Source organism: Dactylosporangium sp. NPDC000555, assembly GCF_040300025.1.
Classification (GTDB): domain Bacteria; phylum Actinomycetota; class Actinomycetes; order Mycobacteriales; family Micromonosporaceae; genus Dactylosporangium.
The window spans coordinates 1-55613 of sequence record NZ_JBEPDB010000030.1 but is presented as its reverse complement, the minus strand read 5'-3'; the positions used below and the strand labels follow the sequence as shown (position 1 = coordinate 55613).

The following is a 55613-nucleotide window of genomic DNA, read 5'->3' as shown; positions in this document are numbered from 1 at the left end:
CAGCCGGAACGACCGGTCGACGGCGAGGGCCAGGGCGGCGTCGAACGACGCGACCGCCTCGTCAAAGCGCTCGAGGCTGCCCAGCGCGTGCGCGCGGATCAGCGAGGGGATGCCCGCCGGCGGCGGCGTGCCGAGCGCCGCGTAGTGCTCTAGCGACTCGTCCGCGCTGGCCACGGCCTCGTCGTAGCGCTCGAGCACGAGCAGGGCGCGGGCGCGGCGGGCGCTCAGCTCGGCGCGCAGCGACGGACGCTCGGGCCCCTCGGCGATCGCCGCGTCGACCGCCGCGAGCGCTTCCTCCACGCGCTCGAGCCCCAGCAGCGCCGACTCCGCCCGAAGCCGCGCCTCGGCCCGCAGGTCGGCGTCGGCGCCCTCGTGCGCGACGATCCGCTCGATCAGCGCGACGAGCTCGGCGAGCATCTCCTCGTCCGCCTGGCGGGACAGCACCGCCCGGGACTGCGCGGCCAGCGCCGCCAGCTCCTCGCCGAGGGCCCGGTGGGCGGCGGCGACCTCGAGGAACAGCGCCTCGGCGGCCGGGCCGCCGTCGTCCCGGATGGCGATCAGCCGAGCGCGCCCGTCGAGCCGGCGCACGGCCAGCTCGGGCGGCGGCTCCGGGAGCAGTTCGTCGAAGCGCTCGAACGCGGCGGTCGCGGCGTCCACGCGGTGCTCCTCGTAGAGCTGCCAGGCCCGGTCGAGCAGCGCCGCCGGGTCGCTGGGCAGCTCCCGCTCCGCCCGGGCGGCGACGGCGGCCGGGGCCTCGGCGCGGCGACGGGCGACGGCGCTCAGCGGGAGGTGCTCGACGAGCGGCCGCGCGCCGATGGTCGCCTCGATGCGACCGGAGATCGAGGAGGTGCCGTTGCGCTCGTCGAACTTCGCGGCCCAGTCGCGGGCGCGTGCCGCGAGCCGCGCGCCCAGCTCGCCGGCCATGGTGTCGCCGAGAGGCAGTCCCGGATCGAGCCGGCCCAGCAGCAGCGCGGCGTTGGCCGAGAACCACATGTCGGCATGCGGGCTGGGCGAGCGCTCGAGCCACGGCAGGTGCCGCTGGACGAGCTCGAGGCCGCGGGTCTCGTTGCCGGTCCGCGCACAGAACGCGATGTGCTCACCGATGCTCTGCATGTCCGCGAGGTTGCCGCGCAGCCGCCGATACGCCTGACGGTGCGCGTCCGCGGCCTCGCTCAGCCGCCCGGTGCGCGCATACGGCACCATCAGCGAGGTCAGGATCGACTGTGGCTGCTCGACGCAGGTCAGCCGCCCGGCGAGGACCGCCTGGGCCATCTCGACCGCCTCCTCGTCGCGGCCCAGGCCGACCAGGTGGTCGACCTTCTGCCCCGGGTCGCAGCCGGCGCAGTCGGAGTTCTGGTCGCGGGATGCGGCGTTCCACTTGGCATACCAGTCCTCCGCCGCCGGGTCACCCAGGTGCTCGGCGACCTGATATCGGTATGCGTAGACCGCGTGCAGGCTGTGCCCGCCGGCCCGGAAGCGGCGCTCCATGTCGTCGAGGACGTCGTAGGTGCGCGCCAGCGGCACGGCCGGGAACTTCAGCAGCCCGTTGATCATGTATTTGAAGTGCCACAGCAGCGTGTGCTCGTCTTCGCGGTCGAAGCGCTCGGGGTGCGCGTCATACTCGGCCCGGCACCACGAGAAGGTGACGAACGACTTGGCCGGCTCGCCGCCGTGCACGTAGGCGGTCGTCGCGAACAGCCGCGAGGCGAGGCGCAGCTCGTCGTGCCCGCCCGCGTCGGCGTGCTGCATGACCTGCTCGACGAGCGCGATCTGGGCGCCGCCGTAGGGCATGTGGTAGGCCTCGCGGAGCAGCGACCACAGCTCTTCTTCACTCTTCATGTCCGACCGCCTTGTTGAGCAGGCCCAGGAACGAGCCGTTGAGCAGCGCGGCGTCGGCCGGCCGCAGCGGATGGTGGCCGAGCAGCAGGGCCTGGCCGTAGAGCCCCTCGACCGCCAGGCGGACCAGGTCGGCATCGGCGATCTCGGTGACCCGCCGCACGAGCGGGTTGCGGTAGTTGAGCACGAGCTGGGAGCGGTCCTGCTCGTCGGTGCGGGCCAGCGCGTCGAGGACGTCGGCCCACACGTCGTCGACCCGCTCGCGGGTCGCCCGCAGCTCGGCGGCGAACGAGGCGGCGCGGCTGGTGAGATACATCGCCGGGACCCCGGCCGGGTCGTAGGAGCGCAGCACGACCTCGCAGCCGAGCCGATCCAGCGCCCGCTGTGCCAGCTGCAGGAACGGCCGCTTGGCCAGCTCCACCTCCGGCTCTAGGGCGTCGAAGGCGGTGCTGAGGTCGCCCGGCTCGACCCGCTCGATGAGCGCGCCCGGCTCGACCTGCGGCAGCCGCTCGATGATCTCGGTGTCGTAGATGTAGCCGGCGTTGACCAGCGCCATCCCCTGCGCCGCGGCGACGGCGCCGATCTGGCGGAACTCGTCGAGCTGAGCCGAATAGCGCACCAGGCCGTGCTGCGCGCGGAAGTCGGCCAGCGTCATCCGGCCGGTGTTGGTCTCCATCGGCCACCAGCGCTCGACCAGCCGCAGCATCTCGTCGTCGTGCAGCGCGAGCGCCTTGACGCCGAGGTGGTGCACGTCGAGGAACTCGCCGAGCCGGCGCGGGTTGCGCCCGGCGAGGCTCATCAGCCAGCCCCGCAGCTGGTCGCCCAGCGCCTCGCGGGTGGCCTCCAGCAGCGAGTCCTCATACAGCGCCTCGCGGCTGGCGGTCGGGCGCAGCTCGCCGACGTCGATCACGCAGCGGGCGAAGAAGGCCCACGGCGGCAGCAGCCCCTCGGCGCCCTCGGCGAGCAGCATCCGCTTGAGATACACCCGATGACCGGCCCGCGCCGCCGGGTTGGCGGGCGTCGGCAGCACGAACGCGACCCCGGTCAGCCCGGCCGCCGGCACCGACAGGTCGATCACGTCGAAGGGGACGAACCCGAAGACCTCCCGGCAGTACTCCTGGAGCCGCTCCCGCCGCCCCGACCCGCCCGCCTGCCACGGCGGCCCCTCGCCGCTGACCGGCACGCCGGCGACCTCCACCCGGACCGGCAGCAGCGACCCGTAGAGCGAGGCGAGCTCGGCCACGGTCCGCCGCCGCAGCCAGTCCTCGGCGTCGCGGCGCGGCACCAGCGTGACCGTGGTGCCGATCTCGGCCCGCCGCAGGTCCTCGGTCTCGACGCTGTAGCGGCCGTCGGCGAACCCGCGCCACAGCACCGCCGGGGCGCCCTCCGCGCGGGTCAGCACCCGGATCTCGTCGGCGACCAGGAAGCAGGAGAGCAGCCCGATGCCGAACTGGCCGAGGAAGTCGTGCCGGGCGAAGCCGAGGTCGTCACGCTTGGAGCTGCGCCCGATGGTGGCCAGGAACTGGTGCACCTGCTCCTCGGTGAGCCCGATGCCGGTGTCGATGATCCGCAGGGTGCCGTCGCCGGTGACGTCCGGCGGCTCGATACGGATCACGGGGAGCGGCCCGGGACCGCCCGAATCCGGGCCGGCCGACCGGCGCGCGGTGATCGCGTCGACGGCATTCTGCAGCAGCTCCCGGACATACACCCGGGGGCTCGCGTAGAGGTGGTGGCTGAGCAGGTCGACGACGCCGCGCAGATCCACTTGGAACGTCCGATCCACGCGGGCACGCTACCGCGTGGGTCTGACATTTCCTGCCCCGTGGCCCGGAGCAGCCGTTCGGCCGGAAGATCGGGAGTCAGTAGTGGCCGGGCGGGGCGGACTGGATGGGAGAGGCCGAATTTCGCCCGAATGGATCGACGCCGGCAAACCGCTACCCAAATGGTCCCAGAGTCCACGATCACAGTACGTGACCATTGGCCGATCGCGCAGGCGAATGTCCCATATTGACGAGCACCTGGGTCAATGGGCGGGTGATATCCTGTATGAGCTGCGGGTGCACATGATCCAACCCACCCCTCATCCGGCCGTATGAAGGTTTTTCGGCGCCGTCGGGGGTAACAATGTGTCCATGTCACACCCAGCCGCGACCTATCGACTCGGTATCGTGTCGACCTATCTGCCACGCCATTGCGGTCTTGCGACGTACACCGCGGACCTGCGCGAGGCACTGGGAGTCGCCACCGACGATCTGGAAACAGTCGTCGTGGCCATCGACCGTGACGGGCTCACCTACGGCGACGAGGTCGTCGCCACCATCAACCAGGACCGCATCGAGGACTACTCCGCGGCGGCCCGCGTCCTGCGCGAGGCCGGCGTCCAGGTCGTGCTGATCCAGCACGAGTACGGGATCTTCGGCGGGCCGGCCGGCTCGCACCTGCTGGAGCTGACCCGGGCGCTCAACGCCTGCGGGATCCCGTATCTGCTGACCCTGCACACCGTGCTGCCCCAGCCCTCGCCGGAACAGGCCGCCACGCTGCGGGCGCTGTGCGCTCGTGCGGCCCGGGTGACGGTATTCACCGAAACGGCCCGCCGGGTCGCCATCCGCACCGGCGTCGCCGCCGGGCACCAGCTCGTCGTCGTGCCGCACGGGGCGCCCGAGGCGATGCGCCGCCCACCGGAGACCTCGACGCTGCGGCCCGGGCTGCGCGACCTGCTCGACACGGTATGGGGCAAGCCGACGCTGACCACGTTCGGGCTGCTGGGCAAGGGCAAGGGCATCGACATCGCGATCGACGCGCTGGCCGAGGTGGTCAAGAAGCACCCGGACGTGCAGTACATCGTGGCCGGCACCACCCATCCCGAGATCAAGCGGCAGGAGGGCGAGGCCTACCGGGAGGGTCTGCAGAAGCAGGTCCAGCAGCTGGGCCTGGCCGGCAATGTCCACTTCGTCGACGCTTTCCTGGGCCTCGATGAGCTGTCGGCGATTTTGCACGCCAGCACGCTCTTCGTCACGCCGTACCGCCAGCCGGAGCAGATCTGCTCGGGCGCGCTCACCTTCGCCCTCGGCGCCGGGCTGCCGGCCGTGTCGACCGCGTACAGCTACGCCGAGGACATGCTCGCCGGCGGCGCCGGCCGGGTGGTGCCGATCGGCGACGGCGGCGCGCTCGCCGCGGAGATCATCGACCTGCTCGACGACCCGCGCGCGCTGGCCGCGGCCAAGGCCGTCGCCGAGGCGTGCGCGTCCTGGCTGCCCTGGCCCGCCGTCGCGGCCCGCGAAGCGGACCTGTTCATCGACGTCGTACGCCAGGCCGAGGCCGCCTCGTCCCGCCCCGGCCACGCGACGGCCGCCGCGCCGGTGCTCAACCTCGACCACCTCGACCGGCTCACCGACGAGATCGGCATCATCCAGTTCTCCCGCGGCCCCAACCCGGACTCCTCCTCGGGGTACTGCGTCGACGACGTCGCGCGGCTCGCGATCGTGGCGGCGGACCTGCTCGCGGTCGGCACCGACGCGCGGCAGACGGCGCTGGCCACCCGGTGGCTGCGGCAGTCGATCCGGTTCCTCACCGCCGCCTACGACCCGTCCGGCGCGATGCACAACGTGCTCAGCTACGGCGGCACCTGGCAGGACTGGCCGCACATGGGCGACCACGTCGGGCGGACGGTCTGGGCGCTGGGCGTGCTGGTGGGCACTCCCGCCGTACCGGATGACATCAGAAGGCCGGCGTCGGCGCTGCTGGACGAGCTGGGCCCGCGCACCGAGGCGCTGCCCGGGCTCGGCCTGCGGTCGGCCGCGTACGCACTGATCGGCCTCGCCCGCGCCGGCCGCGTCGAACAGGCGGCGCCGCTGCTGGCGCGGCTCGACGAGGCGCTCGTCGAGACGTCGGCGGTCGACCCGGCCTGGCGCTGGTTCGAGCCCCAGCTCACCTACGACAACGCACGCCTGCCGCAGGCCATGCTGCTCGGCGCGGCGCTGCTGGAGGACGACGCCGCGGCCGCCCGGGCCATCGCCGCGCTCGACTGGTACGTGCAGCACGTGGGCCTCGCCGACGGCACCCTGCGCTGCGTCGGCAACCACTGGCACCGCCGCGGCGAGCCGCCGGCGCTGTGGCTGGCCAACGACGGCGACGAGCAGCCGATCGACGCCGCGGCGATCACCGAGGCGCTCGTCGACGCGTGGCAGCACGCGGCCGAGCCGCACCTGGCACGGCTGGCGGGCTGGGGCTTCACGTGGTTCCTGGGGCGCAACCGCGTCGGGGCCCGGCTCTACGTGGACGCCACCGGCGCCTGCCATGACGGTTTGTCTGCTACTGAGCCAAATGGGAACCAGGGAGCCGAGTCCACGCTAGCCTATTACCAAGCGCTCCTGAGCCTCCTCAGGGCCGGTTTGGCCGCGTTGCCGCACCCCGTGGCGGCCACGACGCCGGTTCCGACCGCCCTGCCGGTCGCCACATTGTCCAAACCCACGAACAAGGGACGCGTGGTGGGCCGGGCGTCGGCGGGGTTCAGCGCGACCGCCAAACCGCCCCGTCTGCGCACCACGGAGGACCATTCCGATGCACTTTGACGCGGAGCTGTTCCACCGGGAAGCCGCCAATCCCCTACTCGGCGCCGGGGACTGGCCCTATCCGATCAACAGCGTCTTCAACCCCGGCGCCTGCATGCACAACGGCGACACCGTCCTGCTCTGCCGGATCGAGGATCGCCGTGGCATCTCGCACCTCACCGTCGCCCGCAGCAAGGACGGGCGGACCAACTGGGTCGTCGAGGGCAAGCCGCTCATCGCCGACGACCCGACCGACGCGCACAGCTGCTGGGGCGTGGAGGATCCCCGGATCACCTACGTCGAGGAGCTGGGCGGCTACGTGATCGCGTACACGGCGTACGGGCCCGGTGGCCCGTGCGTCGCGCTCGCGAGGACCGAGGACTTCCTGTCCGTGGAGCCCCTGGGCATCGTGATGCCGCCCGAGGACAAGAACGCATCGCTGCTGCCGCGCAGGATCGACGGCAGCTACGTGCTCTTCCACCGGCCGGTGTCGGTGCTGTCCGCCCGCGCCGACGTGTGGCTGTCCAAGTCGACCGACCTACGCTCCTGGACCACCCCCGAGCCGGTCATGCAGTCGCGCTCCGGCCCCTGGTGGGACGCCACCCGGATCGGGATGGGCCCGCCCCCGATCGAGACCCCCCACGGCTGGCTCGCCGTCTACCACGGCGTCAAGGCGATGGTCGCAACGTCCATATACCGCGTCGGGCTGGTCATGCTGGACCTCGACGACCCGACCAAGGTCATCCGGCGTACCCCGAGCTGGGTGCTCGGCCCCGAGGCCGACTACGAGCGGACCGGCGACGTGCCTAACGTGATCTTCCCGACCGGCCTCGTCCACGACGAGTCCCGCGACGAGCTGCGCCTCTACTACGGCGCCGCCGACCTCACCGTGGCCATGGCGAGCGCCCGATACTCGGAGGTCGTCGACTACCTGGTCTCGCTGCCTCCCGAGGACGAGTGAGTCACCGGGGCCGCGCGTCCAGCGCGGCCCCGGTGCTTTTCACCCCGGCTGCGGGCTCGGCTTCACTTCGGCTCGGAGCCCTTGACCACGGGCACGCGGACCAGGTTGCCCCACTCCGTCCACGAGCCGTCGTAGTTGCGCACCTGGTCGTAGCCCAGCAGGTGGGTCAGCACGAACCAGGTGTGGGACGAGCGCTCACCGATGCGGCAGTACGCCACGACGTCGTCGTCCTTGCGCAGGCCGAGCTCGTCGGCGTAGATCTGGCGCAGCTGGTCGGCCGGCTTGAAGGTCCCATCGTCGCGGGCGGCCTGCTTCCACGGCTTGCTGACCGCGCCCGGGATGTGCCCGCCGCGCAGCGCACCCTCCTGGGGGTAGTCCGGCATGTGGAGCAGTTCGCCCGTGTATTCACCCGGCGACCGCACGTCCACCAGCGGACGGCCGGCCTTGATGTGCTCCATGACGTCCTCGCGGAACGCCCGGATCTGGTCGTCGTTGCGCGGTACGACCGGATATTTCGTGGCCTCGCGGGCCGGGACCTCCCTCGTGACCGGACGCCCCTCCGCGATCCACTTGGCCCGACCACCGTCGAGGATGCGCAGGTCGCGGTGGCCGAACAGGGAGAACACCCACAACGCGTAGGTGGCCCACCAGTTGAAGTTGTCGCCGTAGAACACGATCGTGTCGTCGGCGCCGATGCCCTTGGCACCGCAGAGGGCGGCAAACCCCTCGGGGTCGACGTAGTCGCGGGTGATCTGGTCGTTGAGCTCGGTGTGCCAGTCGACCTTGACCGCCCCGGGGATGTGTCCGGTGCCGTAGAGCAGCACATCCTCGTCCGACTCGACGACGACCAGCCCCGGGTCGTCGAGATGCTCGGCGAGCCACGCGGTGGTGACCAGCCGGCCCGGGTTCGCATACGCGCCCAGCTCGGGCGCTGGATCGGAAGCAACAGGCATGATTCCGACCCTAGCGCTCCACCGGGCGGCTTCAGCCCTTCTTGCGCCCGGCCCACCACCGCCCCTTCCGGGCGAATCACCCTGCCGAGCTTGGCTCGTTTCAGCCCTCGTTGAGCGGAGCCAACTCGGGCCGTTTCGCGGTCACCATGTCGCCCGACGAGCGGCCGGTCAGCCGCCGCTTCACCCACGGCGCCAGGTGCTGGGTGGCCCACCTCGCGTCGGCCGCCTTGCGCGACATCCAGGACAGTTCCTCGGGCGGCAGCGGCGCGGCCAGCCAACCCGGGTCGCACGTCACCCCCAGCTTCGTCAGCACGTGCGCCGCCACCCGCCGGTGACCGGCGGCTGACAGGTGCAGCCGGTCGATGCCCCACAGCCGCGGGTTGGCGAACTCGGGGTCGTCCCACAGGCTCACCACGTGCGCGCCGTGCTTCGCCCCGACCGACTCGATCGCCGTGTTGAACAGGTCGACCCGCGGACGGAGCATCTTGCCGCCCGGCATCCTGCCCGTGAGATCGGCAAAGCGGAACAGCACCACGTCGGCCCCGGTCGCGCGCAGCTTCTCGATCGTCCTGTCGAACCGCGCGATGAGCTTGTCCGGCTCGAACGACCGCCGTAGCGCATCGTTGCCCCCACCGGCGAACGAGATCAGGTCCGGCTTCATGGCGACCGCGAGCGGCACCTGCTCGGCGGCGATGTTGTCGAACAGCCGGCCGCGCACGGCAAGATTGGCGTACCGAAACTCGGCAACGTTCTCGGCCAGCACCCCGGCGACGAGGTCGGCCCAGCCGCGATACCCCGGCCCGTCCGGCCGCGGATCGTCAAGCCCCTCCGTGAAGCTGTCGCCGACCGCCACAAAACTCGCCCATCGCGCCACGTCTATTCCTCCCCGTCCGTCCGTCCCGGTCGTCCCCGTTTCGCATCCTGTCAGTGCCCCTGGACCGGCGAAAGCAAGTTTGGCCGAGACCACACTGCCCGGCAGTTCTCGGTCGGCGCGCACTTCGCGCACGGCGGGTTACGCACCGAATGACTGAAGTCACTATCACGAGGGTTGGTAAGGTCTCGAAATGATCCTCGCGCCCTACCACCTGGATGAACGTCTGCACGGTCTCGAGGTCGATCTGCCGGAGCCACCCGACACCGTGGTGACCGCCGAACTGCCCGAAGGCGACGTCTGGGCGCGGCTCGCCACGCTGTACGACCGCGTGGCGGACCGGGTGGCCGCCGAGGTCACGGCGGGCGGGCGGCCCGTGGTCGTGTCCGGTGACTGCACCACCTCGCTCGGGACGATGGCCGGCCTGCAGCGCGCCGGCGTGGAGCCGGGCGTGGTCTGGCTCGACGCGCACGGCGACGTGCAGACGCTGGAGACGACGACCTCCGGGTACATCGGCGGCATGCCGCTGCGGATTCTCGTCGGATATCGACCGGAGCTCATCGCCGCACGGCTCGGCCTGCGACCCGTGCCCGAGGAGCGGGCGGTGCTCGTGGACGCCCGGGATCTCGACCCCGCCGAGGCCGAGTATCTCGCGGGTGCGCGGATCCAGCGGTACGACATCGAAAACGTCCGGACGCCCGACGGACCGTTGCTGGTCCACGTCGACCTGGACATCGTGGATCCGGCCGACGTTCGAGGGTTGCTGTTCCCCGTCGGCGGCGGCCCGTCCGCGGCGGCGGTCGTGAAAGCGGTCGCGGGCCTGGTGGCAACGGGCCGGGTCGTGGCGCTGAACATCGGGTGCACATGGCGACCGGACGGCGGCGACGAGCGGCGACGGGAATTGGTCACCGCCCTTGCTCAGGGTCTCTAAAGCAAACCCACACGGTTTCCAACCCAAAGTGATCAAGGAAATGCGGAGTGCACTCGCGGCGCGCGAACCCGCGCGACGATTGGCCGAACGCGTGACCCACGAATCGCTTGTCTAGGGAATATTGGAGACCGTGAGAGGACGGCATCGGGCGACGGACCTGAGGAACAACGGGTTCACCGCCCTCGCGGCCGGCATGATCCTTCCCCTCGTCGCCATCGGTGCCGTCTACGGCGGATATCGGATCATGTCGACGTCGGGCTGCACGGGGACGGTGCGCCTGTCCGTTGCCGCGAGCCCGGAGATCGCGCCGGTCATCAAGGACGCCACGGCCAGCTGGGTGAAGACCGGGCCGCGCGTCGAAAACGAGTGCGTCGCGGTCGACGTGACGGCCGTCGCCTCCGCCGAGGCCGCAGCCGCGGTCGCTGGCGAGGGCGGAGCCACCGTGCCCGGGCTCGGCCAGGCCGACGGCAAGACGCAGGTACCGCATATCTGGATCCCCGACTCCTCCATGTGGCTGCAACGGATGCGCTCCGCCCGCGAGGACCTCGTGCCGCTGGCCGCCCCGTCGCTGGCCCGCAGCCCGATCGTGCTGGCCGCACCGGAGCCGACCGCGAAGTCGCTGGGCTGGCTGGAGAACCGGGTGACCTGGAAGCAGGTGCTCGAACAGATCGTCGGCGACACCCGGATCAACCCCGGCATCGTCGACCCCAACCGCGACTCGGTCGGCATATCGACCCTGGTGGCCATGGCCTCGGTGCGCGACCAGTTCGGGCCGGAGGGCGACTCGCTGACCGTCGGAGCGGTGAAGTCGCTCATGTCCGGCAAGTCGGAGCAGCAGTCCGGCCTGGTCGCGCGCTTCCCCCGCGACTCCGACCCGAAGACGCTCGCCACGGCGGTGACGCTCGCGCCGCTGTCGGAGCAGGCGCTGCACACCTACAACGCGGCCAGCCCGGCGGTGCCGCTGATCGCCGTGTATCCCGACCCGGCCCCCATCGCGCTGGACTTCCCGTACACCGCGATGCCCCGCCTGTCGCCCAACCGGGCCGCCGCGGCCGAGCAGTTACGCAAGGCGCTCACGGGCGCCTCGTTCCGCAACCTGCTGGCCCAGCACCAGCTGCGCGCCAACGACGGCACGGTCGGCACGGGCATGACGCTCAGCCCGAGTGCGCCGGTCGGCGGGCAGGTCACCCCGGTACCCGAGCCCGCGGTGGTCTCGAAGGCCCTGCAGATGTGGGTCGAGATCACGCAGCCGTCGCGCATGCTCGCCGTCATCGACGTCTCGGCGACCATGAAGTCGCCGGTGTCCGGCGCCGGCGGGCCGACCAAGGAGCAGGTCGCCGTCCAGGCCGCCCAGGGCGGCCTGGACCTGTTCCCCGATACGTGGGCCGTCGGGCTCTGGTGCTTCTCCACCAACATGCCCGGCGGCCATGACCATCAGGAGCTCGTGCCGATCGGCCCGCTGACCTCGCAGCGCGACCAGTTACGCGGCGCGATCGGCGGCCTCAAGCCCAACCCGAAGGGCGGCAGCGGGCTGTACGACACGATCCTCGCCGCCTACCTGACCGTGCAGCAGGGCTGGGACCCCGGCCGGGGCAACTCGGTCGTGGTCGTGACCGGCGGCCTCAACAACAACCCGGGCGGGCTCTCGCTGGACGCGCTGATATCTTCGCTGCAGAAGGCGGAGCGCGCGGACCAGCCCGTACAGATCATCATCATCGGCGTCGGCACCGGGGTGAACGAGGCCGAGATGCAGAGGATCGTCGACGCCACGGGCGGTGCGGTCTTCGTCGCGTCCGACCCCTCGAAGATAGGTGAGATCTTCATGAAGGCGCTCGCGCTGGACGACGGGCGCTGACGTTGCGCCTCGATCTCTCCCCCGCGCTGACCACACCCTCGCTGCTCGCCCCGCCGGTGCGCGACGCCCTGCCGCGCCTGTCTGACGCGGCGGCCGTGCGGGTCGCGCCGATCGACCCCGAGCTCGCCGACACCGCGGCGTTCTGTGCGGCGTACGACGTGAAGCTCGAACAGTCCGCGAACTGCGTGATCGTCCTGGGCAAGCCCGCCGGCATCTACGCCGCGTGCGTGGTCCTCGCGACCACGCGCGCTGACGTGAACGGCGCGGTGCGCCGGCTGCTGGGGGTGCGCAAGGCGAGCTTCGCGCCGATGGACGAGGCCGTCGGCATTTCCGGGATGCAGTACGGCGGAATCACGCCGATAGGCCTGCCCGAGGACTGGCCCGTGTTCGTCGACGCGCGGGTGCCCGCCGTCGCGGACGCGGTCATCGGCAGCGGGCTGCGGGCCAGCAAGATCGTCCTGCCCGGCGCGCTGCTCGCGTCGCTACCGGGCGCCACCGTCGTGGACGGCCTGGCGCAATGACACCTGGTTCTTGAGCCGCTGCAGGATCGCCGTGCCGCCGCGCACCCGCAGCGGGCTGATCGCGTTGGCCAGTCCCATGCGCTGGTAGAGGTCGTTGGGCACGGCGAGCACCTCGTCGACGCTCGCACCCTCGAGCCCCTCGGCCAGAATCCCGGCGAACGCGCGGGTGGTCGGGGCCTCGGGCGGGCAGTCGAAGTGCAGCTCCACGGCCCCCTTCGGGGTGACGTCCGCCTTCAGGAAGAACGGCGTCTGGCACTCCGGCACCTGCTCCATGCCGGCGTGACCCTCGAGCTCGGGCGGCAGCGGGCGGACCGCGTCCGCATACTCCAGCAGCATCTCCAGGACCACGTCCCGCGGCGCGGAGGCGAACTCGTCGACGATCGCGGTCAGCTTGTCGGGCATCTCCACACTGCTAACGTACCGCTGTGCCGTTGCTCGCCGAGGATGTCGTACCTCCCGGAACACTCGCCACGATGCCGCAGCCGGCGCTTCCCGCCGACGGCCTGACCCTGCGCCCGTGGCGCGCCGAGGACCGCCCGGCCGTGGTCGCCGCCTACGCGGACCCGGCCATCCAGCAGTGGCACTGTCGCACGATGAACGACGACGAGGCCGCGGCCTGGCTGTCGGCGTGGCCCTCGCGCTGGCGCGCCGAGTCGGGCGCCGGCTGGGCCGTGACCGACGGCGAAGAGGTGGTCGGCCAGGTCAGCCTGCGCACCCTCGACCTTCCAGCCGGCCTCGCCGAGGTGTCGTACTGGGTGCTGCCCTCCCGCCGCGGCCTCCGCATCGCGCCGCGCGCCCTGGCCGCGCTCACCGCCTGGTCGTTCGGCTCGCTGGGCCTGCACCGCATCGAGCTGCGCCACTCGGTCTCCAACCCCAACTCGTGCCGGGTGGCCACGCTGGCCGGCTACGCACCCGAGGGCGTCCAGCGCGGCGGATGCATGCACCCGGACGGCTGGCACGACATGCACCTGCACGCGCGCCTCGACACCGACCCCTGAGGCCGGCGCCGAGGGCGCGCTTGCCGCTGATCTACTTGTTCGGCTCGGCCCTGCTGATCCCGCCCAGCACCGAGTCCGGGTCGATCTCCTCGGCCAGGTCACCGACCGACACGATGCCGACCAGGCCGTTGGCGTCATCGCAGACCAGGACCCGGCGTACGGCCTGGTCTCGCATGAGCAGTGCGACCGACTGGATCGAGTCCTCGGGCCGGACCATCACAAGGTGCTTGCTCAGGATCTCACCGATCGTCGTGGCCGCGGGGTCGCAGCGCTCCGCCACCGCCCGCACGACGATGTCACGATCGGTGACCAGCCCGGTGAGCTCGGGCCCATCCGCCACCACCACGTCGCCGATATCCTGCTCGCGCATGGTCCGCGCGGCCTCGGCCAGCGTGGTCTCGCTGGGCAGGTAGACCACGTCCGTGGTCATCACGTCCCGGACCGTCTGCATCGTCATGGCTTGACCTCCCGACATTCAAATGCAGACGTGGTACCCAGTGTGCCGTGCGCTTAACGATCGTGTGCCCGGTGTGATTCTTGGATAGAAGATCTTGCTTGCCGGCTCAACCAGAGCGACGTCCTGGCGTCATACCCTCGTGACGGTGACGGGGGCGCTGCGAGAGGCGGGCCGGGCGGCGATGCTGGAAGACGCGCGACGCGACTTCTTCACGGCAAACTACGCCCGCCTCGCCGGCTGGGTGCGCCGGCAGGTCAACGACGACGAGACCGCGCATGACATAGCCGCGGAGGCGTTAGCGCCGCGCGCTCAGCCTCGCCGCCACCGACCAGCGCGACGGCCCGGACGGGCGGCCCGACCGGGGCGGCGACCTGCGCGCGATGCTCGAGCCGCTGCCGGAGCACCAGCGCACCGCGCTGCTGCTGCACTATCTCGCCGGCTTCTCGGTCCGGGAGGTCTCGGCGATCGTCGGACGCCCGGAGGGCACGGTGAAATCGGATCTGTTCCACGCGAAGGCGCGCATCCGAGCGGAACTGGGTGGCACCGATGATTGATCCCGACGACCACTTCGACGACCAGTTCGAGGGTTGGCTGGACCGGCACCGGGTCGAGCCGCTGAACCCCGCGCCCGGGGTCTACGAGCGGGTCACCCGCTCCGCCCGCCGCCGGCGCACGGTGCGAGTGACCGCCGTCGCCGCCGCTGTGGCAGTGACGCTCACCGGCGTCACGGGCGTCGGGTACCGGATCGCCACCGGACCCGGCCCCGTGCTCCCGCCTGGCGCCTCGGCGTCACCGTCGCCCCCCGCTCCGCCGTCGCCCGAACCACCCCCGTTCTCGCACTCACCGGAGCCGGCGGTCACGGGGTCCAGCGGCACCTTCCCGTCCTCGCCCACGACGAGCACATCGCAGTCGTCGCAGTCATCACGGTGCCGGACCGGGGACCTGAAGGTGACCGGTCAGGGCGCGCCCGGCGGCGGGGCGGCCGGAAGCCTGTACATGTGGCTGGTGTTCACCAACGTCTCCAGCCGGACCTGCACCCTGCACGGCTACCCGGGAGTGTCCACAGTGACCGGACCCTCCGGACAGCAGATCAACGACCCCCTGAAGCGCTCGACGTTCGTCAAGCCAACCCAGGTCGTACTGGCACCACGCGGAGTCGCGCACGCGACGGTACGGCAGGGACAACCGGAGCAGTTCGAGCCCGAGTGCCACACGGTGGACGTCGCCGGGTTCCGCGTGTACCCGCCCGACGAGACGGTCTCAGTGTTCGTGCCATGGTCCGGAAAGGCATGCTCAACCAAGGGCATCAACGTAGGCGAGGTCTGGCCGGTCGTGGCCGGACTCAGCGAGTGACGGCCGCCACGGCGTCCCGGCCACGGCACATCGCGCCAGCGTGCCGGGACCGCCGTGGTGACTGGATACGATCACCGCCCAAACGGATTCTCATTTCCCCAGGTCACATGCCGTTGGCGGAGTCGAGGGGACTCGAACCCTAGCCCGTGAGCTGGGCGAGCGTTGTCAGTGATTTTGGTCGTTTGACAGCGCTCGCCCAGACTCTCTTTACCGGATTGGCTGGTAGACCTGGCCCCCGGCACGAAGCTCGACATCGTCCGAGACCCAACAACGCACAGGGCTTCCCGTCAGGGGCTGCAGCGCCCGACGGTCATGCGGCACGATGCATGGATGGCCGACAGGAAAGACCGATCACGCGCCCCCAGCCCGGTTGAGGTGATCCGGACAGCGGTCATCTGGTTCGTGATCGGCGGACTCGGGGTTATGGCGCTCTTCTACGGACTGAACTTCATCGCGTACCTCGTCCTGCCCGATCGGTGGCTCGACGCGGACTAGCTTTACGCAGTTCACCACCGCCTTAGTCGCGGGAGTGGGCGAAGTTGCGGGCGGCAGGCTGACCGAACACGGAACACGCGGGGCTCCACGCGCTACGGCACTTCGCCACCGCGCTGATCATGAGGGAGCCGCAGGAGGTACAGCGGGCGCTACGACACAAGTCGCTGAGCCTCACGATGGAGACCTACGTCGGCTGGTGGCCGGAGCGGATCAAGACACGCGACATCATCAGCCGGGCGCTCACTGCGGCGCAGCGATCGCAAAATCAGCGCTGAGATTTACCCGGCTTACCGGGCGATCATGGCGGACCCGGAACCGCAGGTCAGACGCCACTATTGGTGGAAGCGAGGGACTCGAACCCCTAACCATCAACGCCTCTTGGAGATCACCCGTATCGGACAGATCTGGCGCTTGAGCAGCGCAAACGTTGCCAACGCTTGCGGACGCTTGACACTGTTTTCCACCCTCATTTGGTCCCAATTTGGTCCCAACGATCTTGGAGGCATCATCGATGATCGAGTCATCGCCGTCCCAGTACCACAAGGACAAGCCGGCGCGGAACGTCGCAATACAGCGCTAGGTTCACCTGACACGCGGTCACAATGATCACCGTGACGAAGGACCAGCCTGGCGAAATTCGGCCTGGCGACATCTACGAGGACTGCTCGTTCCACCCGGTGCTGTGCACGTTCAACGACGGCGACGAGATCCAGGGCATCTCGTTGATCGACGCCTCAATGCCCCGGGCATGCTCCGTCGGGTTCTGCGCGGTGATCAAGCTGTCGATAGACGACGTCGTCGTCGCACGCGCTGACTGGCCAACCTATCTGGCTCGCCGTAAGGCCGAGTTCGAGCAAGAGCAAGCCAGCTCCTAGCAAGCCCTGGGGTTGTACCGCGCCCCGCCGTATACCCGTCGTCCACCCTTCGGGTAAAGGGCCGGCGTCGGGGGCTGCCCTCGTGAGTGCGGACCGCGACGTCCGCGCGGACGCTTGGCGGCCCCCGGCGCCGGCCCTTTGGCTTGCCTGGACGTCGGGTGTGCGGCGGGGCGCCCACCGGAACCCTGAGGCCCCCGGCTGGAGGCCCCGCCGGAGGCAAGAGCGGAACTACACACGGGCCTGGCAGGGAGCGAAGCGACCGGTGTCCGCGGGAGCATGCGGTCAGCGCCACGACGGACCGAGGTCCAAAACTGCGGAACCATCGACGGTCGCAAGCTGATCGGGCTTATCCAAGACCGCTCGGCGCGGCCTGTGCGTGGGCTTCCGGCCGGCGGGTTTCCGGCGCCGGCGCGGAGCGCGGGCGCCGCCCGCACGTCGAGTCGGCTGACCGCGTGCGGGCTGCGCCGTAGGCGCCTTGATCCAGTACAGGAAAATTCGGCAACGCCTCCGTGAGATCTGCGCCGCCACGACACGGAGCATTAATAACCGAGGCGTACATCGGCATTGCGTATCAAGCGTTAAGCGAGCTGAACGAGTGCCGCTTCGTAGGGCATACTGCGGCAGTCACGCTAATGCCTTCAAGGCAGTGAGTTCGGGGTGGTGGGGGAAGTCGCTGATTGCCGAATCGAGGAGTGATCGGGCATTGATGTTGTGCCCGCCGCCGCCCAGCCGAAGGGCGCGGAGCGCCGCGAACCAGTTAGCGCGGCCTGTCCCGCTCAGTTTGAGGCGCGAAACGTCACCACCAGCACGAGCCCAGATGTCCTGATCGGTCGGCCCCGCAGGGTACAGGTCTGCCATGCGCTGGCGGGTTCGTTACGTGGACGCGAACGGTGAGCCGCGAGCGCGGAACTTCGCACGTAAGGACGATGCTGAGGCGTTCGACGTGCAGGCGCGGGCTCGGCTCGCCCCTGAGACGCAGGTGGACCAGCCAGCACGGAACATCGCGTTCAAGGAGTACTCCACGCGGTGGCGCCTGTCGCGAGAGACCGGGTGGGCGGTGGAGACGAGGGAGCGGGTGGAGTCGAACCTTCGGGTGCACCTCGTCCCGGCGTTCGGCAACTCGCCGATGCGGTCGATCACGCTGACCGAGGTGCTGGAGTGGCTCGCTCGGCAACTCGGGGAGGGCAAGGCGAAGTCGTCGATCAAGCTGTACTTCGAGTTGCTCGACGCCATCTGCGCAGCCGCCATCGCCGACAAGGTCATGCCGGACAACCCGTGCGCGGGCGTGCGCCTGTCGAAGGTGCTCAACGGTGTATCTCGGGCGCCGAAGTGGATTCCGACTGAGGACCAGGTCGTGAGGCTGCTCGACGTCGTCCCGCCACGGTGGGAGGCGGCGGTGTGGCTGGGGGCCGGCGCGGGCCTACGACCGTCGGAGGCAATCGGCGTGGAGGAGGGCGAGCGGTGCTTCGACTTCGCGGTGGGAGGAGCTCCACGTTGTTCAGCAACTGCGGTACTCGCCTCGGACGCATGGCGGCTTCTACCTCAGCGGGCCGAAGTCGGGCTCGTCGGGGACGGTCGACCTGGACGCGGTCGTCGCGGAGAAGGTGCGGAAGCACACCGCGGCTTTCCCGCCGGTGGAGCTGGAGATGCTCGACGTTACGTCAGGTGAGCCCCGGCATCGGACGGTGCGGCTGCTGTTCACTACGCGTCACGGGAACCCGATCACGGATCGGATCTGGTCGCGGGAGTGGTCGAAGTGGCGGGCGGCAGCCGGCTGGCCGGACATTGAGCATGCCGGGTTCCATGCGCTGCGGCACTTCTTTGCCACGACGCTCATCTCGCAGCATGTGGAGCCGCAGGAGGTGCAGCGGGCGCTGCGGCACAAGACGCTCACGATGACGCTGGAGACGTATGTGCACTGGTGGCCGAAGCGGGTCCGGCAGCGCGGCGTGATCGGGGCAGCGCTACAGGGCGCGGTAGCCCGGCGGTGACGGGATGTGGTCCCGATTTGGTCCGGGTGATCTTGGCGGACCTACGACCGCAGGTCAGATGCCTTAAAGAGTGGAAGCGAGGGGACTCGAACCCCTAACGCGCCGGGCCGTCCGAAGATCACCCGAATCGGACGGATCACGCCCCTGAGCAGGGCGAGCGTTGTCATCGATTGCTGTCGTTTGACAACGCTCGCCAACCTCAGGCTTACCGGATCCTTACCGGACATCCCTGCTTCGACAGGCTCCGGCTGCACCAAACGTGGTCCTGTCGGCTGACCGGAATCAGCCGGAGAAGTGAGAGTATGGAGTCATGAGCGATTCGTCGGGCAACCCGGGCGCGAGGAGCGCCTCGGCCAAGACCCAGGCCGAGGCGATGGCTCGTGCGCAGGAGTTGCTACGTCGCACGACGAAAGCACGTCGCCTGACCGTCTCCACGACGGCAGCAAGCTCGGGCCTGTTCATTGTGAAGACCAGTGATCGGGCAAAGCCGGTTAAGGCTCAGAAATCACGCAAATCGGCCAAAAGTTCCGCACCTGAGCCGAAGCCCGAGCAGGTCCAGCCGACCGTGCCAGCTCCAGCGCTCGACAGCGATCACGCCACTTCAGACCTTGCGCACCGTGAAGCGCTTATCAACCGCTTGGCAGCGGCTCGGCGGGCTGGACGCGATGATCCGGAAGCGGCCGAAGCTCTGCTTCGTCGTGCGGCGGGACGGAATCGCGCGGCTCTAGACCGGCTTTCTCGCTGAGTAGCTCGTGACGTCCGACGTCCAGTACCTCACCTGGGACGACTACGTCCGCGCCGCCGCTCATGCGACCCAGTTCGACGCGGACACGGTGCGTAAGGTGGCCAACCGCTCGCTGGTTGAATCGGCGATAAACGCGCCCGCCGCTGGGTGGGGTGAATTCGAGCAGTACCCGTTTTTCCCCGTGAAGGCAGCGGTGCTCCTGGAGCGTCTCGCGAAGAACCATCCGCTTCCGGACGGGAACAAACGAGCTGCGCTTCTCGCAACGATCTTCTTCGCGAACCTGAACGGCTACGACTGGGAGCCGCCATTCGGCGATGACCCGGACGGCGAAGAGACAGACGAGATCGTTCGGGCCGTAGCTGGCGCGGGGATCCCCTTGCCTGCGCTGGCTGCATGGGTCGAAGCTCGACTCGTAGCGGTGCCACCTCCGTTGGACACGGAGGGTCCGACAACGCTGGTTTCCTACCCGGCGGAGTGGATCGGCGAGTTGCCATACGAAAAGCACACAGTGCAAGTCGGCGACCTGCAGATCCACGACGTTCATGGTTACAACCCAGCCGGGGTCTACGTCCGGCGGATCAGCGGCAAGACGGACGGCGTGTCGGTCGCCGAGATCGTCATTTCCGTCGTTGGGGACGGCTATGCGCAGGAAGAACTCGACGCCGAGAACGCTGAGGCGGAGCGGCATCCCTTGGGCCCAAAAGAGTTCTGGCGAGGTCGCATGGTCGGGAAATACACGTACGGCGCCGATGGTCATTTGATGACTGAAGAGGACTTCGAGGCGGAGTGGGCGGCGGATGAAGAACCTGCCTCGCCGTCGTAGGGCCCAAACATCTTAGGTTCACAGGCGCGAGCGTTCTGTTCTACTCAGCCCCTCCGTATACCCGTCGTCCACCCTCCGGGGAATGGGCCGGCGCTGGGGGCTGCCCTCGTGAGTACGGACCGCAACGTCCGCGACCACGCTTGGCGGCCCCCCGGCGCCGGCCCATCGGCTTGCCTGGACGGCGGGTGTGCGGAGGGGCGCCCCCCGGAACCCAGAGGCCCCCGGCTGGAGGCCCCGCCGGAGGCAAAGAGCGCAACTGAATGCGGAGCTGGCAGGGAGCGCAGCGACCGGTGTCCGCGGGAGCAGCGGTATGTAGCTCGGCGGACCGGGGTCTCAAGGCTATGGAACCATCAGCGGCCAGAGGCTGTCCGGTCTCTTCTAAAGGCCAGCTCGCGTGGCCTGCGCGCGGGTTCCGAGCCGTGCGGGGTTACGGCGCCGGCGCGGAGCGCTGGCGCCGCTCGCACGCCGAGCTCGGCACCGCGTGCGGGCTGCGCCGAAGGCGCCTTGATCTAGTAAAGCCAAATTCGGCAGTGTCGCCGCTGCAGTCGCTGTCCGATCCCGGCACACGCTTGATACTCGCGTCCCACCTGATGCTTGACGTGCCCACTCTGAAACGGGCTAAGGCTGCTAACGGTCGGTGACCGTGGGCACGTCCTCATCGCGGCTTGAGCGAACGCCGCGATCGTGATCGCCGTCGGCCTGCACAGAGACCCCCCTTGCCGCGACTCGGTCACGGAACCAGCACCTCTCCGGCTGGCACGTATGCACATTCGAGGCAACACAACAAGTCGCCCTTTCGGTGCCATCAAATCGCATCGCGAGCCGATGTCGATTAGGCCGAATGCGTCATGATGTTGAGGTGGACGCATTCCTCGGTTGGGTTGATCGCTGGCGGATCGCTTGGACGACCGCCAGCATTGTGGTGATGGTGAGCTCCGCGGTGTTGATTCTGGCCTCCTGGAGAGGCATCGACTGGGGAGATGCGCCCGCTTGGGCCGCATTCGCCGTCTCGATACTCGGCACGTCGGTAGCCGTGCACTCCGCGCGATCGTCAAAAACCGCCGCCGCGGCAGCAAAAACGTCCGCTCAGGCCGCCGTCCGGCAGGCCGCCGCCGCGGAGGAGCAAACCGTCATCTCAAGACGAGCCCTGGAGTTGGCAGAGCAACAGGCATTGACTGGATCCACTCCGCGTGCTGAACTCATCCAGGAAGCTCTGGCTCCACAGCCAGCGCTCTACGTCGCATGGTGGATCGAGCAACGGTCGAAGAATACATACGCCTTACGCAACATAGGAACTGCTACCGCCCTGAGCGTCGAGATTGACCATTCCCGAATCAAATGCGCCGTGAGGGGCGCCACCACGGCTGACGAACTTGCGTCGGGCGCGTCGATCGAGGTTCTCCTTATGCCAATGATGGATGCCCCAAAACCGAATGAGTTGTGGATCCGCTGGAAGGATCATCCCGAGTGGCATGCCGTACGGGTGCCATGAACATGTCATCTGCGATCCCTACCTGCGCCCACATCGGCATGTGAGTGCGCCGGCACGGGCGCCCGGTATTACCGACTGTAGCCACGGCGACCGAGCGACCAGGGCCGACTGTCGCGCTAGGAGCCTGCAACACCCTTCAGCCTGGCGTACGATTCGGGATCTTGCGCAAGGTTGATATACGCGAGATCTCGCTCCAGTCCCAGTTTCTGAATTGCCGCGTTTTGGTCAGCGCTAGCGGGCACCTTTGACGCGATCAACTGCGCGACTAGGTGAGTAAGCGGCCCACCTATCGCTTGCCTGAAGTTAAACCCCAATAGCTGAAGAATTTCGATTGTTTCCACCGACAGAAGCGAGGTCAAGGTGTCGATCTTTGCTTCAGTTTCGGCGTCGAACTGCTCGCCGCCAGAACCCGATCCGAGCAAATCCTTTAGGATTGGAATAATATTCTTGGTAATGTACTCAACATCTTTAGGAGAAATGCGCCGAGCGGCCAACTCCTGCTCATAGGACTGAGCGATGAGAACGAGATCATTCTTGTCGGAGATCAAGCTACTGATTATCTCCTCAAGTTCCGCAATGGTTTCCTGATCTCTCCTTCGGGCCTTAGCGGCTGTAATTTTGTCGGCGACGGTTGCGGCGCTGTTTCGCACAGCAGCCTCGCCCAGCTTGAGGCTCAATGAAAGAACCTCTGGATCCATCTTGAGGCCTACCTTCCAGCTAAATGCATTGGGGCCTCAACGCAGACTCGACGCATGCCCCGATCAAAGCGTTTACATTCGTATTTACGCTATTGGGTCGGAAGTTTACCTCAACCGAGGCGGTGTCGAATACCGCCCAGCCCATGGCGTCGAGCGAACGCTGGCTCCACCAGTCGTGCCGACATCCTGGCCCGTGGTCGGCGTGCGCGCAAGAACATGTTGATACCCCAGTAACTACGCTCGCAGATCTGACGAGTTCCTGACAGCTCGTTCATTTAGGCGCGCCGCGCGTTGCCGGAATGACTCACCCGAATGTCCGTTGGCGGCGACCGCCAAGGGGTGCCCACGTCGCCGTACCAGGTAGGCTGTTCCACCTTCGAGCCATTGGCGCCACCCTAACGGATCTGGTCTAATAGGTAGATTTCTATGGATCTCGTTGGTGGAGCATGCCTTTAAGTAGCACGAAAGATCAGCCCCGCGACCTACCTCAGCCCGAGTCGGCTCCGAGCAAGAAACTCTCACGACCGATTAGGGTCTTGATAGCTTCTCCTGCGGTGATCCTAGTCGCTACCGGAGTTCGCCTTATCGTCATATCTAACTACGACACCACAACGGCTAGCACTCTTGCGTCGGAGAAGGGGGCCGTCGACACTCTTCTAGGGACTGTGATTCCGCTTATCCCCCCGTTCCTGCCAGCGTTGACACTCGGACTGGTTCTCTTTCGGCGGTTTCAGCTAGCGACTCTGAGCGCCGTCGCGTGTCTGGTCGCCAGTCCGGCATACGTTAGGACACCCAAGGCGGTTCTTGGCGAGGTTAGATTTCGGGCTGCCGAGCTGGCCAAGACGGCTCAAGCATGCTGGCATCACTTGCAAAGTGGCGACCTTGGCAACGCCGCGATATGGCGTCATGCACTGCGCGGTTTTAGCCAAGACGGCGTCGGCTATATGACCAACAGCTGGCGGTGGCAAACAGTCGCGTACTGCACGCTTGCCGGCATCCTAGCCTGGCGTGCGACTCTGAATCGAATTCGGTTGAAGGCCCATACGCGGGAGGAAAACAGAAGGCGTCATTATACGGATTCGGATTCGAGGGGGAAGGAGAAGATGAGGGACGAACGCCGCCACCAACTGTCGAACCGTGTAGGCCGATTCGTCGGCCGCCAAAGCGCCTGCCTGGTGTCCGCTACAGTGATGGCTGGCGTTTGCTTCGTCATATTCGTGTCGACGTCCAAGGTGTACGACAATCCGCACGACATACGTGGCCTGGCCGGCATCGCGAGATACCCTTGGTTTCCAGCCGAGAAAATCTCAACCGATTCCGATGAGGTAATCGTGGGGTACACGCTATCGGTAAAAGATGGCTGGCACGTGATCCTACGAGAGGATGACCGCGAGGTTGTTTATGTAAAAGCCGATAAGGTGAAATCGCGGGCGGTTTGCAGCGTTGACAAGGGGTCAGGCGGCAGCCTCCCTCCATTGATCAAATTGTCTCGTGTTCACCGGGCGCCGCAATGCTGAGGATCCCAGCGACTACGAAGGTATCGGGGTTAGACGCTATACACGGGCAGCGGTCGCCACCGTCATCCAAGCGTGTACACGCGCCACGTCAACCTCGGCAGCAGCGGCGAAGCGGCGAGCCACCTCCTTCTCGGCCAAGTCACCTCGCACCTTGGTAGCCAATACCGCTAGGTCGTAATGGACTTCGCCGGTTACTCCACGGGGATCGATCAGGGTCCAACGGTCCTGGCCGGACAGCAGTAGGTTCCATGTCGACGCGTCACCGTGGCACAAAAGGGGCTTGAAGCCCTCCTCCAGGTCGGCGAGCAGGCGCAGCGCCTCAATGCGCTCGGCTGGCGTCGCTGGCTCGCGCCAAATAGGCATGTCTTTGAGGTCGTCGTCTTCTAAGCGCACGCGCAACCAGTCGATCAGGGATGGCATCCCTGGCACCGGGGTTGGCTGGCTCCGCAGATTCGCCAGCGGAGCGGCCAACGCTTCGAGGTCCGCGGCTTTTCGGTCGGTGAGCGCGAACGGCATGCCAGGCTGGATCTCGTCCATCACGGTCCATGTGGCGATGTCTGTCAAGAGTATCTGGTGAATAGCTGGCGCGACGCCCAGTGCAGCCAGCGCCTCGGAGACCTTCGTTTGGATCGGACCGTCCGGGTCGGGACTTGACCGGATGACCAGTCCGCCATCGGGCGTGTCGACGCTAACGACGTAGCCGTACCTCGCATGAAGAGCGTCCCGTGGGCGACCGTTGTAGCCGGCGCACAGCTCGGCTAAGGTCTCGCCAGCGGTCGCCAGCCACCGGTCGGCGCGGTCGGGCCAGCGTTCCCGGACGCCTTCGACAACGTTCTCCGGGATTTCGGGCCAGTCGGTCATTGGTGCTCCATGACAAGGTGGGCGGTAGGTGGAGCAGCCGACTTAGCGCGCAAGGATCGGTATCGTGCGCAGCGCGTCGGCGAGGTCTGCCATGTGATTGATGACGACGTCAGCGCCAGCGTGCTGGAGGCGTTCGCGCTTGCCTGGCTTGTTCGCGTAGCCGACGGTCGCGGTGTGGGCTGCTCGGCCGGCTTCCATGTCGCTCGACGAGTCACCGATGAAGACCGCGGTGTCAGGTTCCGCATTCAAGCCGTCGAGTGCCAACCGCACGAGATGCGGGTGGGGTTTGAGCAGCCCAGGATCCATGCCGTCGTACCGGCCCACGACCAGGTCGACGTCGCCGATGAGGTTCCTGCGACGCAGGTATGCCTCGACGGCCTCGATGGCGTTGTTGCTCGCGATGGCAACTCGCCTGCCTGAGGCACGCGCCGCTGCCAACACCGCGTCGAGCCCTGGAGTGGGGGTTGCGCTCTCGGCCGCCCTGATCTCGGCCTCGCGCGCAGCGTTGGCCACTTGCCTAGTCAACTGGTCATCGCCAAACGACGCCACCTCTGGCAGAACAGCCAGCGGCCCCAACGCGGTGAGGTCGTAGCCGCGAGACGTCGCGAGCTCGCGCAGCTCCCCAGCGATGACGGCGGCCGGGTGGCCAGCGAAGAGTGCGGCGACAGGACCGTCAAAGTCGAGTATCAACACCTCCGCGGCCCGAACGACGTCAGCGAGAGTCTTGGTCACGATTGCTGCTCGCGGGCGATGGTGGTCCAAACGCTGTCGAACCAGGCGCGGGCCTGCTGCACGTACTGGGTGGCCAAGTCCTCCTCGTCGCCGACGGCGAACTGGAAGAGCGGCACATCCTTGCCCATCACGTCGAAGATGGGCACCGATTCGTGGTCGATGGTCACGTTGTGGCGGACCACCGGGTAAAAGCCGAAGAACGCCTCGGCGTTGTTCAGGACGTACACCTTGAACAGGGCGGCCGTGCCGTGCGCTCGTACCTCGGCGGTCGCTGAGCGGACCAGGCCCAGCTCGCCGAGCTCGCGCACCGCGTCGACGATCGCCTCGCTGTGTCGCCGGCTGATCCTGGTTGCGCGGTCGCGAACGGCCTTGTCGGCCTCTGGTCCGTCAATGGCGGAGGGGACTGCGGCCGGCTGGGATTGGTCGGGCACGAGGATGCGGACGGCAATCGACTCCGGAGTGAGCCGTCCCGCTCGGATCTTGTCCAGTGGTTCGGTAAGCGCGCCGTGAAGGGTCTCGCTGGAGAAGCCGGCGAAGTCGATGGAGACGTGTTGGCGCTCGAAGGCGGCCTCAATGTGTGGGCGGAGGCCGACTGGGCGCTCGGTCTGGGCGCGAACGAATGCGCCGCTCCCCTGTCGGCTGACGATCAGCCGTTCCTCGCGTAGTACGCGCAGGGCGACCTTGACGGTCTCGCGGGCTACGCCGTAGCGCTCGGCGAGTTCGTTCTGCGATGGGAGGCGTTCGCCGGGCTGGAAGCGGCGCGTCAGGATTGCGGCCCGCAGCACGTTCGCAATCTGTTGCGAAGCGGGCCGCGGGTCGTCCGGGTCCAGTCCGTCGAGGCTCTCGACTACGCCGTTCACGGGCTCAGCCTACGGCCTGGCTAGCCAGGCTAGAAATATCTGGCCCAATGTTCCCTTGTGTCGATCGATGGCTCGCTCTATCGTCAGATTTGACTAGCCAAGCTAGTCAAATCTGATCGCTCTTCATTCCGAACCCCAACGATCAAGGAGTGGCGTAGTGAGCGACGTGATTCACCCGCACTGGTGCCAGCGGGCCACGTGCCCTGTCGGGCGCACGTCCGGCCGATACGCGATTCACCGTTCGCGCGCGGTACCCGGCAGACCCGACCCCGAAACCGGCACCGCCGTGTCGGCCTCGCTGTGGATGCTCGACGGCGAACAGGCAAACGTGCTGCTCGAATTCGAGGAGAGCAACGACGACGGCACAGACCTCACGGCGGCACAGGCTCTCGAACTCATCAACACCCTGACTCAGCTTCTGGCCGAGTCGGGCAGTGTGCGGTAGCGGGTCAGTGCCAACTGAATCCAGCCCACCGAAATACGCCGCGATCATCGACGCGCTTCGCTCGCGGATCATCGACACGACGTATCAACCCGGCGACATGCTGCCCAGTGAGGCGCAGTTGGTTCGCGAGTTCGGCGCGTCGCGCTCGACGGTGGTCCGCGCACTGGAGTACCTGCGCCAGCACGGGTGGCTGGAAGGCGTCCAGGGCAAGGGGCGCGTCGTCCTCGGACGGCCCGCCTCTCCCCTGACCTCACTACCGCGCCGGGCTCATCACCTTCTGCGGCCCGGCACCTTCACGGATGCCGCGCTGCTGACCTCGGGCCGGGCGGTCGCTCCACCACACGTGGCGTCCGCCCTCGGCCAGCGTGCCGGCGCGCAGCTCGTGACGCGCCGGTACCTGCTCACACCCGCTGACGGCAGGCCAGTTGGACTCACCGCCGCCTACGTTGACGCCTCGCTGGCGGACGAGGTTCAGCTGCACGCCGACTCGCCGATGGCCGACAACCTGGTGCCGTACCTGGAAGCACAGCGCGGCGTGATCGCCACACAGGTCATCGAACAGGTCGGCGCACGTATCCCGTCGGCGTTCGAGGCAACCGCGCTCGACACCGACCGACGTCATTGCCTGGCAACCGTGCTGCTGACCGTGCTCGATGCCGCCGACCAGCCGATCCTCGCGGTCGACGCGCTGATAGCGCGCGATGCGGTACAGCTCTCGTCCCTGTTCAAGCTGCCATAAACAATCTTCGCTGTTTACTTGACTAGCCAGGTTGGCCATGCGACAGTTGGCTTACTTGGTTAGTCAAGTAGCCAAGGTGGCCTGAAGGAGCGGAGACGCAATGGCACTGAAGGGTGGGACCCGGTTCTCGGTCCGGTTCGAGGACGTCTTCCCGGCCGGCTGCATGCTGGTGCCGGACTCGATCACGGAGGCGCAGGACTACAACGCCGCCACCGGCGCGCGTACGCCGGCGGTGGACAAGCTCACCGGTGTGCGGGTGTGGACGGTGCGGGTCATGGACATGGACCCGGACCTCGCCGGCCGGGCGCGCGAGATCGCGGTGAAGATCACCGCGCCGGTGCAGCCGGTGCCGGACAACGCGGCGCCGTTCTCGCCGGTGGAGTTCGAGGGCATGACCGTCACGCCGTACGTCGGGCAGACCGGCCGCCTCACGTACTCGCTGCGCGCGACGGGCTTCCGTGCCCCGGTCCCGGCGGGCAGGGCCGGAAAGTGACCGCGGCGATGATCTCGGTCAACGTCCACATCGGCGCCGAGACGCCGTTGCAGGCCCACCGCACCAGCTCCGGTGACCGGGTGTGGCTGGAGATCGGCGCGGCCGACGGATCGGTGGCGCTGTTCCTCGACCGCGCCGGGCTCGCACGCCTCGTCGACGCGCTGAGCGAGGCGAACGGGCTGCTGCCGGCGCTGCGGGCGGCGGCCTGACCAACACAGGTGCGGGGCGGTCCGGCTTCCTACGGCAAACAGACCGCCCCGTTCCTTCCCAAACACTCCTGCTGAGGCAAGGAAGGCGGGCTTCATCATGCCCAAATCCGGCCCCTCGATCCAGCACGGCCGCCGTATCTGCCGCGGCCAACTGCTCCTGCTGATGCCCGTGGCGCGAGATGCGTCCGGGCGGTTCACCCGCTGGTTCACCGGCATGCCGTTGCAGCTGCTGGCGTTCCGCCGCGATGCCCGCGGCCGGTTCGCCCCGCTCGCGGCGGCCCGGTGAACCCGGGCTTCCCTGGGGAGGGTCGACGTTGAAGAACAAGATTCCATTGATCAAGTTCCGCCGGCTGGACGTGCCCACGCCGTGGTGGGTCGTCATCTGGGCGATCGTGCCGTACCTGCTGTACAAGGTGGCCCGGGCACTGGTCCGGCTGGTCCCGGTGCTCGCCCGCAACTGGCGCTCGCTGACATTGACCGTCGGCGCGGTGTGGCTGTGGTACCGGCACGGCTGGCTCGTCCTGGTCCTGATCCTCGTCGCCATCGTCGGCGCTGGCGGGCTGTGGTGGTGGAGCTGGCGCCCGTCGTGTGAGCGGTTTGCGGTGCTGCCGCTGCTGGCATGGTGGCGGCGGCTGACCGTCTACCAGCTGCACTGGCGTGAGGCGCTGACCTTGTGCGGTCTGGCCGAACGGTTCGACAACACGCGGATCATGCCGAAGCTGCTGCGCGTTCAGTGCACGCCAGCGGCGGACGAGGTGCTGTTGCGGATGCCGCGCGGGCAGAACCCGGACCTCTACCACAAGGCGTCGGCGAACCTGGCGTACTCGTTCAACGCCCGCGAGTGCCGCGTCTACACCGGGCGCCGGTCGGTCCCGCCGGCCCGCGTCGGGCGTTGGGCGTGGCTGGTGCGGGTCGTGGATCGGGTGCGCTTCGGGGACCGGCCGCGGCTGGTGTGGCTGGTGTTCCCGCGCCGCGATCCGCTGCGAGAGATCGTGCCGGCGTTCCCGGTGCCGGACGAGCCGGACTTCGAACGGCTGCCGCTCGCGCTCGGCGAGGACCTGCGGCTGTTTGTCCTGCGGCTGCTCGCTTCGCACGTGTTGATCGTCGGCGCGACCCGGTCCGGCAAGGGCTCGGTGCAGTGGTCGCTCGTGCGGGCGCTCGCCTCGGGCATTCGCTCGGGTCTGGTGCGGCTGTGGGGCATCGACCCCAAGGGCGGCGTCGAGCTGTCAATCGGGCGGGAGCTGTTCGCCCGCTATGAGTACACCGACCCGGCCCCCATGGTGGCCATGCTCGACGACCTGGTGGCCGTGATGCGCGACCGGCAGGCCCGCATGCAGGGCACCGTCCGGGTTCACACGCCGACGCTGGCCGAACCGCTGTACGTGCTCATGGTCGACGAGCTGCTTGCGCTGGTTGCGCTGCTGCAGGACACCGAACTGCGCAACCGTGCCCGGTCGGCGCTCGCGCTGCTGCTCACTCAGGGCGCCGGCCTCGGTGTCCTTGTAATCGGCGCGACACAAGACCCGCGCAAGGAAGTCGTCGAGCTGCGCGACTTCTTCCCGACCCGCATCGCGCTGCGGCTCAACGAACGCAACCACGTCGACCTCGTACTCGGCGACGGCGCCCGGGAACGTGGCGCACTGGCCGACCAACTCTCGGCCGAACCGAGCATGCGCGGCATCGGCTACGTCGTGCTCGACGACCGGCCCGAGCCCCTGCGGGTGCGGTTCGCCTACGTCACCGACGACGAGATCCGCGCCATGGCCATCGAGTACGCCGCTCCGCCCGACCCGGCGCCACGCCCCGCACCGGCCGCACCCAAGCAGCGAACCCAACCCGCCGCGCGCAGCTACCGGCCGGGACGTCCCACGATGGGGCCGCTGCTGCCCGACAGCCTGACCGGGCTGCTCGGCGGGGGTGAGCCGGCATGACCACCACCGACACAGAGCGCCGCTTCTACCGGCTCCGCGCTCCGCACCCCACGGCCGGCTCATCGGCAGTGACGGTGCGGGTGACGGAGGGCGAAGACCTCTATGTGGCGGTCGGGGCGGGTCGGCGCCGGATGTACCTGACCCCGGCGGAGGCGTGGGCGCTGTGGCGCTGCCTGTCGGAGGCCGTCGCCTCGACCAGCGCCCCGCCGGACTGGATCCGAGTCCCGATCACCCCCAAGGCCCGCTGACCCCTCGAAGGAGACCCCTCGTGCGTCACCATCACCGGCGAGGCCGGCGCCGGACCTGCCTCGACCTAGCCCACCGCAACCCCGACCTAACCTGCCCCTACTGCACCACCGCCCGCGACGACCAGACCGACATCATCGGCGCCGCACGCCGCCAGCACGCCCACACCGCCGCGGAGGATCTGGACGGGTTCGGGTGGTCGGCATGACCGGCCGCCGCTGGGCCTACATCGGCACCGCCCTCGGCGGCGTCGCATCCCTCGCCGCGAACGTCGCGCACTGCTACATCCCGCCCACCGGCGCCCCGGCCGACTGGCGGCCCGAACCGGGCGCCGTGCTCAGCGCGATGTTCTGGCCCATCGCGGTCTTCATCGCCGTGGAGATCCTCGTCCGCACCGTCTGGCCGGCGGGGGTCTGGTGGCGGCTCGCCCGATTCCTCGGCCTGCTGCCCGTCGCGCTCGTCGCCGCCGTCGTGTCCTATCGGCACCTGTCCGGCCTGTTCCGCCACTACGGCGAAGACCCGCTCACCGCCACCCTCGGCCCCCTCGCCGTCGACGGGTTGATGGTCATGGCCGCCGCCGCGCTCCTCGCCGCCAACCCGCGCGCCAAGCAGGTTGCGCGACCGGTCGAACCCCTGCCCGAGCCACAACCCGAACCGCTGCCTCAGCCGTTGCCCGAGCCGCGCCCGGCGCTGCACGTTGTCGGCGCGATCCCGTCAGGAGTCGTGCGATGACCACCAACCTCCAACCCGTCGACCACCATCTCACCGGCCCCGCCGACCAGCTCGGCAACGTACTGCGCTCGGCGCACGCCCGGGGGCATCTCGTCCGCTACGGCCGGCCCAGCCGGCTCGCCGACGGCCGGTACGCCATCGACGTCACGCTCCTCGAGCCGCGCCGCCACCGGATCCGCTGGCGGCTCGTGCTCAAGGTCGCGGCGATCGTCGCCGGCCTCACCGCGCTGGCCGGGCTCGGCTGGGGTGTGTGGCTGCTCGTGCAATGGGTGATCGCGCACTGGATGGTCATCGTCGGAACCGTCGTCCTGGTCCTCGTCGTCGCCGGGCTCATGGCCGCCAAGACCGACGGCTGCGCCGGGCTGCACTGCCGGGGATGTGGGCGCCGTTGACCATCACCGCACTGCCCGGACTCGAACCGGACGAGCAGCCGCGGCCGGGCTCCCGCGCCGCCCGGATGCTCATCCCCCTGGCCGCCAACGTGGTCAAGGAGATGGCCGCCGAATACGGCGTGTGCCTGCGCCCGGTCGGGCTGCGCCGCACAGACCTGGACACCGGCAAAACCGAAATCATCGACGTGCCCTGCGGCGCGACCCGCGAGGACAAGTGCCCGCCGTGCGCAAAGAGGGCTCGTCGGCTGCGCAAGGTCCAGATCCGGGAGGGCTGGCACCGCGTCGACGAACCCGCTCCGCCGCCCTGAGCCGGCGACAGAGGGGCAGCGGGCGCTGATCAGCCTCCGCGCCCACCTGGAACACGCCCGCGACGAGGCAGTCCGGGCGTCGCAGTGGGACCAGGTCGGCGAGGTCGACGACGCCATCCGCGAGGTAGAGGAGGCCATCGCCGCCGAGGGCCTACGGGGCAGCGTCGCCCCAGCGCATGACAAGCCGACGGAGCCGAAGCGGCAGCGGTCCACGAAGCGGCGCCAGGACGCACCCGCCCTGCCCCGGCAGAAAGTCGACCCGCGCACGGTCGGCCGGGTCTACACCGCGCCGGACGGCACCGAATACCGGCCCTCAATGTGGCTCACCGTCACCCTCGACTCGTACGGCCCCGTACGACCCGACGGCTCCCCGGTCGACTCAGCGACGTACGACTACCGGCGGGCGGCCTGGGACGCGATCACGTTTCCCCGGCTGCTGGATCGGTTCTGGCAGAATCTGCGCCGCTGCGTCGGCTGGAACGTGCAGTACGCCGGATGTGTTGAGCCGCAACGCCGTCTGGCTCCGCACGCGCACTTCGCGATCCGGGGCACGATCCCGCGTGCGGTGCTGCGGGAGGTGGCGGCGGCAACGTACCACCAGGTCTGGTGGCCCAAGGTCGACAAACCCACCTGCCGACCGGTCTGGGACGCCGACGCCGAAACCTGGTGCGACGGCCAGACCGGAGAGCCGCTCACCGACTGGGACACGGCGCTGGACACGATCGAGGACGAGCCGGCGCACGTGGTCCGGTTCGGCGCTCAGATCCGCGCGGAGGGCGTCAACGCCAACGACGGCAACGTCGACCGGACGATCGGCTACATCACGAAGTACATCACCAAGTCCGCAGCCGACTGCCACGCGGTCACCACCGACCGGCAACGCGACCACCTGGAACGCTTCTGGCGGGAACTGCGGGTCACCCCGTGCTCGGACCGGTGCGCGAACTGGCTGCTCTACGGCATCCAGCCAAAGAAGGCCCACGCCCGACTGCGGCCCGGCAACTGCAAGGGCCGGGTCCACCAGCGCTCCACCCTCGGCATCGGAGGCCGGCGCATCCTCGTCTCCCGCGACTGGTCCGGCAAGACCCTCGCCGACCACCGCTACGACGCCCGCGCCTGGGTCAAGGCCCTCCTCGGCGTGTCCGAGGGCGTCGACCAGGTCCCGGCCGTCAACGACCACCAGCCCGGCACCCCGGCTCCGGTCGCCTGGGAACTGGCACGACCGAACGACCCGGACATGCCGCCAATGCGGCATCGCCTGCTGCGGGCGCTCGCACAACGCATCCAATGGCGCAACGCGCTCAACGCCGCCCGCGACCGCGCCGCGCAGTACGACCCGGCGCCGGTACATCTTTCGGCAACCGACGATCACGGGGAGAGGGCTGAGGGTGGACAAGACGTTGTCGATCGATGAGGTGGCGGAGCTGCTGCAGGTACCCAAGGGAACGCTCTACCAATGGCGGTCGCGGCGGAAGGGACCGACGGCGCGGAAGGTGGGCCGGCATCTGCGCTACGACCCGGCCGAGGTGCAGGCGTGGTTCCGCGATCAAGAGGCGGCCTGACGTGCCGATCTATGACTTGTGGTTCTCGTCGAAGCCGGGGCCGAACAAGGAGAAGGTGAAAACCGCGCGGCATGGGCGCGGAAAGCGCTGGCGGGCCGTATACGTCCACCCGGACGGCGTGGAGGAGACCAGGGCGTTCCACCGCAAGGCCGATGCGGAGGAGTGGGAGCGTCAGGCAATCAGGGGTGAGCTGCCGCAGGCGCCGAAGCGCGTAGTTCTTTCGGCAAAGGGCCTGACGTTCGGCGAGTACGCGGAGCGGTGGCGGCTGGCCCGGGAGGTTGGCTGGCAGCTGGAGACGCGCAAGCGGGTGGCGTCGAACCTGCGGGTGCACCTGCTTCCGGTGTTCGGCAACTCGCCGGCGGCGGCGATCAACGAGACTCAGGTCTTGGAGTGGCTGGGCCGGATGCGGGCCGACGGCATGCCCAAGTCGGTGATCAAGCTGTACTTCGAGCTCCTCGACGCGGTGCTCGCGGCGATGGTCCGGGACAAGGCGCGGGAAGACAACCCGTGCGATGGCATCCGGCTGGCGAGGATCCTCGACGGGCTGTCGATCACGCCGAAGTGGGTGCCGACACCGGAGCAGGTCCTGCGGCTGCTCGACGCGATACCTGCGCGGTATCGGCTGGCCGGGTGGCTCGGGGCGGGGCAGGGGCTGCGGATCGGTGAGGCGCTGGGAATGGAAGACGGCCTGCGGTGCGCCGATCAGGGCGAGGGTGAGCTGCACGTGGTACAGCAGTTGCGGTACTCGCCGAAGGAGTACGGCGGGTTCTACCTGGCGAAACCGAAGGCCGGCTCGTCGGGGACGGTCGATCTCGACGCCCTGGTGGCGGAGCACCTCGCCGAGCACGTGGCGCAGTTCCCGTCGGTGGAGATCGAGCTGCCCGACATCACGTCGGGTGAGCTGGTGCGCCGGAAAGCGCCGCTGCTGTTCACCTCGCGGCACGGCAACCCGCTGACCGATCGGATCTGGTCGCGGGAGTGGGGGAAGTGGCGGGAGGCGGCGGGCTGGCCGAACACGGAGCACGCCGGGTTCCACGCGCTGCGGCACTTCTTCGCCACCGTGCTGATCACGAACGGGGCGGAGCCGCAGGAGGTACCGCGGGCGCTACGCCACAAGTCGCTGAGCCTGACGTTGGAGACCTACGTCGGTTGGTGGCCGAAGCGGGTCAAGGCGCGCGGCATCTTCGGCGAGGCTCTGACGGCCGTGCGCCGGAAGGGAGAGTTACGGTGAGACTTACCCGCGGCTTACCGGGCGATCATGGCGGACCTACAACCGCAGGTCAGATGCCTTAAAGAGTGGAAGCGAGGGGACTCGAACCCCTAACCCCCGCCTTGCAAAGGCGGTGCTCTGCCAGTTGAGCTACGCCCCCGCTTGTCGGGGTGAGGCGGGCCGAAAGCCCGCGCAAGCTAGAGACTAGCGCAGATCCGGGGCCGTGGTCGCCTCGTGCCACAGTGCGCGCTCTTCGCTCGCGGCCTTGACCCGCTTGGCGACATAGGCGGCGGCGCCGACGACGGCGACCACCAGAAGCACCTTTTTCCACATGTGGGCCTAGCTGGATTCGAACCAGCGACGTCTCTACCGATCGTCGTGCGCACCCGAGGTCTGCGCCTATCCCAGCCAGCACGAAACAATCGAGCCTCCGCGCTGACTGTCGGAGCTTAGCACCGCCGCGCCCCCATCGAAGAGGGGGGCCATCAGTCGGAAATCGGCTCGTCGCGCGGCGCATCGAGATGTGCTGGTAAGGCATCCCGGGGTCGGGGCGACCACGACGTCACGATCGGCCTCAAGAAGGGCAGATCAACCAGAAGGCGCCGACCGCGAGCTCGGAGGACGACATGACGCCCGAGCAGGACCAAATTCCCCGCGACATCTACGCGTGGTCCCAGGACGGCAGCGCGCCAACACAGAAGCAGATCAACGAGGCGGTGCGCGCCGCAGTAGCGACGAACATGATGATAACTCTGCGGTCGCTTCAAGCAACACACGGAAGCGTAAGCATCATCCGGTTCTCCTCGTCTGAGGAGAACCGGCGTTCGTGCTGGTGGAGAACCACTTGTGGGGCTAGCTGGAATCGAACCAGCGACCTCAGAGTTATCAGCTCTGCGCTCTAACCGACTGAGCTATAGCCCCGTTGAACCTCGGCTGCGCTTGAAGGCGCCCCGCGGTGCGAACAGAAGGTTACCGTACCCCTGGCGCCCGCCTCAAACCGGTTACCCCCTGACGCGGCGCGCCGGCGCCAGGGGGTCTCAAAGCCGCAGGTCAGTCCTTCTCGGCCAGCGTGAGCTCGATGCCGCCCACCAGGTCGGCGCACACGTTGTAGATGAAGGAGCCCAGCGTCGCCAGGGCGGTGAAGAGCACCACGTTGACGACGCCCAGGAGGGCGGCGCCGCCGATGACGCCCTTGGCGGTGACTCGGAATGTGTTCGCACTCGATCCGCCGGTCGAGCTGACCAGGTCGGCGAGCAGCTTGTTGATGCTCTGGAAGACGTCCATGGCGTCGAGGGCCAGGTAGAGCACCGAGGTCGCGACGATGAGGACGACGAAGAGGACGAAGCTCACAGCGAACGCGAACTTCATCACCGACCATGGGTCGATCCGCTTCAGGTGCAGCCTGGCCCGCCGTGGGCCGCGGCCCACGGCGGAGCTGACCGTCTTGCGGGCCGCGCGCACGGCCTCCGTGACCCGGGCCGAGCCGCTGACCGCGGGCGCGGGCGTGTTGATGGCCTGCGTGGCGGCGGCGGCCGGCGTCCGGACGGCGGCGCGGGCGATCGCGGAGACGCTTGCCGTGCCCGTCGCGGATCCGGTGGTCGGTGCGGTGGAGGCCGGGATCGAGACCGGCGGCGGCGTGGGGCCGCTCGACGTCGCTGAGGGCGTCTGGATCGGCACCGTGAGCGCGTCGGGGGGCGGCGCCATACCGGGCGCACGCGTGAACTTCGGCATGCCACCGCTGGTCGTTTCGCCGGGCGCGCCGTCGTTGATCGTGCCGGTCTCACCACCGGTGGCAGGCGCCCCCGAGTCAGATCCCGTCATGGCAGCCTCTCCGGCCTTTCTGGCCTCATCGGTTGCCGAGGCGGTCCCCGACTTCGCCTGTGTGTCTGTCATCAACTAGTCCTGTTCGTCGGGCTCATCGGCGTTGCGGGCGATCGCGACGATGGTTACACCCTCGGGAAGGTCCATAAGCTTGACCCCCATTGTGTTCCGATCCCTCGTACGCCGTACAGGCTTCACGGGAGTCCGGATCACGCCACCATTTGAGGTGATGGCGAACAGCTCGTCATCCGGACTAATCACCACCGCGCCGACGAGACCCCCGCGCCGCGACGTGATTTTAGCGGTGAGGACGCCCTTGCCGCCGCGTCCCTGCACTGGATACTCCTCGATGGGTGTCCGCTTGGCAAAACCACCGTCGGTGGCCACCAGAACGTCCAGGTCCATCCCCTCGCGCACTACTTCCATGGCGAGCAGCTCGTCGCCGTCGGCGAACCGCATGCCGATCACGCCGGAGGTCGCACGCCCCATCGGGCGCAGCGTCTCGTCGTTGGCCGTGAAGCGGATCGCCTGCGCCTGCTTGCTGACCAGGAGGAGGTCGTCCTCCGGGCCCAGCAGCGCGGCGCCGACCAGCTCGTCTTCCTCGCGCAGATTGATGCCGATGATGCCGCCCGACCGGTTGGAGTCGAACTCCTCCAGTTTGGTCTTCTTTACCAGGCCGTCCTTCGTCGCGAGAACAAGGTACGGCGCGATCTGGTAGTTCGGAATCTCGATCACCTGTGCGATGTGCTCGTCGGGCTGGAAGGCCAACAGGTTGGCGACATGCTGGCCCTTTGCCGCCCGGCTGGCCTCGGGCAGCTCATAGGCCTTTGCCCGGTAGACCCGTCCTTTATTCGTAAAGAAGAGCATCCAATCGTGTGTCGAGCACACGAAGAAGTGGCTGACGATGTCGTCCTGCCTCAGTGTCGCACCCGAGACGCCCTTCCCGCCGCGCTTCTGCGAGCGGTACAGGTCGACCTTGGTGCGCTTCGCGTATCCGGTCCGCGTGATTGTCACCACAACGTCCTCCCGGACGATGAGGTCCTCCATGGAGACCTCGCCGTCGAACGGGATGATCTGGGTGCGGCGGTCGTCGCCCCGGCGGGCGACGATCTCGGCGAGCTCCTCGGAGATGATCTGCCGCTGCCGGGCCGGCGTCGCCAGGATCTCCTTGTAGTCGGCGATCTCAATCTCGATCTTGGCCAGCTCGTCGAAGATCCGCTGCCGCTCGAGGGCGGCGAGGCGGCGCAGCTGCATGTCGAGGATCGCGGTGGCCTGGATGTCGTCGATCTCGAGCAGGTTCATCAGGCCGACCTTCGACGCCTCCGCGCTCGGGGAGCGGCGGATGAGCGCGATGACCTCGTCGAGCATGTCGAGGGCCTTGACCAGGCCGCGCAGAATGTGCGCACGCTCCTCGGCCTTGCGCAGCCGGTAGCGGGTGCGCCGGACGATGACCTCGATCTGGTGCGCCACGTAGTGCCGCACGAACTGCGCGAGGTTGAGCGTGCGGGGCACGCCGTCGACCAGCGCCAGCATGTTGGCGCCGAACGTCTCCTGCAGCTGTGTGTGCTTGTAGAGGTTGTTCAGCACGACCTTGGCCACGGCGTCGCGCTTGAGCACGATCACCAGGCGCATGCCGGTGCGGCCGGAGGACTCCTCGCGGATGTCGGCGATGCCGGCGAGCTTGCCCTCCTTCACCAGGTCGGCGATGCGCTCGGCCAGGTTGTCGGGGTTGACCGCGTAGGGCAGCTCGGTGACGACCAGCATGGTCCGGCCGCGGACGTCCTCCTCGACCTCGACGACCGCGCGCATGCGGATCGAGCCGCGCCCGGTGCGGTAGGCGTCGACGATGCCAGCGGTACCGACGATGAGGCCCTTGGTGGGGAAGTCCGGCCCCTTGACGATGTTGATCAGCTCGTCGAGCGTCTCCGCCTCGTCGGCCTCCGGGTGGTCGAGGCACCACTGGACCGCGGCGGCGATCTCGCGCAGGTTGTGCGGCGGGATGTTGGTGGCCATGCCGACCGCGATGCCGGTGCTGCCGTTGACGAGCAGGTTGGGGATGCGCGACGGCAGGATGGTGGGCTCCTGGGCCCGGCCGTCGTAGTTGGGGACGAAGTCGACGGTCTCCTCGTCGATGTCCCGAAGCATCTCCATGGCCAGCGGGTCGAGGCGTGCCTCCGTGTACCGCATGGCGGCGGCCGGGTCGTTGCCCGGCGATCCGAAGTTGCCGTTGCCGTCGATGAGCGGATAGCGCAGCGACCAGTTCTGCGCCATACGTACGAGTGCGTCGTAGATCGAGGCGTCGCCGTGCGGGTGGTAGTTGCCCATCACGTCGCCGACGACGCGGGCGCACTTCACGTAGCCGCGGTCGGGGCGGTAGCCCCCGTCGAACATCGCGTAGAGGATCTTGCGGTGCACCGGCTTGAGGCCGTCGCGCACGTCGGGCAGGGCCCGTCCCACGATCACGCTCATCGCGTAGTCGAGGTACGAGCGCTGCATCTCGACCTCGATGCCGACCGGCTCGATACGGCTGGCGACCGCCGAGCCACCCTCATCCGGAGTTTCTGGGGTGGAAGTCGGTTCCGTCACGCTCTTATGTCCCTTTTCTCAGTGTCCGCAGGTCAGATGTCGAGGAACCGGACGTCCTTGGCGTTTCGCTGGATGAACGAGCGGCGCGCTTCCACGTCTTCGCCCATCAGGACGCTGAACAACTCGTCCGCGGTTGCAGCGTCGTCCAAGGTCACCTGGCGCAGCATGCGCGTTTCCGGGTTCATCGTGGTCTCCCACAGCTCCGGGTAGTTCATCTCGCCGAGGCCCTTGAAGCGCTGGATGTCGTCCGGCTTGGCGTTGGGCTTCGAGCGCTGCCGCAGCTCGATGAGGCCGTCGCGCTCGCGGTCGGTGTACGCGTACTGCGCGTCGTCGCCCTTCTTGTTCCATTTGATCTTGTACAGCGGGGGCGCCGCGAGATACACGTGCCCGAGCTCGATGAGCGGTCGCATGAACCGGAAGACCAGCGTCAGCAGCAGGGTCTGGATGTGCTGGCCGTCGACATCGGCATCGGCCATGAGGATCAGCTTGTGATACCGCAGCTTCTCGATGTCGAACTCGTCGTGGATGCCGGTGCCCAGCGCGGTGATCAGCGCCTGGACCTCGTTGTTCTTCAGCACGCGGTCGATGCGCGCCTTCTCCACGTTGAGGATCTTGCCGCGGATCGGCAGGATCGCCTGCACGCGCGGGTCGCGGCCCTGCTTGGCCGAGCCGCCGGCGGAGTCGCCCTCGACGATGAACACCTCGCACAGGCGCGGGTCGTTGGACTGGCAGTCGGCCAGCTTGCCCGGCATCGAGCCGGACTCGAGCAGGGACTTACGCCGCGCCAGCTTGCGCGCCTGCGAGGCAGCGATGCGCGCCCTCGCGGCCTGCGACGCCTTGGTGATGATGGTCTTCACCTCGGCCGGGTTGCGGTCGAACCAGTCGACCAGCCACTCGTTGCAGACCTTCTGCACGAAGCTGCGGGCCTCGGTGTTGCCGAGCTTGGTCTTCGTCTGCCCCTCGAACTGGGGGTTGGACAGCTTGACCGAGATGATCGCGGCGAGGCCCTCTCGGATGTCCTCGCCGGTCAGCTTCTCATCGCCCTTGAGCAGCTTCTTGTCGGCGCCGTACTTGTTCACGACCGTGGTCAGCGCACTGCGGAAGCCCTCCTCGTGCGTGCCGCCCTCGTGCGTGTTGATCGTGTTGGCGAACGTGTAGACGCTCTCACCGTACGACTCGTTCCACTGCATCGCGATCTCCACCGCGATGCCCTCGCCCTCGGAGCCGAACTCGACCACGGTGCGGTGGATCGGCGTCTTCGTCGCGTTGAGGTGGCGGACGAAGTCGGCGATGCCGCCCTTGTAGCAGAAGGTGACCTCCTTCTTCTCCTCCGGCGTCTCGGGGCGCTCATCGCGCAGCACGATCGTGAGGCCCCGGTTGAGGAAGGCGTATTCCTGGATGCGGCGATAGATCGTCTCGTAGACGAAGGTGGTCGTCTCGAAGATCGTCGCGTCCGGCAAGAACGTGACGCTGGTGCCGGTGCGGTCGGTCGGCTCGCCCTTCTGCAGCGGCTCGGGCTTGGAGTTGTTGTACCGCTGGCGCCAGACGTGGCCGTCCTTGTGGATCTCCAGGTCGATGCGCGTGGACAGCGCGTTGACGACCGAGATGCCGACGCCGTGCAGGCCGCCGGAGACGGCGTAGGCCTGGCCGTCGAACTTGCCGCCGGCGTGCAGCACGGTCAGCACGACCTCGACCGTGGGCCGCTTCTCCTTGGGGTGGATGTCGACCGGGATGCCGCGGCCGTTGTCCACGACTCGAACGCCGCCCTCCGCCAGCAGCGTGACCTCGATGGTGTCGCAATAGCCGGCCAGCGCCTCGTCGACCGCGTTGTCCACGACCTCCCACACCAGGTGGTGCAGGCCGCGCTCGCCGGTCGAGCCGATATACATACCGGGCCGCTTGCGGACCGCCTCGAGCCCCTCGAGGACGGTAATCGAAGAGGAGTCGTAGGACTGTTCGGGCTTGTTAGCTGCCACCCTCGGTCGCTTTCTCGCACTGGCCGGCCGCGCTGTCGGGCGCCCCGGGTCTCGTGCGGAGTCGGTGCGGGCGCGCCCGGGGCCGCAGAAGGCACGCCGGTGCCCGGCGCTTCTCTGGCAAGCGCCCTGACCTCCGGCGGGCCGACCACCGCTGTGACACACACGCGGGATGTGATCGACTGTTCTATGAGCCGATGCAATCCTACTGTGTCCGGGCGACATTTACGCACCGGGACGGCGCCTGTAATCCACGTAGCGGCCCGAACGGTGCGGTCCGAAGGTCCCCCTACGCAGAAGGGGTCTCAGTGCCTGGTGGCGGGCGGCACAGGCAGTCGAGGATCCGATTGCGGCTTTCGGAACTTCCGGGGGTCGCGCAAGAGGCCGTTCGTGCCGTATGTTCCCCGCCGCGGGCGGGTGCGCGGGATATGAAAGCAGTGTGATGAGGGGTGCGCGATGGGGCTTGACAACGTCGCCGTGCAGTGGCCGCGCACCGGTCGGTTCTACGACCCGGTCGCACCGGCCGAGTTCGTCGACTTCGCGGAGCTGGCGGAGACGCTGCCGCTGCACGCCGGGCCGGCCGCCACGCTCGCCGATCACGTGGCCAAGACCGGCACCGTGCGCGTCACCGGGTATACGGAGCTCGTCGACCTCCTCTTTGGACTCAACGGCGTGCTGTTCGCCACAGACGCGGCCGCCGAGGACGAGGACCCGGTGATCAGCCCGGACGACTGCGCCTGGATCGCCGGCGGCCTGGAGCGGTTCGTCAACGGCCACCAGGAGTACGGCGACGAGATCACCTTCGAGACCGTGAGCTCGGTGCTGCGCAAGGCGCTGGAGGGCTCCCGCCTCGCCGAGCAGCAGCTGCGCTGGCTGCAGAGCCGGTTGGACGCGCTGCGTGACGACTCGGGCAACGCTCCGCAGTGGAGCTACTCGATCTCTGAGCTCGACGTGCTGGCGAAGTTCTACCGGCGCTGCGCCAACCGCGGCTTCGCGGTGTACGCCGATTTCTAGCTCGGCAATCCCTGTCAGCCGTAGGTGTCCCGAGGGCCTCGGCCCCGGATGCGGCGTGGGCCGCGGTCCCACGACGGGGTGCTCGGGCCGTGGATGTGCAGGCGCTTGACCACGTTGTGGCCGATCTCCCGCGCGATGCCGGCCAGCAGCCGCGCGGCGAGCATGCGTAGCTGGGTGGCCCAGGCGGTGGACTCGGCCTCGATGGTCAGCTCGCCGTCCTCGAGCTTGAGCGGCCGGCTGTGCGCGGCGATGTCGGCGCCGACGACCCGCGCCCACTCGCCGAAGATCCGGGCCTCGGCCGTCGGGCGGGACCATCCGCGCTGCTTGACCAGGCGCTCGAGCACCGTGCCGAGCAGCTGCGGGTCGCGGGGGTCCGGGCCGGGGCCGGTGTACCCGCGGCGGCGCGGCTGGGAATCGAGCACAGACTTTCGGCGCGGCTTGGCGCGCTGCTTGGCCAGCGCCGCCTCGACCGCGGCCCGAGCCAGCTCGGGACCAGACTTCTCCGAATTACCGGCATGCTCAGACATGTCGGACCTCACCCCCACCGACCTCGAAGCGTGAGCCGCGCAGCGTCGACGGGACATCGTCCTCGACCGCGCAGGTCACGATCACCTGGCTCGCGTCGCCGACCAGCGCGGCCAGCCGGTCCCGGCGTCCGGCGTCCAGCTCGGCGAACACGTCATCGAGCACCAGCAGCGGCTCCACCCCGTCGTCGCGAAGCAGTTCGTACGCCGCCAGCCGCAGCGCCAGCGCGTACGACCACGACTCGCCGTGGCTCGCGTACCCCTTCGCCGGCAGCTCCCCGAGCGTCAGCGTCAGCTCGTCGCGGTGCGGCCCGACGAGCGTCACGCCGCGCTCGATCTCGGAGGTTCGCGATTCCGACAGCGCCGCCAGCAGCGCCTGCTCAAGGTCGTCCCGCAGCCCGAAGGAGGCGCTGTACACGATCCGGGCGTCGGAACGGCTCGCGCTCACCGCGGAGTACGCCTTGGCCACATGCGGCGCGAGCGCCGCGACCAGGTCGAGCCGGGCGCGGACGAGCTGCGCGCCGTGCCGGGCCAGGTGCGTGTCCCACACGTCGAGGGTGGACAGGTCGCCGCCGCGGCTGCCGCCGGTCTTGCGGGCCAGATATGCGCTGCGCAGGAGGGCGTTGCGCTGCTTGAGCACCCGGTCGTAGTCGGAGCGTACCCCGGCGAAGCGCGGCTGACGCGCGACGAGCAGCTCATCAAGGTACCGGCGGCGCTCTGAAGGGTCTCCCCGAATCAGCGAGAGATCCTCGGGCGCGAAGAGCACGAGGCGGAGGGCGCCCAGGATGTCGCGGGTGCGACCGACCGGCGAGCGGCCCAGCCGGGCCCGGTTCGCGCGGCCCGGCTCGATCGAGAGCTCGATCAGCAGCTCGCGCTCCTCGTGCACGACGGCGCAGCGGATCACGGCGCGGCCGGTGCCGAAGCGCACCAGCGGCGCGTCCGTGGCGACCCGGTGCGACTCCAGGGTCGCCACGTAGGCGAGGGCCTCGACGAGGTTGGTCTTGCCGGCCCCGTTGGGCCCGACGAGCACGCACGGGCCGGGACCGAGCTCGACGACGACCCGCTCGTAGCTGCGGAAGTCGACGAGCTCCAAGCCCCGGACGTACAAAATTCAGTCCTTCTTGACGGCGTGCCCGCCGAACTGGTTGCGCAGCGCGGCGACGGCCTTCATCGCCGGCGAGTCGTCCTGCCGAGAGGCGAACCGGGCGAACAGCGAGGCTGCGATGACGTTCATGGGCACGGCGAGGCGGATGGCCTCCTCGACCGTCCAGCGGCCCTCGCCGGTGTCGTCGGCGTAGCCCTTGATCCCGGCGAGCTCGGGGTCCTCGTCCAGCGCGCGGTCGAGCAGATCCAGGAGCCACGACTGTACGACCGAGCCGGCGCGCCAGCTCTTGATCACCTCAGGGATGTTGTCGACGTACTCCGACGCCTCGAGCAGCTCGTAGCCCTCGGCGAAGGCGTGCATCATCCCGTACTCGATGCCGTTGTGGACCATCTTCGCGTAGTGGCCGGCGCCCGGGCCGCCCGCGTGCGCGAACCCGAACTCGCCGGCCGGCTTGAGGGCGTCGAAGATCGGCATGCAGTGCTCGACGTGCTTCTTCTCGCCGCCGACCATCAGCGCGTAGCCGTTGGTCCGGCCCCAGACGCCGCCGGAGACGCCGACGTCGAGATACCCGATGCCCTTGGTGCCGAGCCGCTCCGCCCGCGGCCCGTCGTTGCTGAACCGCGAGTTGCCGCCGTCGATCACGATGTCGCCGGCGGCGAGCAGGCCCGACAGCTCCTCGATGGTCGACTCGGTGTACTGCACCGGCACCATGATCCACACCACGCGCGGCGCGGCGAGCTTCTCGACCAGTTCGTTGAGGGACGCCACGTCGGTGACGTCGGGGTGTTGGTCGTAGCCGATGACCTCGTGCCCGGCGGCGCGCAGCCGCTCGCGCATGTTGAAGCCCATCCTGCCCAGGCCGATAAGACCGAGCTGCATTGTGGTGCCTCCGAATCAGCTGCCGATACGAACCGGCATGATCAAGTACCAGTACCCGGGGACGATTTCTCCATCATCCTTGGCCGGCGACATGACCGCAGGCTTCTTCGGGTCGGTGAACGACAGCACCGCGATGGGCGCGTCGAGCGCCTTGAGCCCGTCGAGCAGATACTGGTGATTGAAGGCGATCGTCATCGGCTCACCCTCGTACTGGCAGTCCATCGCCTCGCTGGCCCGTGCGTCCTCGCTGCCGCTCGCCTCCACGACCAGGCCGTCGGTGCTGAAGGACAACCGCACCGGCGTCTGGCGCTCGGCGACCAGGCCGACGCGCCGGACCACCTCGTTGAGCGCCGCCACCGGGATCCGGGCCTGCGCGTTGTGGGTGTCGGGCAGCAGCGCGCGGACCTTCGGGAAATCGCCTTCCAGCAGGCGGGACGTCGTGCGCCGGGTGCCGCCTGCGAACCCGATCATCCCGTCGCCCAGCTTGCCCCGCGACAGCGCGACCGACACCGCACCGCCGAGCGGGCCGAGCGTCTTCGCGGTGTCGTCCAGGGTGCGGGCTGGCACCAGGGCCGCGACGCTCATATCCGACTCGTCCGGGCGCCACTCGAGTTCGCGCACGGCCAGCCGGTACCGGTCGGTGGCGAGCAGAGTCAGCTTGCTGCCCTCGAGCTCGATCCGCACACCGGTCAGCATCGGCAGCGTGTCGTCCCGGCCGGCGGCGATCGCGACCTGCGACACCGCCTTGGCGAACACGGCGGCCTCGACGGTGCCCGCGGACTCGGGCATCTCCGGCAGCGTCGGGTAGTCCTCGACCGGCATCGTCGGCAGCGTGAACCGGGCGCTGCCGCACGTGATCTCGACGTGCGACCCGACCGCCGCGACGTCCACCGGCTTGGCGGGCAACGACTTGGTGATCTCGGCGAGCAGCCGGCCGGACACCAGCGTCGCGCCGTCGGCGTCGGCCTGGACCTCGACGGTCACCTGGCTGGACACCTCGTAGTCGAAGCTCGACACGTGCAGGCGGCCGTCCGCCACCCGCAGTAGGACGCCGGCGAGAACTGGCACCGAGGGGCGGCTGGGCAGGCTCTTGGCCGTCCAGGCGACGGCATCGGCGAGCGCGTCGCGCTCAACTCGGAACTTCATCGCGGTCCTCCCGCATTCTCTTCGGTACTTCATGTTCGCCGCTCGTCGCGCGCCAGGTCCCGCGGCCCGCGGGCGTTTCGCTCCGGGCATACGTCTGGCCGCAGGCGCTGGGCGGCGCCGGTGCTGCGTCGGTGTGGTGTGTGCTCGTGCGGTGTGCCGCCTGATTCTCGCCGGTTCGGGCGGCCGGGTGGGACCCGGTCCCGGTGGCTCCGCACGGAGCTGCCGGCAACGAGAGCTGATGGCACGGAAGTGATGGCAACGGTCTGTGGCGATGAGCGTTCGAGCGGTGGCCTTCGGTCCGCTGTGCGTCCGGTCAGGCTCGCTCATCGAACCTTAGGGCCTCCTGGCGACGGTCGTGCACCGACCCTGCCAAAACGGGCCGGCCGAACTTGTCCACCAACCGATGATTGCTTTTCTTCTCTTCTTAAAGAAATTCTCTTCGTAGTAGTAGGGGGTGTGGATACTGTGGAAAACCCGCGTATCCGCAGCTCAGCACCTGTGTGTGTCGGTGGATGAGCTGTGTATGAACCGGTGTGTACAACCCTGTGGATTGTGGATAACAGGTTATCCACAGGCGTTGTCCACCGGTTATCCACCGGTAATCCCCAGGGTTTATCCACTTCTGTGGATAACGTATGGCCCGAACCCGTGTAACACTCTGCTGTCGACGAGTGACTGTCTGTCATCATCCACACGACATCCACATGTAATCCACAGGAGTTATCCACAGGTTGTGGGTAACTTAGGTGAACAGTCGGTAGTCACCCGATGACTCACCCCAGAAACTTGGCACAAACGAAGTTATCCACAGGTTTTCTGTGGACAGCGTGTGGACACTGGGGATAACCGTGCAGGGTATGGCCTGAACGGGCTGTGGATGACCTGGGGACGACGTGTGGATATCTTATGGCCACATGGCGACTAGTCCCAGGTCAGGTGCCTGTGGAAACGGTGGATAACCCGGTTGTCCACATCCTGTGATCAATGCCGGTGGACGGCCGCTACCTGTGCATAACCGGCTCGCGCCGGCGGCTCAGGCGGTCTGCTTGATGCGGTTCGTCAGCTCGGCGATCTGGTTGTACAGCGACCGCCGCTCGGCCATCTGCTGCCGGATCTTGCGGTCGGCGTGCATCACCGTCGTGTGGTCGCGGCCGCCGAACGCCTGGCCGATGCGCGGCAGGGAGAGGTCGGTCAGCTCACGACAGAGGTACATGGCCACCTGGCGCGCGTTCACCAGCACCCGCGACCGGCTATGCCCGCGCAGGTCCTCCAGGCTCACGCCGAAGTAGTCGGCGGTCGACGCCATGATCTGGTCGGCGGTGATCTCCGGGCCGGAGCCGTCTGGGATGAAGTCGCGCAGGACCTCCTCGGCCAGGCTGAGCTCGACCGGTGAGCGGGTCAGGTTCGCGAACGCGGTGACCCGGATCAGCGCGCCCTCCAGCTCGCGGATGGACGAGGCGATCCGCGACGCGATGAACTCGAGGACGTCCGGCGGCGCGAACAGCCGCTCCTGCGCCGCCTTCTTCTGCAGGATCGCGATGCGGGTCTCGAGGTCCGGCGGCTGGATGTCGGCCAGCAGGCCCCACTCGAACCGCGTGCGCAGCCGGTCCTCGAGCGTGGCCAGCTGCCGGGGCGAGCGGTCCGAGCTGATGACGATCTGCTTGTTCGCGTTGTGCAGCGTGTTGAACGTGTGGAAGAACTCCTCCTGCGTCCGCTCCCGGCTCTCCAGGAACTGGATGTCGTCGATCAGGAGGATGTCGACGTCGCGGTACCGGCGCTGGAACGCCTGGGTCTTGTCGTCGCGCAGCGAGTTGATGAAGTCGTTCGTGAACTCCTCGGTCGACACGTACCGCACGAACCGCGCATTGCCCAGCATCGTGGCGTATTGCCCGATGGCGTGCAGCAGGTGCGTCTTGCCGAGCCCGGAGCCGCCGTAGATGAACAGCGGGTTGTATGCCTTCGCCGGCGACTCGGCCACCGCGACCGACGCGGCGTGCGCGAAGCGGTTCGACGAGCCGATGACGAACGTTTCGAAGGTGTACTTCGGGTTGAGCCGGTTGCCGGCCGAGTCCCCGGCGGGCGTGGACGCGCCCCGGCGGTCGTCGCGGCCGGTGCCGGGCGTCGACGGGCGCGGCGGCGGCAGCTCGTCGCGTGGCTGCTCGTTACGCGGCAACTCGAACTGCGGCTGCTCGTACCGTCCGGCCTCCGACGCGGCCGCCTCGACGGCGGTGCCGGAGTACTCGCCGCGCCACGAGTCGCTGGCCGGCTTCTCGCCGGGAAGGTCGAACAGCCGGTCGTGCTCCGGCCGTGGTACCTCCAGGGGCGCGCGGTTGTCCAGCGCGGACCGCTCGCCAGCAGCGTGCTCCGGCCGGCCATCCAGCGGCAGCTTGTCCAGCGGGGCCAGCGGGTCCCGCAGCGAGGCGGACGCGCCGTTGGACCAGTGTGATGCCGATGGCGCCGGCAGAGCTGGTGCGTCCTCGGGTGGCCGGACCGTCACGGCCACCTGGATGGCGCGGCCCAGTAGCCGCGAGAGCGCCTCGGTGATGACCGGCCGGAGCCGGCTCTCGATCATGTCGCGCGAGTACGGGTCGGGTACGGACAGCAGCGCGGTGTCCTCTACGATCGCCCGCAGCCGCGTCATGCGCAGGTATGCGCGCTGCTGCGCCGAGTCGATCCCGTCGGCGAGCTGGTCCGTCGCGGCATGCCAGATCGCTGCGAGGTCGGTGTCCGTCACCGTTCGCGCACCCCCATCGTCATTCGCGGCCCCCACCGCGAGTGGACAGTGCCCGGATGCTTCCCGCCGCCCCCGGCATCATTGTCCACAGGTTTTCCACAACCTGTGTATCAACGACTCATGTGCCGTGGACGGATCGTCCTGTTTCCCTCCCGGCCTGAGCTGACTGTGTGGTAATCAGCGTGTACGCAGAGGTGGAACAGGGTCAGGCGCGGTCCTTCTCCCCCTAGCAAAGCGCCTGTTTGACCTGGAAAGTCCGTTGTGCCCCGTCGCCGGTCGTCGCGGTGTCTACCGGCAACCGGGCACGTTAACAGCGTTGTCCACAACCACTCAACCGTTGTCCACAACTAACCTGTGGATTTCGGGTCTGACCAGGGGTTTTGTACTCTCGATCCGGTGGATACGCGACGCTCGCCGGCGGTCGTTGACGGTCGGTGTGGTGGCGCGTACCCTGTTTCGGTTGGAGCACCGGTCCCTGGTAAGCTCCAATCACCGATCGACATCCCGTGGGCGCCCGGCTTCGATGGCCAGTCAGTCCACGCCAAGTCACGAAGACGGAGCCCCGACGTGAGCAAGCGCACCTTCCAGCCGAACAACCGCCGGCGCGCGAAGACCCACGGCTTCCGGCTGCGCATGCGCACCCGCGCCGGCCGCTCGATCCTGTCGGCGCGCCGCGCCAAGGGGCGCGACCGCCTTTCGGCCTGAGCCTGAACCGCCACGACCGGGCCCTCCGGGAGGCAGCGTGCTTGCGGCCGCACAGCGACTGCGGCGACGGGAAGACTTCGCCGCCACCATTCGCAACGGCCGGCGGGCCGGCCGGGGGGCCGTGGTCGTGCATTTCCTGAACCCCGGGCCGCCGCGGCCCGGGGTTGCTCCGTTTGAGTCCTTGCATACCGACATATCGCGATTTGCGTCTTCGCCGGAACCGGCACCTTCCTCACACCCGGCTCCGTCTTCGCCCGGGCCGTCAGCCGTCGACGGTTCGGCCCTCCGCGAGCCTCGTGCCGCGATGTCGTCCGACGATGTGCCGAGCGGATGCGAGCCGCAGGTCGACCATCCGCAGGCCCGTCATCCACAGGCCGACACCGATCATGTCGGTGCCGTGCACGCCGAGGCCGAGCGGGTCGAGCCGGTCGCGCCGGAGGCGGGGACTGCCCGCGCCGGCTTCGTCGTGTCCAAGGCCGTCGGGAACGCCGTCGTGCGCAACGCCGTGAAGCGGCGGCTGCGACACCTCGTCCGGGCGCGCATCTCCACACTACCGGCGGGCTCGGTGCTCGTCGTGCGGGCGCTGCCCGAGGCGGCGGGGCTGCGGTACGACATGCTTGAGAGAGACCTCGACGCGGCGCTGGAAGCTGCGCGCCGACCGAAGAACCGAGGTAGCCGTCGATGAACGCCGGATCCCGGATCGTAGCCGCTCCCATCGTCGCGTACCGTCGTTGGATAAGCCCGGCACTGCCGGCGCGTTGTCGGTTCTACCCGTCGTGCAGCGCTTATGCCCTGGAGGCGGTCGGCACGCACGGCGCGATCAAGGGAATCGGTCTCGCGATCTGGCGGCTGCTGCGCTGCCACCCATTCCACCCCGGTGGGTTCGACCCGGTGCCTCCGCGCCGGGGACACTCGCCCGAGCCCGAGTCGACGTGACTGGAGCGGTGTCGTGATTAGCAAGTTGATGGCCGGGATCTACTGGCTGATCTCGAAGGTGATGCTGTTCTGGCACACCGTGTGGGATGCGATCCTGCCTGACCACCGGGTGCTGAGCACCAACTGGCAGTGGGTGCTCGCGATCGTCTTCCTCGTGATCACCGTCCGGATCGTGCTTTTCCCGATCTTCGTCAAGCAGATCAAGTCGCAGCGCGCCATGCAGGCGATTCAGCCGAAGATGAAGGAGCTGCAGGAGAAGCACAAGGGCGACCGGGAGACCCTCCAGAAGGAGGTCATGAAGCTCTACCAGGAGGAGAAGGTCAACCCGCTCATGGGCTGCCTTCCGATGTTCCTGCAGATCCCGGTGTTCATTGGCCTCCTGCACGTGCTGCGTCACCTCCGGCCGGGCATGTCCGAAACCGGGATGCAGCTCTACGGCTGGAGCAAGGCCGAGTTCCTCAGCGCCGTCGATGCCCGCCTCTTCGACGCCCCGATCGTCGCCAAGTTCAGCAGCAGCGCGGCCGAGCTGATGGAAATCAATGCGAGCTCCACCACGGTCAAGATCGTCGCTGCCATCCTGGTCGCGCTGATGATCACCACGACCTACCTGACGCAGCGTCAGATGATCAAGAAGACGGGCTGGAACACCGACCCGCAGCAGCGCATGATCCAGAAGTTCATGCTCTACGGCATCCCGTTCTTCACGCTGACCTCCGGCTGGTACTTCCCCATCGGCGTCATCATCTACTGGGTCACGAACAACGCCATCACGCTGGCCCAGCAGTACTGGGTGCTGCACAAGTACCCGCCGCCGGCGAGCGCGACGACCAACACCGTGCCGTTCAAGAGCGGCGGCACCGCCAAGGTGGCAGAGTCGAAGCCGAGCGGGTTCGCCGCGCTGTTCAGCCGGGCCAAGGAAGAGGCCGCCACGCAGCGGGCCAACGGCAAGGGCGCGGTGAAGGCGACCGGCGGCAAGGCCACAGGTGCCAAGGCGACCGGTGCGCAGGCCACCGATTCCGCCGCCAACGGCACCCCGTCCCGCGCCCCGCGGCCCGGTGCCAAGCCGATCAACCCGAAGAAGGGTGGCGCCGCGAAGCGGCAGTCGGGTTGACGCGACCGCGCCGGGTCCGCCCCTCATCGGCCCGGCGTGAGGCGCTCCCCCTGAAGCAACCCACCCCTCACCGACGACCTGTGACGGCGCCTCGGCGCCCCAAACATGCGGAGATGAGTTTCGTGACTGACACCACCAGCGATCTCGGCGCCGAGGCCTTGGGCAAGAACAAGGACACGGACCAGGACGCGGACAAGGCCCTGGGGCAGGACGCCAACCTGGATGCCGAAGAGAGCGACGACGAGGACGAGGAAGGCGCCGAGGCCCCGGCCGCCGGCGGCTCCAGCCGCGGCACCGCGGACCTGTTCCGTGAGAGCGAGATCGCGGCCGACTACGTCGAGGGACTGCTGGACATCCTCGACTACGACGGCGACATCGACGAGCTGGTCGTGAGCGGCCGCCCGGTCGTTGAGGTCGTCGAGGGCGGCGACGGCTCGGGCAAGCGGCTTCAGGCCCTGGTCGGTCAGCGGGGCGCCACGCTCGAGGCGCTGCAGGAGCTGAGCCGGCTGGCCGTGTTCCGGCAGACCGGCTCACCGAGTCGCCTGCTGCTCGACGTCGGCGGCTACCGGGCGCTGCGCCGCAAGGAGCTCGGCGCGATCGCCAAGAATGCCGCGGAGAAGGTGAAGGAGTACGGCGAGGCCGTGCGCCTGGAGCCGATGAGCGCGTTCGAGCGCAAGTGCGTGCACGACGTCATCAACGCCCTCCCCGGCGTGGAGAGCGAGTCCGAGGGCGTCGAGCCGTCCCGGCGGATCGTGGTCCGCCCGACGGCGTAGCGGCGCATCGCAGTTTCCTTACCGCCCCCGAGCCGCCAGTCACGGCTCGGGGGCGGTTGCTGTTTATCCGGCTCGTACGCCCACCCGCCCTCGGCCGTGCGCCGCTGCCCTGGTGCGCGGCGCGGTCGGGCACAACGCGGTCGGGCATAATTGGGGGTAGACGCGACTGGCGGCACCAAGGATGGGCAACCATCGGGAAGCCTCGTCGTGGGAGTCGACCGCCTGGGCTTCCACGCTCCGCGAGGAGTCGTATGTCCGAGTCGCCCGGTGTTCTCTCTTCTTCCGTTCCCTCGCCCGCGTCCGCGTCCGGCGCGTCCGCCCCGAACCCGTCGGAATCTGTGCCCGTGCCGTCCACGCCCACCGTGTCCGAGACTGTCCCGTCCGAGCCTGTCCCGTCCCGGTCCGCCGCGGCGATCCCGTCCAGCTCTGCCGCGTCCGGCGGCGCTGGCGACACTCGGCCCGGTGGCCTCGATGGCGTCCGGCCCTACGGCTCGGTCGACGCTCAGCTCGACGGTTCCGATGGCGCCCTGCCCGACGGCTCCGGTGATGCTCGCCCCGGTGGCCCTGGCGATGTTCGGCCAGATGGCTCTAGTGACGCCTCCGGCGGCTCCAGCGACGCCTCGGGCGGCTTCAGCGATGCCTCCGGTGGTTCTGGGGACGCCTCCGGTGGCTCTAGCGACGTTCGGCCTGGCGGCTCCGGTGATGTTCGGCCCGGTAGTTCCGCGCGACTGCTGCCCGGTGGTCCGGTCGCGGACCAGATCCTTGCGGACGTCGAGTCCCGGGTGGCCGCCCTGCGCTCCCGCGGCATCACCCCATCACTCGCCACCATCCTTGTCGGCGACGACGACGCGAGTGCCGGCTACATCCGCATCAAGCAGCGCCAGGCGGCCGCGCTCGGCTTCGACTCCCCGCACCGCCACCTCCCGGCGACGGCGAGCCAAGCCGACCTCCAAGCGGCGATCGACGACTTCAACGCGGATCCGGACGTACATGCGCTCCTGATTCAGTACCCGACGCCGCAACATCTCGACTACGACGCCGCCCTCATGCGCGTCGACCCGGACAAGGACGTCGACGGCATGCACCCGCTCAACCTGGGTCGCCTGGCCGCCGGCATCCCCGGCCCGCTGCCGTGCACGCCGGCGGGTATTGAGGCGCTCCTTGCGTACCACGGCATCCCTGTGAGCGGTCGCGAGGTGGTGATTTTGGGGCGCGGCGCGACCCTCGGCCGGCCACTGGCGATGCTCCTGGCCCAGAAGCGCCCGACGGCAAACGCGGCTGTGACGGTGGTGCACACCGGCGTCCCGGATTGGCCCCGGTACACCCGCCGCGCCGACATCCTCATCGCAGCCGCCGGTGTTCCGGGCATCATTCAGCCAGAGCACGTCAAGCCCGGCGCGGTCGTGGTCGGCGGCGGCGTTCGCTACGAGGGCCGCCGTCTGCTCCCCGACGTCGCGGAGTCGTGCGCCGCGGTGGCCGGCGCCATCACCCCGCGAGTGGGCGGCGTAGGCCCCACCACCGTGGCCATGCTCTTCCGCAACGCCATCGAGGCGGCGGAGCGCCGTTTCACGTGAAACAGCGCGGGGGCGTGCCACACAGCGCGCCCCCGCGCGTTCGACGCCCTATCTTGTGCGGGTGATCCAGGCTTCTCAGCCCACACGCGTGCCGAGGCCTCGGGCACCCCGAGCCCCGCCGTCATCCCCGCTGTCGGGTGTCCTGACCGCCGTCTCCACGATTCCAGCCGGTCCGTCGGGCCACGCCCGTATCCGCGTTCCCGCACTCGCCCCGCGTTCCGCGCCCTGGCCTTCCCCGCTCCCGCGCCCCCGGCCTTCCGGCGCTTCCGCGTCCGGCGCTTCCGCGTCCGGCGCTTCCGCGTCCGGCGCTTCCGCGTCCGGCGCTTCCGCGTCCGGCGCTTCCGCGTCCGGCGCTTCCGCGTCCCGCGCTTCCGCGTCCCGCGCTTCCGCGCTCGCCCGCTTGCCCGTGCCACCGCGTCGGCGCTCGCCCGCTCTCGCGTCCGCCCGCGCCCGCACTCCTGCGCCGCGCGCCCGGGTTCCGGCTTTGTGTTCTGCTGGGCCCACGCCTGTGCCCGCGTCCCGTGCCCGCGTTGTCAACGGCGGCTGAAATTTGACCCCTTCGCGACGGCTGAAAACTGACCCCCTGGTGGTCATTGGTCGTCGGTGGTGGCCGCGGGGACGCGGCCGAGGTCTCGGTTCTTGAGTCGGTAGCTGTCGCCTTTGAGGGCGATGACTTCGGTGTGGTGGACGAGGCGGTCGATCATGGCGGCGGCGACGACGTCGTCGCTGAAGACCTCACCCCAGCGGCCGAAGGGTTTGTTCGAGGTGATGATCACCGAGGAGCGTTCGTAGCGGGCCGATACGAGTTGGAAGAACGGGTTCGCCGCTTCGGGTTCGAACGGGATTTAGCCAACTTCATCGATGATCAGCAGCGGGATCCGGCCGAGCTTGGTGATCTCGTCCTGCAGCCGGCCGGCGTGGTGGGCGGCGGCCAGGCGGGCGACCCACTCGGCGGCGGTGGCGAACGCGACGCGATGCCCGGCTTGGCAGGCGCGGATGCCCAGGCCGATGGCGAGCATGGTCTTGCCGGTGCCTGGCGGCCCCAGGAAGATCACGTTCTCCCGGCCGGCGACGAAGTCGAGGGTGCCGAGGTGGGCGATGACGTCGCGTTTAAGTGAGCGTTGGTGGTCGTAGTCGAACTCCTCGAGGGTCTTGCGGGCGGGGAACCGGGCGGCTCGGATGCGGTCCTCACCGCCGTGGGCGTCGCGGGCGGCGACCTCGCGTTGCAGGCAGGCGGCGAGGAACTCCTCCCTCGGCGCGGGCCCGGTCACCGAGGCGGATGACCGCGTCGCGCAGGGTTGGGGCTTTCAACGCCCGGGTGAGGTAGGCGATCTCGGCGGTGGTGTCCCGCCCGGCGGCGACGGTGGCGGTGGTGCCGGTCTTGGTGGGCATCAGTGCTCCAGCAGGTCGAGTGGCTCGGGTGGGTCGATGAACGTCCAGACGTGGACGGGGTGCCCGGCCAGCACCGCGTGGGTCTCCACCCGGCTGCCCGGGCTGTGGCGGGCCGGGGTGCGGGTCACGGTGGTGTGCAGCAGGCCGGCGTAGGCGGCCACGGCCGCGGCGCGGACGGCCGGGTCGCCGGCGTGCCGGCCGATCTGGATGCTGATGTCGGTCTCGGACACGCTCACCGACACCCCAGTGGTGTCGGCGGCCTCAACGAGCGCGGCGGCGGCCAGCAGCGACGCCGCGGCGGTCAGTGCGGTCGCGGCGGGCATCAGGCCACCTGCCGCATCGGCTCGTCGCCGGTCAGGCCGAACAGCCGGTCGTAGTCGGCCAGGTCCCGGCAGGCGACCTCGGCGTCGACGCCGCTGCGGGGCCGGTCCGCCACCGCCTGCCGCAATGCCTGCGCCGCCCGCACGTGGTTCGGATCGGTGATCGTCTGCTGCCGGGCCCAGCACCGTGCGTGCGTCCCGACCGGGCCGCCGGCCCGGGTGATCGACACGGTGTCCAGGTCGGCGGTCACCTCGACCCGGTGCCCGACCGCAGCCGGGTGCACCGAGTAGTCGCACGAGTCCAGCCGCACGTAGTGGTCCCGGGGCAGCCGCACCGAGTGCCGCCAGCCGATCACCGCGGTGTCGATCGGTGGCAGC

At 68.7% G+C, this 55613-nt stretch carries 57 protein-coding genes, 2 tRNA genes, 3 pseudogenes and 1 riboswitch (1 of these 63 running past the window's edge); of the genes and pseudogenes, 37 read left to right on the top strand and 25 right to left on the bottom strand.

The window, feature by feature from the left end; genetic code table 11:
* Both ABT297_RS19770 and ABT297_RS19765 read right to left on the bottom strand, forming a co-directional pair.
* A protein-coding gene (locus ABT297_RS19770; RefSeq protein ID WP_350551367.1) for a hypothetical protein crosses the window boundary here: on the bottom strand, window positions 1-1839 show its 5' portion. It extends 951 nt beyond the left edge of the window; the window shows 1839 of its 2790 coding nt (coding positions 1-1839); the start codon lies at window positions 1837-1839; its stop codon lies off the left edge, out of view.
* On the bottom strand, window positions 1829-3619 hold the full coding sequence (locus tag ABT297_RS19765; RefSeq protein WP_350551364.1) for an HSP90 family protein: 1791 nt from the start codon (window positions 3617-3619) through the stop codon (window positions 1829-1831). Before ABT297_RS19765 ends, ABT297_RS19770 begins: the two co-directional genes overlap by 11 nt.
* Before the next feature lie 349 nt (window positions 3620-3968).
* Here ABT297_RS19765 and ABT297_RS19760 point away from each other — a divergent pair, with 349 nt between their 5' ends.
* Both ABT297_RS19760 and ABT297_RS19755 read left to right on the top strand, forming a co-directional pair.
* Window positions 3969-6407 (top strand): glycosyltransferase, encoded by a 2439-nt coding sequence (locus ABT297_RS19760; RefSeq protein WP_350551361.1) that lies wholly within the window; start codon window positions 3969-3971, stop codon window positions 6405-6407.
* Window positions 6397-7347, top strand: coding sequence for a glycoside hydrolase family 130 protein (locus ABT297_RS19755; protein WP_350551359.1), 951 nt, complete (start codon window positions 6397-6399; stop codon window positions 7345-7347). Before ABT297_RS19760 ends, ABT297_RS19755 begins: the two co-directional genes overlap by 11 nt.
* Before the next feature lie 62 nt (window positions 7348-7409).
* On the opposite strand, the gene ABT297_RS19750 is transcribed toward ABT297_RS19755, so the two are convergent.
* Complete coding sequence (locus tag ABT297_RS19750) at window positions 7410-8300, bottom strand: sulfurtransferase (protein WP_350551356.1); 891 nt, start codon at window positions 8298-8300, stop codon at window positions 7410-7412.
* A gap of 100 nt (window positions 8301-8400) precedes the next feature.
* Window positions 8401-9174 carry an SGNH/GDSL hydrolase family protein gene (locus tag ABT297_RS19745; RefSeq protein ID WP_350551353.1) on the bottom strand — a complete coding sequence of 258 codons (774 nt, stop codon included), beginning with the start codon at window positions 9172-9174 and terminating at the stop codon, window positions 8401-8403.
* Between the two features lie 190 nt (window positions 9175-9364).
* Between ABT297_RS19745 and ABT297_RS19740 the strand changes: the two genes are divergently transcribed.
* The 3 genes from ABT297_RS19740 to ABT297_RS19730 all read left to right on the top strand — a co-directional run bounded on the left by ABT297_RS19740 (window position 9365) and on the right by ABT297_RS19730 (window position 12478).
* On the top strand, window positions 9365-10102 hold the full coding sequence (locus ABT297_RS19740) for an arginase family protein (RefSeq protein WP_350551350.1): 738 nt from the start codon (window positions 9365-9367) through the stop codon (window positions 10100-10102).
* A gap of 130 nt (window positions 10103-10232) precedes the next feature.
* Window positions 10233-11957 (top strand): substrate-binding domain-containing protein, encoded by a 1725-nt coding sequence (locus tag ABT297_RS19735; RefSeq protein ID WP_350551347.1) that lies wholly within the window; start codon window positions 10233-10235, stop codon window positions 11955-11957.
* 2 nt (window positions 11958-11959) lie between these two features.
* Window positions 11960-12478: a YbaK/EbsC family protein gene (locus ABT297_RS19730; RefSeq protein WP_502885596.1), complete on the top strand. Its 519-nt coding sequence runs from the start codon at window positions 11960-11962 to the stop codon at window positions 12476-12478.
* Here the strand turns inward: ABT297_RS19730 and ABT297_RS19725 are convergent.
* The gene (locus ABT297_RS19725; protein ID WP_350551441.1) at window positions 12440-12880 is read right to left on the bottom strand and encodes a SufE family protein; all 441 of its coding nucleotides are present in this window, start codon (window positions 12878-12880) and stop codon (window positions 12440-12442) included. The two genes, ABT297_RS19730 and ABT297_RS19725, sit on opposite strands and share 39 nt — an antisense overlap.
* 23 nt (window positions 12881-12903) lie before the next feature.
* Here ABT297_RS19725 and ABT297_RS19720 point away from each other — a divergent pair, with 23 nt between their 5' ends.
* A complete protein-coding gene (locus ABT297_RS19720) occupies window positions 12904-13476 on the top strand; it encodes a GNAT family N-acetyltransferase (RefSeq protein ID WP_350551344.1) in 573 nt (190 codons plus the stop codon).
* A 31-nt stretch (window positions 13477-13507) separates the two neighbouring features.
* On the opposite strand, the gene ABT297_RS19715 is transcribed toward ABT297_RS19720, so the two are convergent.
* Complete coding sequence (locus ABT297_RS19715; RefSeq protein WP_350551342.1) at window positions 13508-13933, bottom strand: CBS domain-containing protein; 426 nt, start codon at window positions 13931-13933, stop codon at window positions 13508-13510.
* Window positions 13934-14313: 380 nt separating this feature from the next.
* On the opposite strand from ABT297_RS19715, the gene ABT297_RS19710 reads away from it, so the two are divergent.
* The 5 genes from ABT297_RS19710 (at window position 14314) to ABT297_RS19690 (ending at window position 16656) form a co-directional block, all read left to right on the top strand.
* A complete protein-coding gene (locus ABT297_RS19710) occupies window positions 14314-14487 on the top strand; it encodes an RNA polymerase sigma factor (protein WP_350551339.1) in 174 nt (57 codons plus the stop codon).
* The gene (locus ABT297_RS19705; RefSeq protein WP_350551337.1) at window positions 14480-15286 is read left to right on the top strand and encodes a DUF4232 domain-containing protein; all 807 of its coding nucleotides are present in this window, start codon (window positions 14480-14482) and stop codon (window positions 15284-15286) included. The genes ABT297_RS19710 and ABT297_RS19705 overlap by 8 nt, the downstream gene beginning before the upstream one ends.
* A gap of 330 nt (window positions 15287-15616) precedes the next feature.
* The gene (locus tag ABT297_RS19700; protein ID WP_350551335.1) at window positions 15617-15781 is read left to right on the top strand and encodes a hypothetical protein; all 165 of its coding nucleotides are present in this window, start codon (window positions 15617-15619) and stop codon (window positions 15779-15781) included.
* Window positions 15782-15900: 119 nt separating this feature from the next.
* Window positions 15901-16056: a hypothetical protein gene (locus ABT297_RS19695; RefSeq protein ID WP_350551332.1), complete on the top strand. Its 156-nt coding sequence runs from the start codon at window positions 15901-15903 to the stop codon at window positions 16054-16056.
* 336 nt (window positions 16057-16392) lie between these two features.
* Window positions 16393-16656, top strand: a complete 264-nt coding sequence (locus tag ABT297_RS19690; protein ID WP_350551329.1) for a hypothetical protein — start codon at window positions 16393-16395, stop codon at window positions 16654-16656.
* Between the two features lie 624 nt (window positions 16657-17280).
* Here the strand turns inward: ABT297_RS19690 and ABT297_RS19685 are convergent.
* Window positions 17281-17514 (bottom strand): effector-associated domain EAD1-containing protein, encoded by a 234-nt coding sequence (locus ABT297_RS19685; protein ID WP_350551326.1) that lies wholly within the window; start codon window positions 17512-17514, stop codon window positions 17281-17283.
* On the opposite strand from ABT297_RS19685, the gene ABT297_RS19680 reads away from it, so the two are divergent.
* The 5 genes from ABT297_RS19680 to ABT297_RS19660 all read left to right on the top strand — a co-directional run bounded on the left by ABT297_RS19680 (window position 17513) and on the right by ABT297_RS19660 (window position 21707).
* Entirely contained in the window at window positions 17513-18325 is an 813-nt protein-coding gene (locus ABT297_RS19680; RefSeq protein WP_350551324.1) for a phage integrase central domain-containing protein, read from the top strand. The genes ABT297_RS19685 and ABT297_RS19680 overlap by 2 nt on opposite strands.
* Window positions 18303-18647, top strand: coding sequence for a tyrosine-type recombinase/integrase (locus tag ABT297_RS19675; protein ID WP_350551322.1), 345 nt, complete (start codon window positions 18303-18305; stop codon window positions 18645-18647). The genes ABT297_RS19680 and ABT297_RS19675 overlap by 23 nt, the downstream gene beginning before the upstream one ends.
* Window positions 18648-18957: 310 nt before the next feature.
* A complete protein-coding gene (locus ABT297_RS19670) occupies window positions 18958-19392 on the top strand; it encodes a hypothetical protein (protein WP_350551320.1) in 435 nt (144 codons plus the stop codon).
* Window positions 19393-19399: 7 nt separating this feature from the next.
* Complete coding sequence (locus ABT297_RS19665) at window positions 19400-20215, top strand: type II toxin-antitoxin system death-on-curing family toxin (RefSeq protein WP_350551318.1); 816 nt, start codon at window positions 19400-19402, stop codon at window positions 20213-20215.
* 859 nt (window positions 20216-21074) lie between these two features.
* Entirely contained in the window at window positions 21075-21707 is a 633-nt protein-coding gene (locus ABT297_RS19660) for a hypothetical protein (RefSeq protein WP_350551316.1), read from the top strand.
* 116 nt (window positions 21708-21823) lie between these two features.
* On the opposite strand, the gene ABT297_RS19655 is transcribed toward ABT297_RS19660, so the two are convergent.
* Complete coding sequence (locus tag ABT297_RS19655; protein ID WP_350551313.1) at window positions 21824-22405, bottom strand: hypothetical protein; 582 nt, start codon at window positions 22403-22405, stop codon at window positions 21824-21826.
* A gap of 1103 nt (window positions 22406-23508) precedes the next feature.
* Between ABT297_RS19655 and ABT297_RS19650 the strand changes: the two genes are divergently transcribed.
* Window positions 23509-23922 carry a hypothetical protein gene (locus ABT297_RS19650; RefSeq protein WP_350551311.1) on the top strand — a complete coding sequence of 138 codons (414 nt, stop codon included), beginning with the start codon at window positions 23509-23511 and terminating at the stop codon, window positions 23920-23922.
* A gap of 36 nt (window positions 23923-23958) precedes the next feature.
* Here the strand turns inward: ABT297_RS19650 and ABT297_RS19645 are convergent, their stop codons facing one another.
* The 3 genes from ABT297_RS19645 to ABT297_RS19635 are packed head-to-tail and all read right to left on the bottom strand — an operon-like array spanning window position 23959 to window position 26375.
* Window positions 23959-24783 (bottom strand): phosphotransferase, encoded by an 825-nt coding sequence (locus tag ABT297_RS19645; protein ID WP_350551308.1) that lies wholly within the window; start codon window positions 24781-24783, stop codon window positions 23959-23961.
* Window positions 24784-24825: 42 nt separating this feature from the next.
* Window positions 24826-25515 carry an HAD family hydrolase gene (locus tag ABT297_RS19640; protein WP_350551306.1) on the bottom strand — a complete coding sequence of 230 codons (690 nt, stop codon included), beginning with the start codon at window positions 25513-25515 and terminating at the stop codon, window positions 24826-24828.
* Window positions 25512-26375 carry a GntR family transcriptional regulator gene (locus ABT297_RS19635; RefSeq protein WP_350551304.1) on the bottom strand — a complete coding sequence of 288 codons (864 nt, stop codon included), beginning with the start codon at window positions 26373-26375 and terminating at the stop codon, window positions 25512-25514. The genes ABT297_RS19640 and ABT297_RS19635 overlap by 4 nt, the downstream gene beginning before the upstream one ends.
* Window positions 26376-26532: 157 nt before the next feature.
* On the opposite strand from ABT297_RS19635, the gene ABT297_RS19630 reads away from it, so the two are divergent.
* The 13 genes and pseudogenes from ABT297_RS19630 (at window position 26533) to ABT297_RS19570 (ending at window position 34663) form a co-directional block, all read left to right on the top strand.
* Window positions 26533-26820, top strand: coding sequence for a hypothetical protein (locus ABT297_RS19630; protein WP_350551302.1), 288 nt, complete (start codon window positions 26533-26535; stop codon window positions 26818-26820).
* 7 nt (window positions 26821-26827) lie between these two features.
* Window positions 26828-27559: a GntR family transcriptional regulator gene (locus ABT297_RS19625; protein ID WP_350551300.1), complete on the top strand. Its 732-nt coding sequence runs from the start codon at window positions 26828-26830 to the stop codon at window positions 27557-27559.
* Window positions 27560-27659: 100 nt separating this feature from the next.
* Window positions 27660-28052, top strand: a complete 393-nt coding sequence (locus ABT297_RS19620; RefSeq protein ID WP_350551298.1) for a transcriptional regulator — start codon at window positions 27660-27662, stop codon at window positions 28050-28052.
* The gene (locus tag ABT297_RS19615; RefSeq protein ID WP_350551296.1) at window positions 28049-28261 is read left to right on the top strand and encodes a hypothetical protein; all 213 of its coding nucleotides are present in this window, start codon (window positions 28049-28051) and stop codon (window positions 28259-28261) included. Before ABT297_RS19620 ends, ABT297_RS19615 begins: the two co-directional genes overlap by 4 nt.
* Window positions 28262-28358: 97 nt before the next feature.
* Window positions 28359-28547, top strand: a complete 189-nt coding sequence (locus tag ABT297_RS19610; RefSeq protein WP_350551293.1) for a hypothetical protein — start codon at window positions 28359-28361, stop codon at window positions 28545-28547.
* A gap of 28 nt (window positions 28548-28575) precedes the next feature.
* Window positions 28576-30192, top strand: coding sequence for an FtsK/SpoIIIE domain-containing protein (locus ABT297_RS19605; RefSeq protein WP_350551290.1), 1617 nt, complete (start codon window positions 28576-28578; stop codon window positions 30190-30192).
* Entirely contained in the window at window positions 30189-30440 is a 252-nt protein-coding gene (locus ABT297_RS19600; protein WP_350551288.1) for a spread protein, read from the top strand. Before ABT297_RS19605 ends, ABT297_RS19600 begins: the two co-directional genes overlap by 4 nt.
* Window positions 30441-30460: 20 nt before the next feature.
* Window positions 30461-30646, top strand: coding sequence for a hypothetical protein (locus ABT297_RS19595; protein ID WP_350551286.1), 186 nt, complete (start codon window positions 30461-30463; stop codon window positions 30644-30646).
* Window positions 30643-31170: a DUF2637 domain-containing protein gene (locus ABT297_RS19590; RefSeq protein ID WP_350551285.1), complete on the top strand. Its 528-nt coding sequence runs from the start codon at window positions 30643-30645 to the stop codon at window positions 31168-31170. Before ABT297_RS19595 ends, ABT297_RS19590 begins: the two co-directional genes overlap by 4 nt.
* Window positions 31167-31562 (top strand): hypothetical protein, encoded by a 396-nt coding sequence (locus ABT297_RS19585; RefSeq protein ID WP_350551282.1) that lies wholly within the window; start codon window positions 31167-31169, stop codon window positions 31560-31562. The genes ABT297_RS19590 and ABT297_RS19585 overlap by 4 nt, the downstream gene beginning before the upstream one ends.
* A pseudogene (locus tag ABT297_RS19580) lies at window positions 31559-33284 on the top strand (replication initiator). The gene ABT297_RS19585 and the pseudogene ABT297_RS19580 overlap by 4 nt, the downstream one beginning before the upstream one ends.
* Window positions 33259-33432: a helix-turn-helix transcriptional regulator gene (locus ABT297_RS19575; protein WP_350551279.1), complete on the top strand. Its 174-nt coding sequence runs from the start codon at window positions 33259-33261 to the stop codon at window positions 33430-33432. The pseudogene ABT297_RS19580 and the gene ABT297_RS19575 overlap by 26 nt, the downstream one beginning before the upstream one ends.
* Window position 33433: 1 nt before the next feature.
* Window positions 33434-34663 (top strand): site-specific integrase, encoded by a 1230-nt coding sequence (locus ABT297_RS19570; protein WP_350551277.1) that lies wholly within the window; start codon window positions 33434-33436, stop codon window positions 34661-34663.
* A 66-nt stretch (window positions 34664-34729) separates the two neighbouring features.
* Here ABT297_RS19570 and ABT297_RS19565 read toward each other — a convergent pair.
* From ABT297_RS19565 to gyrB, 6 genes are all read right to left on the bottom strand, one after another.
* Window positions 34730-34802, bottom strand: a tRNA-Ala gene (locus tag ABT297_RS19565).
* A gap of 44 nt (window positions 34803-34846) precedes the next feature.
* Window positions 34847-34975: a DLW-39 family protein gene (locus ABT297_RS19560; RefSeq protein ID WP_345120593.1), complete on the bottom strand. Its 129-nt coding sequence runs from the start codon at window positions 34973-34975 to the stop codon at window positions 34847-34849.
* Window positions 34976-35489: 514 nt separating this feature from the next.
* A tRNA-Ile gene (locus tag ABT297_RS19555) sits at window positions 35490-35563 on the bottom strand.
* Between the two features lie 129 nt (window positions 35564-35692).
* Window positions 35693-36535 (bottom strand): DUF3566 domain-containing protein, encoded by an 843-nt coding sequence (locus ABT297_RS19550; protein ID WP_350551274.1) that lies wholly within the window; start codon window positions 36533-36535, stop codon window positions 35693-35695.
* A 3-nt stretch (window positions 36536-36538) separates the two neighbouring features.
* Window positions 36539-39049, bottom strand: coding sequence for a DNA gyrase subunit A (gene gyrA, locus ABT297_RS19545; protein WP_350551271.1), 2511 nt, complete (start codon window positions 39047-39049; stop codon window positions 36539-36541).
* A gap of 32 nt (window positions 39050-39081) precedes the next feature.
* On the bottom strand, window positions 39082-41025 hold the full coding sequence (gene gyrB, locus ABT297_RS19540) for a DNA topoisomerase (ATP-hydrolyzing) subunit B (protein ID WP_350551269.1): 1944 nt from the start codon (window positions 41023-41025) through the stop codon (window positions 39082-39084).
* A gap of 453 nt (window positions 41026-41478) precedes the next feature.
* Between gyrB and ABT297_RS19535 the strand changes: the two genes are divergently transcribed.
* Complete coding sequence (locus ABT297_RS19535) at window positions 41479-42036, top strand: hypothetical protein (RefSeq protein WP_350551266.1); 558 nt, start codon at window positions 41479-41481, stop codon at window positions 42034-42036.
* A gap of 14 nt (window positions 42037-42050) precedes the next feature.
* Here the strand turns inward: ABT297_RS19535 and ABT297_RS19530 are convergent, their stop codons facing one another.
* From ABT297_RS19530 to dnaA, 5 genes are all read right to left on the bottom strand, one after another.
* Entirely contained in the window at window positions 42051-42563 is a 513-nt protein-coding gene (locus ABT297_RS19530) for a DciA family protein (RefSeq protein ID WP_350551263.1), read from the bottom strand.
* Window positions 42556-43668 carry a DNA replication/repair protein RecF gene (gene recF / locus ABT297_RS19525; protein ID WP_350551260.1) on the bottom strand — a complete coding sequence of 371 codons (1113 nt, stop codon included), beginning with the start codon at window positions 43666-43668 and terminating at the stop codon, window positions 42556-42558. The genes ABT297_RS19530 and recF overlap by 8 nt, the downstream gene beginning before the upstream one ends.
* A 3-nt stretch (window positions 43669-43671) precedes the next feature.
* Complete coding sequence (gene gnd, locus ABT297_RS19520; RefSeq protein WP_350551258.1) at window positions 43672-44544, bottom strand: phosphogluconate dehydrogenase (NAD(+)-dependent, decarboxylating); 873 nt, start codon at window positions 44542-44544, stop codon at window positions 43672-43674.
* Between the two features lie 15 nt (window positions 44545-44559).
* Window positions 44560-45690 (bottom strand): DNA polymerase III subunit beta, encoded by a 1131-nt coding sequence (gene dnaN, locus ABT297_RS19515; protein WP_350551255.1) that lies wholly within the window; start codon window positions 45688-45690, stop codon window positions 44560-44562.
* 1033 nt (window positions 45691-46723) lie between these two features.
* Window positions 46724-48424: a chromosomal replication initiator protein DnaA gene (gene dnaA / locus ABT297_RS19510; RefSeq protein WP_350551253.1), complete on the bottom strand. Its 1701-nt coding sequence runs from the start codon at window positions 48422-48424 to the stop codon at window positions 46724-46726.
* 567 nt (window positions 48425-48991) lie between these two features.
* Here dnaA and rpmH point away from each other — a divergent pair.
* From rpmH to ABT297_RS19480, 6 genes and pseudogenes are all read left to right on the top strand, one after another.
* Complete coding sequence (rpmH, locus tag ABT297_RS19505) at window positions 48992-49129, top strand: 50S ribosomal protein L34 (protein ID WP_344616653.1); 138 nt, start codon at window positions 48992-48994, stop codon at window positions 49127-49129.
* 37 nt (window positions 49130-49166) lie between these two features.
* On the top strand, window positions 49167-49814 hold the full coding sequence (rnpA, locus tag ABT297_RS19500) for a ribonuclease P protein component (RefSeq protein WP_350551250.1): 648 nt from the start codon (window positions 49167-49169) through the stop codon (window positions 49812-49814).
* Window positions 49811-50082: pseudogene (gene yidD, locus ABT297_RS19495) on the top strand (membrane protein insertion efficiency factor YidD). The gene rnpA and the pseudogene yidD overlap by 4 nt, the downstream one beginning before the upstream one ends.
* Before the next feature lie 11 nt (window positions 50083-50093).
* Entirely contained in the window at window positions 50094-51176 is a 1083-nt protein-coding gene (gene yidC / locus ABT297_RS19490; RefSeq protein WP_350551438.1) for a membrane protein insertase YidC, read from the top strand.
* A 122-nt stretch (window positions 51177-51298) separates the two neighbouring features.
* Window positions 51299-51949 (top strand): Jag family protein, encoded by a 651-nt coding sequence (locus ABT297_RS19485; RefSeq protein WP_502885600.1) that lies wholly within the window; start codon window positions 51299-51301, stop codon window positions 51947-51949.
* A 152-nt stretch (window positions 51950-52101) separates the two neighbouring features.
* A riboswitch (ZMP/ZTP riboswitch) is annotated at window positions 52102-52184 on the top strand.
* Window positions 52185-52677: 493 nt separating this feature from the next.
* Window positions 52678-53523 (top strand): bifunctional 5,10-methylenetetrahydrofolate dehydrogenase/5,10-methenyltetrahydrofolate cyclohydrolase, encoded by an 846-nt coding sequence (locus ABT297_RS19480; protein ID WP_350551432.1) that lies wholly within the window; start codon window positions 52678-52680, stop codon window positions 53521-53523.
* A gap of 590 nt (window positions 53524-54113) precedes the next feature.
* Here ABT297_RS19480 and istB read toward each other — a convergent pair.
* The 3 genes and pseudogenes from istB to ABT297_RS19465 all read right to left on the bottom strand — a co-directional run.
* Window positions 54114-54915: pseudogene (gene istB / locus ABT297_RS19475) on the bottom strand (IS21-like element helper ATPase IstB).
* Window positions 54915-55238: a hypothetical protein gene (locus ABT297_RS19470; protein WP_350551248.1), complete on the bottom strand. Its 324-nt coding sequence runs from the start codon at window positions 55236-55238 to the stop codon at window positions 54915-54917. The pseudogene istB and the gene ABT297_RS19470 overlap by 1 nt, the downstream one beginning before the upstream one ends.
* Window positions 55238-55613 (bottom strand): Mu transposase domain-containing protein (locus tag ABT297_RS19465; RefSeq protein ID WP_502885595.1); only part of this gene is annotated, 376 nt, incomplete at its 5' end. The genes ABT297_RS19470 and ABT297_RS19465, both read right to left, overlap by 1 nt.

Excerpts from the sequence above, each read along its gene's own strand:
- ABT297_RS19560 (WP_345120593.1), bottom strand. The coding sequence starts at position 34,975 with ATGTGGAAAAAGGTGCTTCTGGTGGTCGCCGTCGTCGGCGCCGCCGCC.
- ABT297_RS19585 (WP_350551282.1), top strand. The coding sequence starts at position 31,167 with ATGACCACCAACCTCCAACCCGTCGACCACCATCTCACCGGCCCCGCC.
- gnd (WP_350551258.1), bottom strand. The coding sequence starts at position 44,544 with ATGCAGCTCGGTCTTATCGGCCTGGGCAGGATGGGCTTCAACATGCGC.
- ABT297_RS19535 (WP_350551266.1), top strand. The coding sequence starts at position 41,479 with ATGGGGCTTGACAACGTCGCCGTGCAGTGGCCGCGCACCGGTCGGTTC.
- ABT297_RS19685 (WP_350551326.1), bottom strand. The coding sequence starts at position 17,514 with ATGGCAGACCTGTACCCTGCGGGGCCGACCGATCAGGACATCTGGGCT.
- ABT297_RS19695 (WP_350551332.1), top strand. The coding sequence starts at position 15,901 with ATGAGGGAGCCGCAGGAGGTACAGCGGGCGCTACGACACAAGTCGCTG.
- ABT297_RS19675 (WP_350551322.1), top strand. The coding sequence starts at position 18,303 with ATGCTCGACGTTACGTCAGGTGAGCCCCGGCATCGGACGGTGCGGCTG.
- ABT297_RS19710 (WP_350551339.1), top strand. The coding sequence starts at position 14,314 with ATGCTCGAGCCGCTGCCGGAGCACCAGCGCACCGCGCTGCTGCTGCAC.
- ABT297_RS19740 (WP_350551350.1), top strand. The coding sequence starts at position 9,365 with ATGATCCTCGCGCCCTACCACCTGGATGAACGTCTGCACGGTCTCGAG.
- ABT297_RS19550 (WP_350551274.1), bottom strand. The coding sequence starts at position 36,535 with ATGACAGACACACAGGCGAAGTCGGGGACCGCCTCGGCAACCGATGAG.
- ABT297_RS19760 (WP_350551361.1), top strand. The coding sequence starts at position 3,969 with ATGTCACACCCAGCCGCGACCTATCGACTCGGTATCGTGTCGACCTAT.
- ABT297_RS19715 (WP_350551342.1), bottom strand. The coding sequence starts at position 13,933 with ATGACGATGCAGACGGTCCGGGACGTGATGACCACGGACGTGGTCTAC.
- ABT297_RS19750 (WP_350551356.1), bottom strand. The coding sequence starts at position 8,300 with ATGCCTGTTGCTTCCGATCCAGCGCCCGAGCTGGGCGCGTATGCGAAC.
- ABT297_RS19470 (WP_350551248.1), bottom strand. The coding sequence starts at position 55,238 with ATGCCCGCCGCGACCGCACTGACCGCCGCGGCGTCGCTGCTGGCCGCC.
- dnaN (WP_350551255.1), bottom strand. The coding sequence starts at position 45,690 with ATGAAGTTCCGAGTTGAGCGCGACGCGCTCGCCGATGCCGTCGCCTGG.
- ABT297_RS19670 (WP_350551320.1), top strand. The coding sequence starts at position 18,958 with ATGAGCGATTCGTCGGGCAACCCGGGCGCGAGGAGCGCCTCGGCCAAG.
- ABT297_RS19600 (WP_350551288.1), top strand. The coding sequence starts at position 30,189 with ATGACCACCACCGACACAGAGCGCCGCTTCTACCGGCTCCGCGCTCCG.
- ABT297_RS19755 (WP_350551359.1), top strand. The coding sequence starts at position 6,397 with ATGCACTTTGACGCGGAGCTGTTCCACCGGGAAGCCGCCAATCCCCTA.
- ABT297_RS19645 (WP_350551308.1), bottom strand. The coding sequence starts at position 24,783 with ATGACCGACTGGCCCGAAATCCCGGAGAACGTTGTCGAAGGCGTCCGG.
- ABT297_RS19680 (WP_350551324.1), top strand. The coding sequence starts at position 17,513 with ATGCGCTGGCGGGTTCGTTACGTGGACGCGAACGGTGAGCCGCGAGCG.
- ABT297_RS19705 (WP_350551337.1), top strand. The coding sequence starts at position 14,480 with ATGATTGATCCCGACGACCACTTCGACGACCAGTTCGAGGGTTGGCTG.
- ABT297_RS19590 (WP_350551285.1), top strand. The coding sequence starts at position 30,643 with ATGACCGGCCGCCGCTGGGCCTACATCGGCACCGCCCTCGGCGGCGTC.
- ABT297_RS19655 (WP_350551313.1), bottom strand. The coding sequence starts at position 22,405 with ATGGATCCAGAGGTTCTTTCATTGAGCCTCAAGCTGGGCGAGGCTGCT.
- ABT297_RS19610 (WP_350551293.1), top strand. The coding sequence starts at position 28,359 with ATGCCCAAATCCGGCCCCTCGATCCAGCACGGCCGCCGTATCTGCCGC.
- ABT297_RS19530 (WP_350551263.1), bottom strand. The coding sequence starts at position 42,563 with ATGTCTGAGCATGCCGGTAATTCGGAGAAGTCTGGTCCCGAGCTGGCT.
- ABT297_RS19700 (WP_350551335.1), top strand. The coding sequence starts at position 15,617 with ATGGCCGACAGGAAAGACCGATCACGCGCCCCCAGCCCGGTTGAGGTG.
- yidC (WP_350551438.1), top strand. The coding sequence starts at position 50,094 with ATGGCCGGGATCTACTGGCTGATCTCGAAGGTGATGCTGTTCTGGCAC.
- ABT297_RS19620 (WP_350551298.1), top strand. The coding sequence starts at position 27,660 with ATGGCACTGAAGGGTGGGACCCGGTTCTCGGTCCGGTTCGAGGACGTC.
- ABT297_RS19725 (WP_350551441.1), bottom strand. The coding sequence starts at position 12,880 with ATGCCCGACAAGCTGACCGCGATCGTCGACGAGTTCGCCTCCGCGCCG.
- ABT297_RS19650 (WP_350551311.1), top strand. The coding sequence starts at position 23,509 with ATGAGGGACGAACGCCGCCACCAACTGTCGAACCGTGTAGGCCGATTC.